Below are 56925 nucleotides of genomic sequence, written 5' to 3'. Positions count from 1 at the left end.
GTCTGTTAGCGTCGAGCAATCCCAGAACGGTTGAGCACCGGAATTGCTCCGCCTCCCGCCAGAGGCGGGCTTCTTCTGGCAAAGCTCCATGACAACGGCAAGACCTAGCCCGTCATTTTTCGAAATGACAGCAAAATCAATCGATTGAAGACGGAATCGGACCTGGCTTATTCCGCCCGCTCGATGCGGATCACTTGCGGTTTGTCGGTCAGATGGCCGTCCTTGGTGATGCCTTCGACCGCCTTGCGCACCGCGGCTTCCGTCGTCTCGTGGGTGACGAGGATGACGGTTTTCTGCGCCTGGGTCTCCGCGCCGGCCGCCTGCTGGACGATCGATTCCAGCGAGATGTCGTTGTCGGCCATGCGCTTTGCGATGGCCGCGAAGACACCGGTGCGGTCATGCACGGTCAGGCGAATGAAGTACCCTCCCGCATGGCTGCGCATGCGCGCCTTCTTGTAAGGCTTCAGTTCCTTCGCCGGCCAGCCGAACACCGGAGCGTGCTGGAACCCGGGCCGGCTCTTGGCGATGTCGGCGATGTCGCCGATCACCGCCGACGCGGTGGCGTTGCCACCGGCGCCTGGACCGGAAAGCAGGAGCTCGCCCAGAATGTCGGTCTCGATCGCCACCGCATTGGTGACGCCATGCACCTGCGCGATGACGGACGCCGTCGGCACCATCGTCGGGTGCACCCGCTGCTCGATGCCGCTGTCGGTGCGCTGCGCGACGCCGAGCAGCTTGATGCGGTAGCCGAGATCGGCCGCGGCGCGGATGTCGGCCTGGCTGATGTTGGAGATACCTTCCATATAGATGTCGTTGGCGGCGATCTTCGTGCCGAAGGCAAGGCTGGTCAGGATCGACAGCTTGTGCGCCGTGTCGTGGCCTTCGATGTCGAATGTCGGATCGGCCTCGGCATAGCCCAGTCGCTGCGCGTCCTTCAGGCAGGCATCGAACGAGATGCCCCCGGCCTCCATGCGGGTCAGGATGTAGTTGCAGGTGCCGTTGAGGATGCCGAAGACACGCGTCACCGCATTGCCGGCCATTGCCTCGCGCATCGTCTTGATGACAGGGATGCCGCCGGCCACCGCCGCCTCGTAATTGAGCAGAACCCCCTTCTTCTCGGCGATCTCGGCAAGCGCCACGCCATGCTTGGCCAGCAGCGCCTTGTTGGCAGTCACGACATGCCGGCCGGCCTCGAGCGCCGCCTTCACCGCCAGCCGCGCCGGTCCTTCGTCGCCGCCGATCAGCTCGACAAAGACGTCGATGTCGGCCTTTTCGGCCATCTGGACCGGATCGTCGAACCATGCCGCGGCGTTGAGGTCGATGCCGCGATCGCGTTTCCGGTCGCGGGCGGAAACCGCCGTCACGACGATATCGCGTCCGCACTGGCGGGTGAGCTCGGCCGCCTTGTCGCGCAGCACGCGCGCCACCGAGGCGCCAACCGTGCCGAGGCCGGCAATTCCAACACGCAACGCTTCAGCCATGTCCGGCGACGCCCCTCAAAAATCCAGAAATATCAGGCAGACTCAGCGCCGAGCGGCGAGCGGCACCACATTGTTGGGCTGCTTGGCGGTCGATGCCAGGAAGCGCTTGATGTTGCGCGCGGCCTGGCGGATCCGGTGCTCGTTCTCGACCAGCGCCACGCGCACATAATCGTCGCCATGCTCGCCGAAGCCGATGCCCGGTGCCACCGCGACATCCGCATGCTCGATGAGCAGCTTGGAGAATTCGAGCGAGCCAAGATGGCGGAACTGTTCCGGGATCGGCGCCCAGGCGAACATCGAAGCCGCGGGCGCGGGAATGGTCCAGCCGGCGCGGCCGAAGGAATCGACCATCACGTCGCGCCGCTTGTGGTAGACCTCGCGCACCTCCTCGATGTCGGCGCCGTCGCCGTTCAGCGCATGCGCGGCCGCCACCTGGATCGGCGTGAACGCGCCATAGTCGAGATAGGACTTCACCCGCGTCAGCGCCGAGATCAGCCGCTCGTTGCCGACGGCGAAGCCCATGCGCCAGCCAGGCATGGAGAAGGTCTTCGACATCGAGGTAAACTCGACGCAGATATCCATCGCGCCCGGCACCTGCAGCACCGAAGGCGGCGGATTGCCGTCGAAATAGATTTCGGAATAGGCAAGATCGGACAGGATGATGATGTCGTTCTTCTTCGCGAAGGCGACCACGTCCTTGTAGAAGTCGAGCGAGGCGACCAGCGCCGTCGGATTCGACGGATAGTTGAGGATCAGCGCCAGCGGCTTCGGGATCGAGTGGCGGATACCGCGCTCGACCGCCGGGATGAAGCCGTCATCGGGCTCGACCTGCAGCGAGCGGATGACGCCGCCCGACATGATGAAGCCGAAGGCGTGGATCGGATAGGTCGGGTTGGGGCACAGGATGACGTCACCCGGCGCGGTGATCGCCTGCGCCATGTTGGCGAAGCCTTCCTTCGAGCCGAGCGTCGCCACCACCTGGGTGTCGGGGTTGAGCTTCACGCCGAAGCGGCGGGCATAATAGTTGGCTTGGGCGCGGCGCAGGCCCGGAATGCCGCGCGAGGACGAATAGCGATGCGTGCGCGGATCGCGCACCACCTCGCACAATTTGTCGACGATGGCTTTCGGCGTCGGCAGGTCCGGATTGCCCATGCCAAGGTCGATGATGTCGGCGCCGCGCGAACGGGCGCTGGCCTTCAGCCGGTTGACCTGCTCGAACACGTAAGGCGGAAGCCGGCGGACCTTGTGAAATTCTTCCATTGGAGTTCCAGACACGATCGAAGGGGGCGCTTTCGGCGCGCGATATAAACCTAATTGCAGTTAGGGTCGAGGGTCGGGTCGCATTTGCCCTCGATCTGTTTCAGCGTGTCGCCGCCATGCGTCTTGGCAAGCGTCTTCAGCGCCGCGGAATTCGCCGGCGCCTTGACGCTGCCGCCTTTGGCAGCCTGCGCCTGCTGCTCGGCCTTGAGCCTGGCCAGGTTCGCCGCGGTCTCCTCCTTGGTGAACTGCTTGGCGGCCACCTGCGGCGGGATGTTGAGGTTCGGGTAGGAGCCGGTGTCCTTCGGGCCTTCGGTAACGGCCGTCGGCGCTGCATTGTTGGTGCCGGTGCTGGTGCAGCCGCCAGCGGGCAGCAGCACGCCGACCAGCGCGGCCAGGACCGCCTTGCGGGAGATCGAACCGAGCCTGTGAAAAAAAATCCCGCCAACATTAATCGTCATATTGTTTTCCTGGCAGCCGGGTTACTGCGAATTGGACCCGGTCAGATGTCCCATGGTAATATGTCAAGAAAACGCTCCGGGAGGAACCCCGCGGACCATGTCCAAACCTGACGATTCGGACAAAGCGGAAAATGGCGGACCTTCGGCCATCGAGCAATATCTGGTGAAGGATCCCGAGCGCTTCGCCTTGAATATGGCCCGCATGATCGAGCAGGCCGGCAAGGCGGCTTCCGCCTGGACCGAACCGCGCGAGAAGGGTGAGGTGCGCGATCATGTCGCCGAACCGGTCGTCGACATGGTCAAGACGTTCTCCAAGCTCTCGGAGTACTGGCTTGGCGACCCGCAGCGCGCGCTCGAAGCCCAGACGCGGCTCTTCGCCGGTTATATGACGGTCTGGGCGAACGCCATCCAGAAGGTCAATCCCAATGCCGAGGCGCCACAGGACGCGGTTCAGCCCGAGCGCGGCGACAAGCGCTTCCAGGACCCCGAATGGGGCCGCAACGCCTTCTTCGATTTCCTCAAGCAGGCCTATCTCGTCACCTCGCGCTGGGCGAACGAGCTGGTCGAGCACGCCGAGGGCCTGGACGACCACACCCGCCACAAGGCGAGCTTCTACGTCAAGCAGGTGTCGAACGCGATCGCGCCGTCGAACTTCATCCTGACCAATCCGGAGCTGTTCCGCGAGACGGTCGCCTCGAATGGCGAGAACCTAGTCCGCGGCATGAAGATGCTGGCCGAGGACATCGCCGCCGGCCGCGGCGACCTGAAGCTGCGCCAGGCCGACTACACGCCTTTCGAAATCGGCAAGAACATCGCCACCACGCCCGGCAAGGTCATCGGACGCAGCGATGTCGCCGAGATCATCCAGTACGATCCGGTGACCGAAACGGTGCTGAAGCGGCCGCTGCTGATCTGCCCGCCATGGATCAACAAATTCTACATCCTCGACCTCAACCCGCAGAAATCCTTCATCCGCTGGGCGATCGAGCAGGGCCACACGGTCTTCGTCATCTCCTGGATCAACCCGGACGAGCGCCATGGCGCCAAGGGCTGGGAGGCCTATATCCGCGAAGGCCTGCAATACGGTCTCGACATGGTTGAGAAGGCGACCGGCGAGAAGGAAGTCAACGCCATCGGCTATTGCGTCGGCGGCACGCTGCTTGCCGCGGCTCTCGCGCTCTTGGCGCAGGAAGGCGACAACCGCGTCAAATCGGCCACCTTCTTCACCACCCAGGTCGATTTCACCTATGCCGGCGACCTCAAGGTCTTCGTCGACGAGGACCAGGTTGCCGCCGTCGAGCGCTCGATGAGCGAGAAGGGCTATCTCGAAGGCACCAAGATGGCCACCGCCTTCAACATGCTGCGCTCGGGCGACCTGATCTGGCCTTATGTCATCAACAATTATATGCGCGGCAAGGAACCCCTGCCCTTCGACCTGCTCTACTGGAATTCCGATTCCACGCGCATGGCGGCGGCCAACCACTCCTTCTATCTGCGCAACTGCTATCTCGAGAACAATCTCTCGCGCGGCACGATGGAGCTAGCCGGGCGCACGGTGTCGCTGGCCGACATCACCATCCCCGTCTACAACCTTGCCACGAAGGAAGACCACATCGCGCCGGCGCTTTCGGTGTTCCTGGGCTCGCGGTTCTTCGGCGGCGACGTGGAGTATGTGATGGCGGGTTCCGGCCACATCGCCGGCGTCGTCAACCCGCCCGCCGCCAGGAAATATCAGTACTGGACCGGCGGCAAGCCGGTGGGCGATTTCAACGCCTGGCTCGCCGCGGCGCATGAGCATCCGGGGTCCTGGTGGACGCACTGGCAGCACTGGATCGAGAACCAGGACAACATCCGCGTGCCCGCCCGCGAACCCGGCAAGCGTATGAAAACCTTGGGAGATGCGCCGGGCACCTATGTCAAGGTGCGTGTGTAACGGACTGTAATGTCTGGTGAGTTGACGGGCCGCCAAAACAGGGCGAAATGGTGGCGTCAATCGTTTCACAGCCTCAAATCGCCTTCCGACGCAGATTAATTCCGAGGCTTGCAGATTGGACACATGTCCCGTTTCCGGTTGGGAACAGGAGGGTTATCGCGGCGCGATGCTGGAGTGGCGCGGCGATGACGGACCGACCGGATGCCGAGGGGGAATTTATTTTGAAATCAGTAGGTTGGCGTCTTGCACGAAGGGAAGGTCGCAGCATAGCGGCAGCGCTTTTCTCCGTGCTTCTGGCCTCCTGCACATCGACCGGCGACCCGACCATGTCGGTCGTTTCGCCGGCCTACAATTCAACCGCCACCGAAATGAGCGCGACGTCCGGCACCAAGACGGCAACAAGCGCCGATTCGTCGGCCCAAGTGGCATCCGCGACCACCGATGTTGCAGCAACCGTGATGAGCGAAGGCGACACGCCTTTGCCCGAGAAGGTCGCCTATGTGCCGGAGACGCGGCCGCAAGCCACCTTCCCTGACGTCGCCGTGCCTACGGGCGCCGCCGCGATTGCCGGCAACACACCGCAACCGCTGGTTCAGCCGGCGCAGACCGCGGAACAGACGCAAGCCGTCGCCCAGCAGGTCGCCGCCGGCGATGCCGCCGCCATTGCGTCCAAGGCGCAGGCGACCACGCAGGCCATGAGCAACGGCGTCTATGTCACCGCGGGCGAGCCGGCGCAGCCGCAGGTCGCCGCGCCGAAGAAGAGCCTGTTCGCCTCGCTGTTCAGCACCACACCGGCCTCGGCCGCGCCGGCGCCGCTGATCAATTCGCGCTCCAGCGACCAACTGGCGGCGCAGGCCAAGACCGCAACCGCCGCGCCCGCCCCCGCCAAGCCGATCGTTGAGCTGGCCTCCGCGACGCCCGCCGCGAAGCCGGTGCAGCTCGCCTCGCTGGACGACCCGAGCTATCACATCACCGGCGCCGATGCCCTTCCCGGCGTGCGCCAGACCGCGCTGTTCGAGATCAAGCGCAAGTCCGGCATTGACGACGAGAGCGACGTCGACCTCAACGAGGATGAGGGCGGCGGCGGTTCCTATCAGGTGGCCTCGGCTGCCGGCATGGCAAGGCTCGCCCCCAACGGCCTGCTGAAGCAGAACGAAAGCGTCGACGTCGCCTGCCTCAAACCGTCGCTGGTGCGGGTGCTGAAGACGATCGAGGGCCATTTCGGCCGCAAGATGGTCGTCACCTCCGGCTACCGCGATCCCTCGCGCAACCGCCGCGCCAACGGCGCCAAGAACTCGCTGCACATGTACTGCGCCGCTGCCGACATCCAGTTGCCCGGCGTCTCGAAGTGGGAGCTGGCGAGCTATGTCCGCTCGATGCCCGGCCGCGGCGGCGTCGGCACTTACTGCCACACCGAATCCGTCCATATCGACGTCGGCCCCGAGCGCGACTGGAACTGGCGCTGCCGTCGCCGCAGCGGCGGCGGCGAGGATGGCTGATACTCGGCTTGGCCCAGTGCGCATAGCCGGGTTGACCGATTGAGAGCCGATAACCGCCGACGCCGCCGTTTGTTTCGACAAACCGTCAGCGACGTTTGCGATTGGCTGAAGCTTACTGAACTTCGTCATCCACGGGCGGAGCGGGAGTCAAGCGGACGCGCAGACCCGAGGATCCATGCCGTTACCTCAACCGTAGGGTAGAGCGGCGCAGATTCTGCACCGATGCGATACGTCAGCGTCACGGAATGGATTCTATGGTCTGCGCCGCGTCGCTTCGCTCCTTGCTCCGCCATAGAATGACGACCGCGACTGGCGTCCCAGCCAATCTCCAAGGGTGCGTGACCGAATGCGGCCGGAACCCTGCCCTGCCCCGAAAAGCCGGCTTTTGCAGCCCTTTGAAAAAAGTTGTCGCATGTGGCGGCAGATGGGTTGCCGGTTGGCGACAACGCAATTATAAGCCGCTTCGTCTGAGCGCGCCCATCGTCTAGCGGTTAGGACACCGCCCTTTCACGGCGGTAACAGGGGTTCGATTCCCCTTGGGCGTACCAGTCTTATCCTCCCTGAACGGCCGAATCCCGCACCTCGCGCTCTCGGGGCCGAAACGCGTCATTAACGGCGTTGCTGGGTGACGCATGTTGGCAGCGATCAGACGGTGTAGAGTTCTGCCTCGCCATGGAGGCGCGGATGAACCTGCTTCTGACAATTCTCTTATGCGCGGCAATGACCGGCCTGGCCGGGCTGCAGCCCGTCCGCGGCGAGGATCAGCCCGCTCAGTCGAACGGCGACGTGGCGCAACAACTGCCGCCCGTTCACTGTGAGGGACAGAACTGCCTGCCGCCGAGGAACGACCCCGCTTTGGAGTGCAAAGGGCAGGATTGCACGCCGGCCCCAGCGACCGACCAGCCGACCGGCCCGGAGATCAAGAAGGTCAAATGAGTGGCAGCGGGCGCTTGCGGCGGAAAACAGAAGGCCGTCGCCGTCGTCAGGTCGCTTGAAGCTCAGAAAAAGCAGGCGCCCAGCAGAGAGAAGCGGCAGCCTCAGATCAATCCGGAACCATCGGCGCCGGCTCTTCGCAGCGATAGACCATGCACTGCCCGTCACGGGTCGGGACATAATCGACCATCGGCACGTAGGGAGCATCGCACTCATTGCCGAACTGGCGGACATAGCGCTCATACGTGTTCGCCCCCGTGGTCAGCACCACCGCATGCCGGCTCTGGATCAGCGCCTGGGTCTGCGCGCAGGTCATTGTGCGCGTGTCGGGTCGTGCATCGGCGAAATTTGTGGCGGCAACGATCATCGCTGCCGCGCAAAACGCAATCTTGCCTATGGGCATGGTGGCATCCTCGCAAAACATCGTATCGCCAAATTCGCATCGTGCGATGCCGCTCCGCAACGGCGGCGCGGTCACGATGCAGCGAGCGAAGCCTTGAAAGCAGTTGAAACCCCGCGCCCAAACCCTGGAATTGCCGCCCGAGGACAAATGACGTTCGAGGTCAGGCTGTTGCAAAAACCACTGTCTGCAGCAAGCCTCCCCCCGGCCGGTTCTCCAGCGTGATCGAGCCGCCATAGCGCTCGATGATCTCCTTGGCGATGGCGAGACCCAGCCCCGCGCCGGGGATGAACTGCGTGCGCGCCGGATCGACCCGGAAGAACGGCTCGAAGGCCTTGTTCAACAGGTCCGGCGGAATGCCGGCGCCGCGGTCGGCGATGGTGAGAACCGCCTGGCCGCCTCGCCGCGCAAGGGCGATGGTGCAGCTCTTGCCGTGCGTAGCGGCGTTGACGATCAGGTTGCGCAGCGCCCGGCGCAAGCCGAGCGCGCCGGCCTTGACGAATACATGGTCGAGATGGTCGATCGTCACCGCATGGCCGAGCGAGACCATTTCGACCTCGATATCGCGGACTATCCGGTCCAGTTCCACCGGCTCGACCGCATCCTGGTTCACCTCTTCGCGCACGAGGCGGATGGCGCTGTCGGCGATACGGTCGAGCTCGTCGAGGTCGCTCAACCATTTCTCGCGGTCCTCCTCGAGGAATTCGGCGCGGAGCCGCATCCTGGTCATCGGCGTCCTGAGATCGTGGCCGGCCGCCGCGACCAGGCGCATGCGGCTTTCCATCGCCGTCTTCAGTCTTGCCGACAGCTCGTTGAGCGCATGGGCGGTGGCCCTCACCTCGGCCGAGCCTTTCTCCGGCAAAGTCGCCAGCATGCCATCCGAGCCGATCTTGCTGACGGCGGTTTCCAGCATTTCCAGCGGCCGAACCAGCACGCCGGTGAAATAGATCGACACTGGCGTGGCGCCGAGCACGATCAGGGCCATCCAGCCGGCGAACCCGTACCAGACATCGCGCGGCGGGCCCACGTCGGGAACATCGACGATCATCCAGCGATGGTCAGGCAAAGCGACCGAGGCGATCATCCCGGGTTGCCCGGCCGTGCGGCTGACGACCGCCGAAACATCGAGACCGTTCTGGCGCAGCATGTCGTTCAGCACCCGCGTGTGCTTGCGGTCCTCGAAACCGGGCGCCGGACGATCGCTGATCGTCACCGGCGCATCGCCGCTGCTCGGCATGTGGCCTGGAACCAATTGCATCATATATTGGATCTGGTGCGCCAGCGGCCCCATCGTCAGCTCCGGCGATGGTCCGCCGAGCACCTTTACCGCGACGAAGGTGGCGAGGCCGACCACGCCGAGGATCGACGCGACGAGCAGGATGATCAGCCGCCGGCGTAGCGAAGTCACGCTTCGGTCTCCGCCGTTTCGACCCGCGCGGTTAGCTGATAGCCGCCATTGCGCACGGTCTTGAACAATGCCTCCTCGCCCGCTTCGGCGAATTTCCGGCGCAGCCGGCTCATCAGCACGTCGACGGACCGGTCGAGTGGCTCGCGCTCGCGCCCCTGCGTCAGATCGAGCAGCTGGTCGCGCGACAACAGCCGTCCCGGCCGATCGAGAAAGACCTGCAACAGATCGAACTCCGCGCCGGTCAGGTCTACCAGGGCGCCATCGGCATCCATCACTTTTCGCGTGTGCGGCTCCAGCCTGTAGCCAGCAAAATGATAGACGCGAACCTTGGGCGGGGCGGCTTCTTCGGGCGCCGAGCGCCTGAGCACCGCGCGGATGCGGGCCGAAAGCTCGCGCGGGTTGAACGGCTTGCCGAGGTAGTCGTCGGCGCCGAGCTCCAGGCCGATGATACGGTCGACATCTTCCTTCAGCGCCGTCAGCAGGATGACCGGAATGTGCGGCTTGCGATCGCGCAGGCTCCGGCAGATGTCGAGACCGGAGCCGTCCGGCAGCATGACGTCGAGCACGATCAGGTCGAACTGGCCGGAGCCGAGCTTCTGCTCGCATTCGCGCCGGTCCGCCGCTACCGACACGCGAAAGCCCTGCCCGTCAAGATAGCGCCCGAGCAGCGTCCTAATCTCGCGATCGTCGTCCACGACGAGGATGTGGGGTTGTGCCTGCATGTCTGCCCGCTTGCCTTTTCATTCCTGATTATAGGGAGCGACGCCGCCAAGCGGCATGGAAAATTGCAACGGAACGTTTCCAAGACCCCGTCGGAAACATTCGGAAACAAATCTCCTTTTTCTGGAAACCTTCGGCAACGCGCCGAAGCAAAGCGGCAAAAGACGCTTCCTATCCTCCTGGCATCCGAAGCATGCAGGAAAGGATCACGTCATGCGAAGCAGACTTCTGGCGCTCGGCCTGTTCTCGGTCGCGACCGTCCACCCGGTGTTCGCCGGCCAGCCGGAGCCCGGCGCTGCGCCCGCCGACGAGCCGCCGGCAATCGGCCGCCAAGACGATGCCGGTCCCGGCCCGATGAAGCCGTGGCCCGGTCAGCGCTGGGCGATGCGTCAAGGCCCGGAAGATTTCGGCCCGCGTCGCATGGGTCCGCCGCCCGAATTTCTCGCTGCCCGGCTCGCTGCGCTCGAGACCCGGATCGGCATCCGCTCCGAGCAGCTCGATGCCTGGCGCGACTATACCAGCGCGCTGCAGGCGGTGCTGGCGCCACCGCCGCGGCCCGATTTCGCCCCGCCCGGCCGCTCGCCTGACGCCGCCGCCGGTGGCGAGCCGGATCAGGCAAAGCGCGATCCCTTCGCCTTCCAGGAAAAGCTGGCCGACGAGGTGACCAAACGCGCCGCTTCCGCCGCCAAGCTCAAGGACGCCATCGGGGTGCTGCGTGCCAAGCTGACGCCCGAACAGCTCGAAATCCTCGCTTCGGCGGACCGGCCTCATGGCCACCCCCCGGTCCATGGGGCGATCCGCCGGATGCAGCCGGCCCCGGAGGTCTGCCTGATCATGGACAGCTCCCTCCACCCCTACCCCGGAGTGGCGAGCAACTCTGACCGGCTGCGCCGGCCGGCCCTCTGACCCACCCGTTCAAGGGCCGGCCGGTTTCCAATCAAGGCAGCGTCTCACATGGCAGCGGCTTCGCGAAGCGCACGGAGAACACTATGTGGGAAGCTTTGATGATGCTGCGCCTGATCGCGTCTGCAGCTCCGCGCTTCACACCCAGGCGTCGTGTTCCGCAGCCAGCCCTTGCGCGGCGCACGCTCAAGGGCGCGATACGGCTGAGCTTCGCCGGATACCGCCTCGCGCTGCCGACCCCGCCGCCAAACCTCGAAAACCGCACAGCAAATCGCACAAATCGGACTTCCATGGAGATATCCATCTCGGCCGACCGCGCTGAAGGCGCGCCCCTCCGATCGGCAAGGGCACTTGGTTTATTGGCACGGATTGGCATACTGATGCCGGCGGGCGTTGCGGCCGCTCATTCGGCCCCTTCGTCGAACGATCCTGGCCGCGCAAAAGGAGCGCGACATGACCCGCTTCGGCTCATTGCTGGACGCCCAGGCGCGGTACTCCGGCGCCCAACCGCGAAGACCCATCGTGGTTGCCGCGACCGATAACGGCTTTCCCCGCCCTTCCATGCTTGTCCCACGCCTCCCTCATAGGTGCCCGTCGCCCAATGGCTCTGCAATGCGCCTGCGTCAGCCATCGGGCGGCCTTAGCAACTCCAGCGAAAGATGATCCGGGCCATGCGCATTTCATTCAGCCAGCATTCCTTGCCGACGCGCCGCATGGCGGTCCTCGCGCTGTTTGGCACCGTGCTGTTGCTGGCGGCCTGCTCGCAGGAGAAGAGCCAGGTGCCGGCCGGCATGGGGGGTGCCGGCAGGCCCGAGGTCGGCGTCGTGACGCTGCATCCGCAATCGGTCGCGATCACGGCCGAACTGCCGGGACGCACCGCCGCCTCGCTCATCGCCGAGGTGCGCCCGCAGGTCGACGGCATCGTCCGGCAGCGGCTGTTCCAGGAAGGCGCCGAGGTGGTGGCCGGACAGCCGCTCTACCTCATCGACCCGGCGAGCTATCAGGCCGCCTATGACAGCGCCGTCGCGACGCAGCAGAAGGCTGAAGCCGCGGTGCCCACCGCCCAGGCCAAGTTCGACCGCTATGCCGGGCTGCTGAAGCAGAACGTCGTCTCGAAGCAGGATTACGATGATGCCGCCGCGACGCTGGCGCAGGCGCAGGCCGACGTCGCAGCGGCCAAGGCCAGCGTCGAAACCGCGAAGATCAGCCTCAATCGCACCTCGATCACCGCGCCGATCGCCGGCCGCATCGACAAATCGACATTGACGCCGGGAGCATTGGTCACCGCCAACCAGGAAACGGTGCTGACCACCATTCGCTCGCTCGATCCAATCAATGTCGACGTCACGCAGTCGAGCACCAATCTGCTCAATCTGCGACAGGCGATCAACGAAGGCCGGCTGAAATTCAGCGGGTCCAATGTCAGCGTCAAGCTGAAGCTCGACAACGGCACCATCTATGCACAGAACGGCAAGATGGAATTCACCGGCGCCAATGTCGACCAGTCGACCGGCACCTTCGCGCTCAGAGCCCAGTTCCCCAATCCCGACCGCCTGCTCTTGCCTGGCATGTATGTGCGCGCCATCGTCGAGGAAGGCGTCGCCCAAAACAGCTTCCTGGTGCCGCAGCGCGGCGTCACCCGCGACCCCAAGGGCCAGGCGACGGCCATGGTCGTCAATGCCCAGGGCAAGGTCGAGCAGCGCGTGCTCAGCGTGCGCAACAGCGTCGGCAACAATTGGCTGGTGGATTCCGGCGTCGGCGACGGCGACCGCGTCATCGTCGAGGGCCTGCAGCTGGTGCGCGCCGGAGGCGACGCGACAGCGGTCGAGGTGACGATCGACGAAACGACCGGCGAGATCAAGGACCGCGAGCAGAATTCCGCCTCGGCGACCTCCGCCGGCGGCAATGCCGCCGGTGCCGCCAAGCAGCCGGCCTCCGGCGCAACCGGGAACTGAAGCGATGTCGGGATTCTTCATCAACCGGCCGATCTTCGCCTGGGTGATCGCCATCGTGATCATGCTGGGCGGCCTCTTGGCGCTGCAGTCGCTGCCGATCTCGCAATACCCGCAGATCGCTCCAACCACGGTCAACATCAGCGCCAGCTATCCCGGCGCCGACGCTCAGACCGTCGAGAACTCGGTGACCAAGGTCATCGAGCAGGGCATGACCGGCATCGACAACCTCGATTACATGACGGCGACGTCGACCTCGACCGGACAGGCCTCGATCACGCTGACCTTCACCAGCGGCGCCAACGCGGACACCGCCCAGGTGCAGACGCAGAACAAGCTGCAGCTCGTGCAGTCGCAGCTGCCGCAGGTCGTCCAGAACAACGGCATCACCGTCTCCAAATCCTCGACCGGCTTCCTGATGGTCATCGGCTTCGTCTCCAGTGACGGCAAGATGAACTCGACCGACCTCGCGGACTATGTCGACTCAACCATCAACGACACGCTGAAGCGCGTCGAAGGTGTCGGCTCGACGCAGCTCTTCGGCTCCGGCTATGCCATGCGTATCTGGCTCGACCCGGACAAACTAGCGCAATACGCGCTGATGCCGAGCGATGTCGCCACGGCCGTCGAGGCGCAGAACACGCAGGTCTCGGCCGGCCAGCTCGGCGGGTTGCCGGCGCGCAAGGGCCAGCAGCTCAACGCCACGGTCACGGCGAAGAGCCGGCTGCAGACCGCCGAGCAGTTCCGCAACATCATCCTGAAGAGCAATACCGACGGCTCGCTGGTGCGGCTGAACGATGTCGCCAAGGTCGAGATCGGCGCCGAAAGCTACACCACCCAAGCCCATTACAACGGCAAGCCGGCCGCCGGCGTCGCCGTCAGCCTGGCGACCGGCGCCAACGCGATCAACACGGCGGAAGCGGTGCGCACGACGATCAATCGTCTGAGCTCGACCTTCCCGCAAGGCGTCGAGGTCGTCTACCCATACGACACCTCGCCCTTCGTGCGGCTATCGATCGAGGAAGTGGTGAAGACGCTCGCCGAAGCGATCGTGCTGGTTTTTTTGGTGATGCTGCTTTTCCTGCAGAATCTGCGCGCCACCATCATCCCGACGATCGCCGTGCCGGTGGTGCTGCTCGGCACATTCGGCGTGCTCTCCTTCTTCGGCTACTCGATCAACACGCTCACCATGTTCGCCATGGTGCTCGCCATCGGCCTGTTGGTCGACGACGCCATCGTCGTGGTCGAGAATGTCGAGCGCGTCATGCAGGAGGAAGGCCTGCCGCCGAAGGAGGCGACGCGCAAATCGATGAACGAGATCACCGGCGCGCTGATCGGCATCGCCACCGTGCTGTCGGCCGCGTTCGTGCCGATGGCCTTCTTCGGCGGCTCCACGGGCATCATCTACCGGCAATTCTCCGTCACCATCGTCTCGGCGATGGTGCTCTCGGTGCTGGTGGCACTGGTGCTGACGCCGGCGCTCTGCGCCACCATCCTGCGCCCGGCCAAGGACCATGCGACGCAAAGGGGTCCGTTCGGCTGGTTCAACCGCATGTTCGATCGCGGCACCATCGCCTACCGCGACGGCTCGCACGGCATCATCAAGCGTTCCTGGCGCTTCCTCGCCGTGTTCCTCGCCATCGTCATCGCCATGGGCTGGATGTTCGCCCGGCTGCCGAGCTCGTTCCTGCCGGATGAGGACCAGGGCATCCTGATCACCAGCGCTTCACTGCCGGTCGGCGCGACGCAGGACCGCACCGAGCGCGTGCTGGCCGAGGTGACCAACCACTATCTCAATGAAGAGAAGGACGCGGTCGAAGGCGTGTTCACGGCTTCCGGCTTCGGCTTCGGCGGCGCCGGGCAGAATGTCGGCATCGCCTTCGTGCGGATGAAGGATTTCGACCAGCGCAAGACCAAGGCTCTGTCCGTGTCTGCGGTCGCCGGCCGTGCCATGGGCGCCTTCTCCAAGATCAGGGATGCCCAGGTCTTCGCGCTAGCCCCACCCGCCATCCAGGGTTTCGGCAACACCAACGGCTTCGATTTCTACCTTCAGGACGTCAACGGCGCCGGCCACGACGCGCTGATCCAGACGCGCAACCAGCTTCTGGGCCTGGCTGCAAAGAGCAAGCTACTTGCCAACACGCGCCCCAACGGCCAGGAGGACCAGCCGCAATTCTCGATCGATATCGACCAGGAAAAGGCCAGCGCGCTCGGCATCAGCCTCGCCGACATCAACAACACGCTGTCGACCGCCTGGGGCAGCGATTACGTCAACGACTTCATCGATCGCGGACGAGTGAAGCCGGTCTATCTGCAGTCGGGCGCAGATTTCCGCATGCAGCCGGAAGATCTCGACAAATGGCAGGTCCGCAACTCCGGCGGCGCCATGGTGCCGTTCTCGGCCTTCGCCTCCAGCCACTGGACCTACGGTTCGCCCCGCCTCGAACGCTACAACGGCTCGGCGGCGGTCGAGATCCAGGGCGCCGCGGCCGCAGGCCAAAGCTCCGGCGCGGCGATGGACGAGATCGACAAATTGGTCGCGCAACTACCCGCCGGATATTCGCATGAATGGACCGGCCTGTCGCACCAGGAGAGGCTTTCCGGCAACCAGGCGATGTCCCTCTACGCGATTTCGGCGCTGGTCGTGTTCCTGTGCCTTGCCGCGCTTTACGAAAGCTGGTCGATCCCGTTCGCGGTGATGCTGTCGGTGCCGATCGGCATCTTCGGCGCGCTGGCGGCGGCCACCCTCTTCGGCCAGACCAATGACGTCTATTTCAAGGTCGGCCTGCTCACCACGATCGGTCTGGCGGCCAAGAACGCCATCCTCATCGTCGAGTTCGCCATCGAGCGGCAGTCTGCCGGCATGGGGCTGGTCGAGGCAACGCTCGAAGCGGCGCGGCAACGCCTGCGGCCGATCCTGATGACATCGCTGGCCTTCATCCTCGGCGTCACGCCTCTGGCGATCGCCAGCGGCGCGGGCTCGGGCGCGCAGAACTCGGTCGGCATCGGTGTTATGGGCGGCATGATCGCGGCGACCGTGATCGGCGTCTTCCTGGTGCCGCTACTCTTCGTCACGGTGCGCCGCATCTTCAAGGGCAAGGCAGCCAACGAGAATTCAGGCGGGACCCCAGCCACAGCCACTCAAGAATAGAGGTTTTTTCCATGCCAGGTTTTGAACGCGGTCTCGCGACCGCGAAGGGGTTCTTTTTGCCCGCGTTTGCCGCGGCCCTGCTCTCGGGATGCGTGGTCGGTCCGGATTACCAGAAGCCACTGCTGGCGATGCCGGCGAGGTGGAGCGGGCAGAAGGCGGCAAGGCCGGCCAAGCCGGCGCAACTGTCGCAATGGTGGCAGCGCCTGCGCGATCCCGAGTTGAACGCGCTCGTCGAGGAGGCGGTGGCCGGCAATCTCGATGTCGCCACCGCCGAGGCCAAGATCCGCGAGGCGCGGGCAAGCTACCGGCAGTCGGTGGGCACGTTCCTCCCATCCGCCAACGGTTCGGCCTCGGCCACCCGCAATAGGTCCACGGCAACCAGCTCGGGCACGGCAACCGGCACAACCTATGACCAGTATCAGGCAGGCTTCGATGCCAGCTGGGAACTCGACCTCTTCGGCGCCAACCGCCGCAGCGTCGAGGCCGCCAGCTACGACTTGGACGCTTCCGAGGAAAGCCTGCGCTCGACCTTACTGACCTTGGTCGGCGATGTCGCCTCCAACTATGTCCAGGCACGCGGCTACCAGGCCCGCATAGCGCTTGCCCGGCGCTCTGCCGCATCGCAGCGGCAAACCGCCCAGCTCACCCGCACGATGGCCTTGGCCGGCTCGGCGACCGCGGCGGACGTAGCCAAGGCGGAAGGACAGGCCAGCGGCACGGAAGCCGGCGTTCCGAGCCTGGAGGCCAGCTATGCCGAGGCCGTGCATCGCCTTTCCGTGCTGACCGGGCGGCCGCCAGCGGCCCTCAACGAGCGCTTGAGGCACGCAACGCCGATCCCAGCGCCTCGCCTGCCGATCCCGACCGGCATCCCGGCCGACATCCTGCTCACCCGTCCGGACGTGCGCATGGCCGAGCGGCAGTATGCGCAGTCCACCGCCAAGATCGGCCAGGCCGAGGCGGCGCGCTATCCGAGCGTCAGCCTGACCGGCGACATCAGCACCACATCCCTCAAGCTCGGCGATCTCGGCAAGAACTCCACCATCGGCTGGTCCTTCGGTCCGACGCTCAGCGTGCCGTTGTTCAATGGCGGCCAGTTGCAGGCGGCCGTCGACGTCGCCAAGGCCCAGCGCGACCAGTATTTCGTCGCCTACAAGACCGCCGTGCTGACGGCGCTGGAAGATGTGGAAAACGCCACCGTTTCGCTGTCGCAGGAGCGCATCAGGAACGGCAAACTCGCCTCCTCCGCAAAGTCCTACGGCGATGCCGCGCGGCTTGAAGGAACGCTCTACAAGGCTGGCGAGACCAGCCTTCTCGACGTGCTCGACGCCGAACGCTCAGCCTATTCCGCCGACGATTCCGTCCTGCAAAGCCGCGTCTCGATCGCCACCGATTACATAGCCTTGAACAAGGCGCTTGGCGGCGGCTGGAACGGCGCGATCGATACAGGCAGGCCCGAAATCATCGATGTCCACACCGGTCCGCGGCTGGCATCGAAGACCCAGTGAGACCAGGTGCACGATGTCTATCCGCCTGTTGACGACCCGAACAAATCTCCGTGAGCCATGGTTGCAAACAATATCCCACTGTATAACAGCCTCGTTGAGGTAATGAGATGACAGCCGCCTACGATCTCGGAACCAATCTGGTTCGCCGTATCTATGAAAAGCGCATAGATGCGCCGGCCATTCTTGATGCCGGCACGCATTTTCCCAATGCGGCTAAGTTCGCCGCCGCCTGGCAGGACATCCGCGATGAAGCGCTCGCAGCAAAGCTGAACAAGGCGCCGCGTTTTCATGACATCATGCCGGAGCAGGCCGATATCTCGGCCAATGACGGGCTCGACTGGCGCATGTTCGTGCTCAAGGCCTACGACATGACAGTGCCGGAGAATCTCGCGCGCATGCCGGTTCTGAGCCGGCTGCTCACCGAATGCCCCGAGGTCAAGTCGGCTGCCGTGTCCTTCCTCGCCCCGCGCAAGCACATCCCGCCGCACCGCGGACCATTCCGCGGCATCATGCGCTTTCACCTCGGCCTCGCCATCCCCAAACAGCCGGACGGCCGCCCGGCAACGATCATGATGATCAACCATGAGGAAAGGCGCATCGCCGACGGCGAATGCATGCTGTGGGACGACACGTTCGAGCACGAAGTCATGAACAACTCGGATCAGCCGCGCGTCGCTCTTCTGCTCGACGTGTGGCGTCCGCAAATGCCGCTGGATATGGAAATCCTGTCGCGCGTGATCGTGCGCGGCGTGCAGGTGGGAATGCGCTATCGGGGCGTGTCGTTCGGCGGCTGAACCAGCTGCGATCGACGCCTGGAGCAATTCCAGGAAAAGTGTGAGCGGTTTTCCGTCCGGAATTGCGTAGCAACAAAGGGGTAGGGCGTTTCGCCGTTTCCGTGAAACGGTGAAACGCCCTAATGCATGTCGCCGACGACGCGATCTTCAGGGAAAGACCTGGACGAAATAGAGACTCAGGCGCGTGCCTCGCGATGCGTCGCTGCCCTGCGCTTGCCGGGAAACATCGCGTCCCTCGCCAGCAATCCGCTGACGCGGCAGAAGGTTGCGAACGCCCGGCAGGCTTCCTCGGTGCTGGCCACATCGACCGTCGCCCCGAAGCAGGCATTGAAGGCGGCTTCGTAGATCTTGCCCTGCCTGCGCTTCGGCCAGTCCTGCAGGAAATCGAGCGCCTGCTCGACACTGTAGATCTCCTCGACCGGCAGGCCGGGCGCGGGCGTGATGCGCACCGGCACCTCGAATTGCAGTCTGTCCATTCCCTGTCTCCCGAACGGGCGCAGCCCCAGCAACGCCGCTCGATGTGAAAAGTTGCTTTTGCGGCCTTCTGACTCAGGAATGTGACCTCAGTGCGGTCAACAATCGGTTCACGGATGCGTCAGGCGGCGCGCCCGGCCAATCCGCGCAGGCTATGTGACAGGGCGACACTACCCACACCGCCCTGCCCTTGCTCTTGTTACACATCGTCGGCGCTACTGATTGGCCGGATCGGTCTCCGCGTCATAGGCCATGCGGGTAACCACCGTCAGCAGATAGGCGGACGGCACTGCGAAGAGTGCGCCGAGCACGATGGCCGCCGTTCCTTCCATGCGAAGCGTGGCGGCAACGGCCCAGTAGACCGTGCCGATGCAAATCACCGCCTGAACCGCCAGGAAGCAGGCCGCGGCGGCCGCGCGGGTAAGTGTCTTGAATGTCTTGATGCGTTGCATTGAAGAAAATCCGTATTGAAGCGCACGCAACCGGCGGACGGCCGGCGGCCGTCGTCGGGTCGCGACGCGAAGACGTGTTTTGATTTGGATGCCGCGCTCGGCGGCCAGCGGCTTTATGCGGCGGGTGGCGCGCGTGGCTGGTTGGTGCGTGACGGCGTTGCAGTTCCCGCCGCGGGCGTGACGCCCATTTCGGCTGGCAACGCCTGGCCGATAACCAGAAGATCGGCTGCAGGCGCCAGCGCGCCGGGATTGCCGCCGACAAGCTTTACAGGCAGCGGCCGGCTGGCCCGAACCTCGAGCGCCTGCGTCTTGCTGGGGGTCCTGAGCGCGATCGTGTCACCCTGCCGGGCGGCGCTGATGCTGGAGCCACCCTGGAGCGAGACCGCCGACGCGGAGATTCCGGACTGGGCGAAGCCCAGCAGCGCGAGCATCAGCAGCGCCACCAGGCCGGCAAAAGCGGTCCTGGCCGGCAGCAGCTTCGATCTTTCGCGTTCAGGCGCCGTCAAGGCTATCTCCGGATTTCTGGTCGGCCCTAACCTATGGAATGGCGGAAGGAAAGCCGCAATGGACGGCGCGCTCGCACTTCGTCCTTGAACCTTGCGGCTTCCGGTGCCAAATCTGGGGCAGATCTTGGCACTCGGCTCCCTTTGGAGCCAACGCCGGCAAACGGACAAAAATGGTTACCTATCTCGACGCCTCCACGGCCCCCCTTCGAAACACCGGCCAGATCCGCCTCTATGGCGAGGAAGGTTTTGCCGGCATGCGCAAGGCCTGCGATCTTACCGCGCGCTGCCTCGACGAGCTGGTGCCGATGGTCAAGCCAGGCGTGACGACGGAAGCGATCGACCGCTTCGTCTTCGAATTCGGCATGGACCACGGCGCATTGCCGGCGACGCTCAATTATCGCGGCTACACCAAATCATCCTGCACCTCGATCAACCATGTCGTCTGCCACGGCATTCCCGACAACAAGCCGCTGAAGGATGGCGACATCGTCAACATCGACGTCACCTATATCCTGGACGGCTGGCACGGCGATTCCTCGCGCATGTATCCGGTGGGCACCATCAAGCGCGCCGCCGAGCGCCTGCTCGAGGTGACCTATGAATGCCTGATGCGCGGCATCGCCGCGATCAAGCCCGGCGCCCGCACCGGCGCCATCGGCGCCGCGATCCAGACTTACGCCGAGGCCGAGCGCTGCTCGGTGGTGCGCGATTTCTGCGGCCACGGCGTCGGTCAGCTTTTTCACGACGCGCCGAACATCCTGCATTACGGCACCGTCAATGAAGGCGTCGAGATGCGGCCGGGCATGATCTTCACCGTCGAGCCGATGATCAATCTCGGCCGCCCGCATGTGAAGGTGCTGTCGGACGGCTGGACGGCGGTCACGCGCGACCGCTCGCTGTCGGCGCAGTACGAGCACACGATCGGCGTCACCGACATCGGCTGCGAGATCTTCACGCTGTCGCCGAAAAAGCTCGACCGTCCCGGCCTGCCAGCCTAGGTTTCTTGCCGCCGGCGCTTTAGGCGCTCGCTTGACGTTCGTCCCCGAGAACCGAACCCGTGGCCCCTTGGAGTTGCGAAAGGCCTCTGGCGCGCGACAAAGAGCGGCCGGGGCGACCTGCCGCATCATAGCCCCGTTAGGGGCCCTTCCTTCGAGTCGTTCCGGACAGCGGACCCGCCATGATCGTCATGTAGCATTTTTGTTACAGGCGACGTCGGATTGAACGCTGCTCCAATTACTTCATCCGACCGTTGACCTGGATCAACCGAGCATCTCTCCACGGCTGTCATTGCTGCAGCGCACCACATTCGAATTCATGGAGAGATATTATGGTGAGAAACTGGGTTGGGCAGTGGCGGGGGATCGCGGTTGCCGCAGCGCTTGTCGTGGCAGGGATGCAGCAGGCCACCGCGGCGGACATACAATCCGTGACACAGAACGAGCCGCCTGTAGCAGCATCGGGTCCCTGGCAGATTCGCCTGCGCGCCTTGGGAGTGGTCACGGACGACAAGGGCAACGTCAACGGAATCCCCGGCTCCGATCTTTCCTATTCGGATACCGTGACGCCGGAATTGGACATTTCCTACTACTTCACCGACAACGTCGCCGCCGAACTCATTCTCGGCACCACCTACGCCAATATATACGGCGAGGGGACGATCAGCGGGTTGGGCAAGGTCGGCAAGGTCTGGGTGCTCCCGCCGACACTCACGCTGCAATACCACTTTACCGATTTCGGCGCCTTCAAGCCCTATGTCGGCGCCGGCGTGAACTACACGATCTTCTACAATCAGGATGCCGGCAGCGCTGACGCCCTCCATGTCAAGAACACGTTCGGCGGCGCTCTGCAGGTCGGGTTCGATTACATGCTGGATCAGCATTGGGGCGTCAATTTCGACGTCAAGAAGCTCTTTCTGGAGCCGAAATTCGACGTCACGGTCGGCGGCACGAACTTGACTGGCAAGGCCAAGCTCAACCCCTGGCTGATTGGCACGGGCGTCACCTACCGCTTTTGACAAGGCAGGACAGAAGCCGGTTGCCGACTTTGACTGGCCATGAGGAGGGTGCCGTGTTGCACCCTTCTCGCACCTCGAATGCGGGCCCCTCCAAATGATCGCCGGTGGAGCATGCGCCCACCATGACGGGGCCGATGCAGGGATTTTCGTGCTCGCGCCGAAAAAACTCGACTGCGTCCGACCCGTCGGCTTACAGTTTCCTTCTGCCGGGCCTTTCCGGCCAAGGGCGGGCGACCATGGGGGAAACCAGCGACGACGAGCGGGGATTTTTCGCGGAGCTGCCCGTCCGGCGGCCCACCAAGGCCGCACCGATCGAAAAGCCGCACTATCACGGCCATCGCGATCGTCTGCGCGAACGGTTCGTCGCCGGCGGGCCAGACGCCCTGCCCGATTATGAACTGCTCGAGCTGCTGCTGTTCCGGCTGATCCCGCGCGTCGACACGAAGCCGATCGCCAAGGCGCTGATCGCCCGCTTCGGCTCGCTGGCCGAAGTGCTCGGCGCGCCGCCCTCGCTGCTCGAGGAAGTCAAAGGCATCGGGCCGACGGTTGCTGTCGACCTCAAAGTCATCGCCGCGACGGCGCAGCGCATGGCGCGTGGCGAGGTGCGCGGTCGCGAGGTGCTGTCCAACTGGGCGCAACTGCTCGACTATTGCCGCTCTGCCATGGCCTTCGAGACTCGCGAGCAGTTCCGCATCCTGTTCCTCGACAAGAAGAACGGGCTGATCGCCGACGAGGTGCAGCAGACCGGCACCGTCGACCACACACCCGTCTATCCGCGCGAGGTGGTGAAGCGCGCGCTCGAGCTCTCCGCCAGCGCCGTCATCCTGGTGCACAACCACCCTTCGGGCGATCCCACACCGTCCCGCGCCGACATCGAGATGACCAAGCAGATCATCGACACGGCCAAACCGCTCGGCATCGCCGTGCACGACCACATCATCATCGGCCGCAAGGGCAACGCCTCGATGAAAGGACTGCTGCTGATCTGATCGGCTGCTGGAGATTGCCACGGGCTGGCCGGCTACCGCAGATCGACCATGCGCCTGCCAATGACTGGCGCGGCCTGCGGGACAACGCGCAAATAGGCTGGATTTGAAAATCGTTCAATTGCGCAAAGAATAATCCCCGCGACGGCTCCGGCGTGGATCAATCTTCTATCCAGGGAAGAGCGCGACAGCTTCTTTAGAAGATAATTCCGTTGAGGCTCCGCATATCCGCTGCTAGCTTTGAAACGCTTCAATCGGACCGCGCCCTTGCAACGCAAACGCCCGACCATTGCGGATGTCGCACGAACCGCCGGTGTCTCCATCGGCACGGTCTCGAACTTCATCAATGGGACGGCCGGCCTCAAGGAAGGCACGCGGGACCGCATAGAGAAGGCGATCGCCGCCCTGATGTACCGGCCGAGCTCGTTTGCGCGCTCCTTGCCCGGCCGCGCTCCGCAGCGGCCGAAAAATCTCGATCATCTGCCCAGGCTTTTGGTCGCTGGGCGGGTGAGCGTCGACTTCCTCTGCCGCGTCGAGGTGCTGCCGCATCGCGATGACCGGATCACGGCCAGCCATATCGACAAGGCGCTCGGCGGCCCCGCCGCCAATCTCGCGGTTGCCGCGGCCGGCGTCGGAGCGCCTTATGCGCTTGACGTGGAGCTGGCGACGGCGGTCGGCGAGGACGCTGAGAGCGACTGGGCGCTGGGAGAGCTTTCCAAGCTGGGCGTGCACGCCTTGCCCATCCGCAGCACCCCCAACAACCGGCTCTCGCAAGCGATCGTCATCATCGAGCGCAACGGCAGCCGCACCATCATCAGCGAGCCTTTCGAGCTGGGCGAAGTCGACCTCACCGCCAACCTCGACATCCAACCCGAAAAGCGACCTGCCTGCCTTCACATCGAAGGCTTCCATTACGAGACGATGACGGCATCCATAGCTCGCTTCCACCAGGCTGGCTGGAAGGTAAGCCTGCATTCTGCCGGCCTGCCCAGGAGCGCGCGCACGCCTGAAATCTTCGCGCAGATGGTCGGGCAGATCGACCTGACCTTCATCAATGATGTGATGATCAGGGAGATTTACGGGTTGCGCACGCGCATGGCGACTATGATCGAAGAGGTTCGCCTCATGCTGTCGCGCATCAAGCCGCGCGGCACGGTCGTGCTCACCCTCGGCGAGTTCGGCGCGGTGGTCTTTCCGGCGACCGGCGGCCCGCAGATCGAGGTGCCGGCACTGCCCGTCAACCGGGTGGACGCGACCGGCGCCGGCGACAGCTTCGCCGGCATCTTCCTCAGCCTCTGGCTGCATGGCACGTCGCTGGAAACCGCTGCCCGCTACGCCGCGGTCGGCGCCAGCCTGACGACGACGGTCGAAGGCGCGCAAGGCTACATCGCCGACTTCGCGACACTGAAGGCCACCGCTGCCGCGAGCGACGTGATGGCCAGCTAGATCAATGGATTACCGGCCCAGGCGGCTGGCAGGCGACCAACAGGCAATATCGGGAGAACATGGGTCATGGCGAAAACAAAATTCCTTCTGGTCGGCGAGAGCTGGATGAGTTCCGCCACCCACTACAAGGGCTTCGACCAGTTCGGCAGCGTCACCTTCCATCTTGGCGCCACGCCCCTGGTCAACGCCTTGAAGGACAGCGAGTTCGATCTTGAATACATGCCGGCCCACGAGGCGGTCGAAAAGCTGCCTTTCACCATGGAAGGCCTGTCGCAATACAAGGCGATCGTGCTCTCCGATATAGGCGCGAACTCGCTTTTGCTGCATCCCGATGTCTGGCTGCACGGCAAGACCGTCCCCAACCGGCTCAAGCTGCTGCGCGACTGGACGCGAGGCGGTGGCGGCCTGGTCATGATCGGCGGCTATTTCAGCTTCCAGGGCATCGACGGCAAGGCCCGCTGGCACCGCACGGCCGTCGAGGACGCGCTGCCGGTGACCTGTCTTCCCTATGACGACCGGCTCGAAATCCCCGAGGGCTTTCGGCCTCAAATCACCGGCGCCAGGGATCACCAGATACTTGCCGGCATCGAGGGCGAATGGCCGATCCTGCTAGGCGCCAACGAGGTCATTGCCCGAGACCGCGACGATGTCGAGATCCTGGCGCGGCTGCCGCAGGATCAGGGCGGCCATCCGCTGTTGGTCACCGGGCGCCATGGCGAGGGGCGCACCCTGGTCTGGACGTCGGACATCGGCCCGCACTGGCTGCCAAACAGCTTCGTCGAATGGCCAGGCTATGCGCGGCTTTGGACCAATGTGCTGCGCTGGGTCAGCAAGGCCGCCTAGCCTATCCACGATGCCGGAGCAACCGTCATGACGGCACCCTTTCTCGTTGCCAGGAACATCGCCAAGCGCTTCGGCGCGCTGACCGCCCTTGCCGATGTCGACCTGGAAATCCGGCCCGGCGAAGTGCTGGCGCTGCTCGGCGACAACGGCGCTGGCAAGTCGACTTTCATCAAGATCTTGGCCGGCGCTCATCCGCCGAGCGACGGCGAGCTTCTCATTGAAGGCAAAGCGGTCGCGTTCGCTTCGCCCAAGGATGCCGCAGCGTCCGGAATCGCGACAATCTTCCAGGAACTGGCGCTTTCGGAGAACCTTTCGATCGCCGAGAACGTCTTCCTCGGCCGCGAATTGAAACGCTCCATTTTTGGCATCCCTTTTCTGAAACGAGCCGAGATGCGCCAGCGCGTCGACGGCCTTCTGCAGGAGCTCGACGCCAATATCTCCGATCCCGAGGCTCCGGTCGGCAGCCTGTCGGGCGGCCAGCGCCAAGCCGTCGCCATCTGCCGGGCCCTCAATCTCAACGCCCGGCTGGTCATCATGGATGAGCCGACTGCCGCCCTTGCCGTCGCCGAGACACGCAAGGTGCTGGCGCTGACGCGGCGCCTTGCCGGCCGCGGCTGCGCCGTCGTGCTGATCAGCCACAACATTTCCGAAGTCTTCGAGGTTGCCGACCGGATCGTGGTGTTCCGGCGTGGCCGCAAGGTGGCCGAACGCCTGGCCGCGGAGACCAATCACGAGGAAGTCGTTTCACTCATAACAGGCGCCCATCCCGACGTGCGGGCGCTCGAAAAAACAAACTGAAACGCACGTCATTCCAGAGAGGATCACACACAATGCTTTCACAACTCAGGAAAGTGCTCGCGGTCTCCGCGCTGTCGTTTGTCGCCGCGACGGCGGCGCATGCGGCAGACAAGCATAAGGTCGCCTTCGTCCCGCAGCTTATCGGCATCCCCTATTTCAACGCCATGGAGGCCGGTGGCAACCGTGCCGCCAAGGATCTGGGCGTCGATTTCGTCTATTCCGGCCCGGTCGACACCAACCCGGTCGACCAGCTGCAGATCGTGCAGAACCTGATCGACCAGGGCGTCGAAGCGGTCTCGGTATCCGTTCTCGATGCTTCGAGCATCGCCCCGGTGGTGGAGAGCGCCAAGGCCAAGGGCATCAAATTGTTCACCAGCGACAGCGATGCGCCCGACAGCGGCCGCGCGGTCTATGTGGCGCAGGCGACGGACGAGGGTCTCGGCACCACGATCATCGACGAACTGGTCAAGCGCGTCGGCGAGGACGCCACGATCGGCATCGTCTCCGGTGAGGCGACCGCGTCCAACCTCAACGCCTGGATCGGCTTCATGCAGAAGGAAGCCGCCGCCAAATATCCCAAGCTGAAGCTGCTCGCCCCACAATTCGCCGGCGGCACGGCCGAGCGCGCCGCGCAGATCTCTGGCGACCTTATGGCCGCCAATCCCGACATCAAGGCCATTATCGCCGTTGCGTCCTCGACCTGCCCGGGCGTAGCCCAGGCCATCGAGACGGCAGGCAAGATCGGCTCGGTTATCGGGACCGGTTACTGCAGCCCGAACACCGCCCGCTCCTATCTGAAGAGCGGCGCCTTCGGCTTCACCGTGCTGTGGGACCCTGAACAGCTCGGCTACCTGACGGTCTGGGCCGGCAAGCAGCTTATCGACGGCAAGAGCTTCGAGGCCGAGAACAAGATTGCCGGCCTCGACAAGCCCGCCACCTATGATGCCGCCAAGGGCATCCTGCTGCTCGGGCCGCCGGCCGTCTTCACCAAGGACAATGTCGACAAGTTCAACTTCTGAGCCTGACGTGAGCGCGGTGCGGCAATCTGGAACCGGTGTCTTCTCCATGAACGGGCGGGAGTGGTCTTTGCTTGTCGCCTGTTTGCTGGCGGTCGTCATCTTCTCTGTCGCATCGCCGCATTACGCGACCCCGGGCAACGCGGTCACCGTGCTGCGCAACAGCGTCGAACTGCTGCTGATCGGCCTCGGCATGACCTTGCTGCTCGCCATGGGCGGCATCGATGTCTCGATCGGCATCGTCATGGGCCTCGCGGCCATCGCCATCGGCCGTATACTTGGCGCCGATGGCAGTCCGCTCGTGGCGCTTGTCGCGGGCCCGCTCGTCGGTGCGCTGCTGGGCTGCGTGACGGCCGCCGTCGTCGTCCTGGGCCGCGTTCCGGCCATCGTCGGAACGCTTGGCCTGCTCGGCGTCTACCGCACCGCCGTGTTTGTCCTGCTTGGCGGGCAATGGCTTTCCGGCCTGCCCTCGAGCCTCACCGATCTGTTGGCAGCCACCGTGCTCGGCATCCCCGTGCCGGCCCTGGTGATTGCCGTTGCCTATCTGATTGTCTGGCTGGCACTGCGGCGAACGCCCTATGGCTTGCATCTGCTGGCGATCGGCAATTCGGAAGAAAAGGCGCGGCTTTCGGGAATACCGGTGATCAAGGTCCGCTTCGTGACCTTTGTCATCAGCGGCGTCCTGACCGGCATTGCCGCCACCTTCTATGTCGCCACCTACCGCAACGTTGAAATGTCGATCGGCAGCACCTCGGCGCTGGATGCCATCGCAGCGGTCATTCTCGGCGGCACGAGCATATTGGGCGGCCGCTGCAGCCTGCTCGGCACGGTGCTTGGCGTGCTCCTGCTCAGAATCCTCCAGAACGGCCTGCTTTTGATCGGTGTCCCCTCGCTTTGGCAGCCAGTCGTCACCGGCGTGCTGATCATCGGCGTGCTCGGCTTCGAAGCGGTCTCCAATCGCCTTCCTCTTACCCGGTTCCAGCGGGCCCGCGCATGAGAACGCTTCGGGACCTGCAGGGCCCGGCCCTGACCCTGGCTTTGCTGTGCGCGCTGTGGCTGATCGTGATTGTCGGCCTGCTGGCGCTCAAGCCTTCCGTCTTCAATCTCGGCACCGTAACCACCATTCTTCAGTTCTCGACCATCCTGGCGCTGGTCGGCCTCGGACAGGGGATGGTCATCCTGGCCGGCGGCACAGGCATAGACCTGTCGGTCGGCGGCGCGGTTTCGCTCTCCGCCGTCATCGCGATGCTGTCGCTCAAACTGGGCTTGCCGCCGGTCCTGGTGCCGGCCGTCTGCATCCTGGCCGGCGCAGCGCTCGGCGCCCTCAACGGATTGCTGGTGAACGGCCTGGCGCTGCTGCCCTTCATCGCGACGCTCGGCACCTTCTTCGTCTATTCCGGCGTGGCGCTTGCCGTCACCGGCGGCGCGGCGCAGTCGGGCGTGCCCGGATGGCTGCTTGTGTGGGGACGCGGTGTCGTCGCCGGCATTCCCGTGCCCTTCCTCACCCTGGCCATCCCCTGCTTCGCGCTGGCCGGCGTTGCGCTGATGGCGACGGCCTGGGGGCGCTGGATCTATGCGATGGGCTTCAACGAACGCTCGGCCAGGCTGGTCGGCATTCCCGTCGATCGCATGCGCTTCATCCTCTACGCCCTGAGCGGCGCGCTCGCCGGCGCCGCCGGCCTGGTTTCGCTCGCCTGGCTCGGCAGCGGCAGGCCCAATATCGGCCAGAACCTCGAGCTGGAATCGCTGACCGCGGCGATGCTTGGCGGCATCGCCATCACCGGCGGGCGCGGCGGCGTCGGCGGCGTGTTCGCGGCCGTGCTGCTCCTGGTCACCCTCAAGACCGGCCTGCTGCAATTGAACATCAACACGGTCTGGCAAGTGGGGATCGTCGGCGCCCTTCTGGTGTTTGTCCTTCTTGCCGACCGGCTTTCCCAACGTTGGAGATCCTAATGCCTTCCATGGAAGAGACCATCGCCGCGCGCGTCGAGGCAGCGGCCGATCGCATCGTAGAGACGCTGAGCGATCTCGTCGCCTTCCCCTCGATCGTGAAATCCAATCCGAAGGAGGCCGGCCCGGGCGAACGCGACTGCCAGCTCTATCTGCAGAAGCGCCTGGAGGCGCTCGGCTTCACCACCGATCTGTGGGATCCGGACGGCCCGGCGCTCTATGAAAAATACAAGGGACGCGCCGGCGCCAACAAGGGCAGGACTTTCGAGGGCCGGCCCAATCTGGGCGGCGTGCTGAAGGGCACGGGCGGCGGCCGCTCGATCATGCTGACCGGTCATATCGACGTCGTGCCGCCAGGCGCAGCCGGACACTGGGCAACCGATCCGTTCCAGCCCGTGCTGAAGGACGGTTTTCTGCATGGGCGCGGCACCGTCGACATGAAGGGCGGCGTTGCCTGCATGCTGATGGCGGTCGAGATCCTGAAGGGGCTCGGCGTCAGTCTTTCCGGAGACATCGTCTTCACCACCGTCGTCGACGAGGAGATCGGCGGCATGGGGTCGCTGGCCATGGTCGATCGCGGCTTTCACGCCGACGCCGGCATCATGACCGAGCCGACGGCGAACAAGATCGCACCGCTCTGCCACGGTATACTCTGGGGCAGGATCATCATCGACGGCATCGGCGGCCATGCCGAGCTGACGCCGAACGCCTGGTACTCGAGCGGCCCGGTTGATGCCGTGCAGCTCTGCCGGCAGATCCTCGACGGCATTGATATCCTCAACCGGCGCTGGATGTTCGATCCCAGGAAGAACCACCCGTTGATGGACCTGCCCAACCAGATCATCGTCACCCAGATCAATGCCGGCGAGCACCCCTCCTCCATGGCTGGCCGCGGCGAGATCATCATCGACGCGCAGTACCTGCCGAGCGAGCATGACGAATTCAGGCTGGGCGGCAATGTCAAGCGCGAGATCGAAGAGCATATCGCCAATGTCTGCCAGGCGGACCCTTATCTGCGCCTGCACCCTGCCCGCGTCGAATGGATACTCGATGCCGACTGCGCCGAAATCCCCTCCGACAATCCGTTCGTCAGTGTCTTTCAGGAAGCCGTGAAGGACGCCAATCTGTCGCCGGTGCTGAGCGGCTTCGGCGCGCATAGCGACATCGGCCTGCCGACAGGCCTCGGCAACACGCCGACCGTCAATTTCGGTCCCGGCGACCCGGCGCAGGCGCATCAGCCCAATGAGCGCGTTTCGGTGCGCGACCTCGTCGATTGCACGAAGGCAATTGCGATTGCCGTGGAGAAATGGTGCCGCTAGAGCAAGCTGAAGCACGATCCAGAGACGTAGCGATCGCGCTGGCATGGCGTTCCGGCCATCTGGCAGCCGCCGCCTTGCGCCCCGAAAGCCGGGCGTAGAGAGCAACATTTTGCCAATCAGATAGTCGGCTCTGGAATTTCAACCGGAAAACGAGCATGATGCGCTTGGCATTTCGGGACGCTTCGCGCGTTTGGAATGCCGGGAGGAACGGGACATGGCCGTTGTGCTTGTACTCGTTTTGATCGTCGTGGGCTCGGTGTTGTTCCACCTCCTGAGCCCATGGTGGTGGACGCCCATTGCCTCCAACTGGGACTATATCGACAACACCATCATCATCAGCTTCTGGATCACCGGCATCGTCTTTGCCGCTGTCGTCCTGTTCATGGCTTATTGCGTCTTCCGCTTCCGGCATCGGGAAGGCAATCGCGCGGCATACGAACCCGAGAACAAGCGCCTTGAATCGTGGCTGATGATCGTCACCGCGTTCGGCGTCACCGCTTTGCTGGTTCCCGGCCTGTTCGTCTGGAGCCGCTTCGTCACGGTGCCAGGCGATGCGACCGCAATCGAGGTGGTCGCCCAGCAATGGCAGTGGAGCTTCCGTTTGCCGGGCAAGGACGGCAAGCTCGGCACTTCCGACACCCGGGATGTCACCGCTGACAATCCGTTGGGCGTCGCCCCCAAGGATCCGAACGGCCAGGATGATGTCCTGGTCCAAGCCGCCGATCTTCATCTGCCGGTCGGTAAGCCGGTCAAGGTGCTGCTGCGTTCGATCGACGTGCTGCACGATTTCTATATCCCGGAATTCCGCGCCAAGATGGACATGATCCCAGGCTCGGTGACCTATTTCTGGTTCACCCCGACCCGGACCGGTACCTTCCAGGTCCTGTGCGCCGAGCTATGCGGCCAAGGGCACCCGCTGATGCATGGCGTGGTCGTGGTCGACACCGAGCAGGATTATCTGGCTTGGCTCGGCCAGCAGCAGACCTTCGCGCAATTGTCGGCGCCCCAACAATCGGGTTCGGCGAAGCAGCCGCCAGGAAAGATAATGGCGTCCAATCTGGGCGTCGCGGCAGACTCGAAACTTTCGAGGTCCGCACAATAGGGCACGGAGGTGCTCCAATGGTCGACGTCACACCCGCAGATGCCGTTCCGCCCGCCGAAATTGGGGAGGTCGAACTCTACCATCCGCACAGCTGGTGGACGAAATATGTCTTCTCGCAGGATGCGAAGGTTATAGCGGTCCAGTACTCGGCGACGGCAACCGCGATCGGCCTGGTGGCGCTGGTTCTGTCCTGGCTGATGCGCCTGCAGCTTGGCTTTCCCGGCACGTTCGACTTCATCACGCCGGAGGCCTACTACCAGTTCATCACCATGCACGGCATGATCATGGTGATCTACCTGCTCACCGCGCTTTTCCTCGGCGGCTTCGGCAACTACCTCATCCCGCTGATGGTCGGCGCTCGTGACATGGTCTTTCCCTATGTCAACATGCTGAGCTACTGGGTCTATCTGCTCGCCGTGCTCGTTCTGGTATCGAGTTTCTTTGCGCCGGGTGGACCGACCGGGGCCGGCTGGACGCTCTATCCGCCGCAGGCGATCATGTCCGGCACGCCGGGCGGGCAGGACTGGGGCATCATCCTGATGCTCTCTTCGCTCATCCTGTTCATCGTCGGCTTCACCATGGGCGGCCTCAACTATGTGGTGACGGTGCTGCAGGGCCGCACGCGCGGCATGACCTTGATGCGCCTGCCGCTTACCGTCTGGGGCATCTTCACCGCCACCGTCATGGCGCTGCTCGCCTTCCCGGCCCTGTTTGTCGCTTGTGTGATGATGCTGCTTGACCGCGTTCTCGGCACCTCATTCTTCATGCCGGCGATTGTCGAGATGGGCGAGCAGCTGCAGCACAATGGCGGCAGCCCGATCCTGTTCCAGCACCTGTTCTGGTTCTTCGGCCATCCGGAAGTCTACATCGTCGCCCTGCCGGCCTTCGGCATCGTGTCCGACCTGATCAGCACGCATGCGCGCAAGAACATCTTCGGCTACCGCATGATGGTTTGGGCGATCATCGCCATCGGCGCCCTGAGCTTCGTTGTCTGGGCGCACCACATGTATGTCAGCGGCATGAACCCCTATTTCGGCTTCTTCTTCGCGACCACCACCCTGATCATTGCGGTGCCGACGGCGATCAAGGTCTATAACTGGGTGCTGACGCTGTGGCGCGGCGACATACATCTGACCATACCGATGCTTTTCGCGCTCGCCTTCATCGTCACCTTCGTCAATGGCGGCTTGACCGGACTATTCCTCGGCAATGTCGTCGTCGACGTGCCGCTGTCGGACACCATGTTCGTCGTCGCCCATTTCCACATGGTCATGGGCGTCGCGCCGATCCTGGTGATCTTCGGCGCGATCTATCACTGGTACCCGAAGGTCACCGGACGGATGCTGGACGAGTCGCTCGGCCGCTTCCATTTCTGGGTGACCTTCGTCGGCGCCTACCTGATCTTCTTTCCCATGCATTATCTCGGCCTGATGGGTGTTCCACGGCGCTACGCCGAGCTCACCGACATGACCATAATGACGGAATCAGCTCGTCATCTGAACTCGTTCATCTCGATCATGGCCTTCATCGTCGGCTTCGCCCAGATGGTGTTCCTGTTCAACCTGATCTGGAGCATCCGCCATGGCCGCGAGGCCGGCGGCAACCCCTGGCGAGCGACGACGCTCGAATGGCAAACGCCTGAGACGCCGCCGGCGCACGGCAATTTCGGCAAGGAACTGCCGATCGTCTATCGCTGGGCCTATGACTACAGCGTGCCGGGAGCCAAGGAGGACTTCATCCCGCAGAACGTGCCGGGCGACTTCGCACCATCGAGGGAGCCGGCATGAGCGTCATCCTGGTCTTTCTGCTGGTGATCGCCGGCTTTGCCGGATGGTGGCTTTCGCACCAGCGGCTGACGGCCAAGCCCTGGCTGGAGCAAGGCCTGGCCGGGGATTTCGTCGGTTTCGACCGGTCGGCCCTGCCCACCGCCAAGATCGGCCTCGGCGTCTTCCTCGCCGTCGTCGGCTGCCTGTTTTCGCTGTTCACCAGCGCCTATTTCATGCGCATGGGCCTGGCCGACTGGCAGCCGCTGCCGCTGCCGCGCCTGCTCTGGCTCAACACCGGCGTGCTGGCGCTGAGCAGCGTCGCGCTGCAATGTGCCGTGGTCGCCGCGCGCAAGGGCCAGATCGACAACGTCCGGCTGGGCCTTGCCACGGCTGGGTTCACGACGTTTGCCTTCCTCGTCGGTCAATTGATGGCGTGGCGGCAGCTGACCGGGGACGGCTATCTGCTCGCGTCCAACCCAGCCAACAGCTTCTTCTATCTGATCACCGGCATGCATGGCCTGCACATACTCGGTGGCCTGGTCGGACTTGGGAGGACGAGTATAGGCGCCTGGAATGGAGCGCAGCCAGAGCGGCTTCGGCTCAGCGTCGAGCTCTGCGCCATGTACTGGCATTTCCTGCTTTTCGTATGGCTCTGCATCTTCGCCCTGCTGGCGGGTTGGGCCGCGACCTTCATCGACATCTGCCAACGGCTGCTGACCTAGGAGACCGCAATGGCTGACACGACCATGACGCATAGCGGCCAGATTGAGGCCAGGCCCGCCGGTTGGCGCGGCATCGCCGCCGATTGGGCCTCGGACCAGCGGGCGTTCAAGAACGTGTCCTGGGGCAAGGCCATGATGTGGATCTTCCTGCTCAGCGACACATTCATCTTCGGCTGCTTCCTGCTCTCCTATATGACCGCGCGCATGTCCACGCGCGTGCCGTGGCCCAATCCAAGCGAGGTCTTTGCCCTGCGCATCGGCGGCTCGGAGATCCCGCTGATCCTGATCGCCATCATGACCTTCGTGCTGATCTCGAGCAGCGGCACCATGGCGATGGCTGTCAATTTCGGCTACCGCCGCGATCGCCGCAAAACCGCGATCCTGATGCTTTTGACCGCGGCGCTTGGCGCGACATTCGTCGGCATGCAGGCCTTCGAATGGACCAAGCTGATCACCGAGGGGGTGCGGCCATGGGGCAACCCCTGGGGGGCCGCGCAATTCGGCTCATGCTTCTTCATGATCACCGGCTTTCACGGCACCCATGTCACGATCGGCGTGATCTTCCTGATCATCGTGGCGCGAAAAGTCTGGCGTGGCGATTTCGACATCGGGCGGCCCGGATTCTTCACCAGCCGCCGGGGTCGTTACGAGAATGTCGAGATCATGGGTCTCTACTGGCACTTCGTCGACCTGGTCTGGGTGTTCATCTTCGCCTTCTTCTATCTTTGGTGAGGCAGATATGGCTGAAGCAACCGCAAACGGTCTCGGACAACACGCACTGCACGCCGACCATGCGCATGATGCGGCGGCCGTCACCACCACCGACACCCACCAGGAGCACCCGATCAAGCTCTACCTGGTGGTCTGGGCCTGGCTGTTCATCCTCAGCACATGCTCCTACCTGGTCGACTATTTCGGCATCCACGGCTATCTCAGATGGTCGCTGATCCTGATCTTCATGATGCTCAAGGCGGGATTGATCGTCGCCGTCTTCATGCACATGGCCTGGGAGCGGCTGGCGATGATGTATGCGATCATCCTGCCGCCGATATTGGTGCTGGTCTTCGTGACTATGATGGTTTTCGAAGCCGACTATACGCTGCTGACCCGTATCGCGTTTTTCGGACCTGGCCCCTGATTGCGTAAAAGCCAGGAGATGTTCTCTTGCCGCATCGCGCGCTCTTTTTGGGCGCGCACAGCGCGCTGTACCGCTTTGCTGGGCCTATGATCCGTTTCGAAATCGATCCCGATTTTCGGGTCATCCGCCCGGTCGAAGGTGAACGTGATGGACACGCGAACGCTGGTCATACTCGGCCTTGGCATAGTCGTTCTGCTGCTGTTGGGGTTCTTCGCGCTGCCGGCATAGCGGCATGCGGGCGCGACATTTCAACAGCGCAATTGCAGGACGACTAGCGATTGTGCCCGGAAGGGCAGCCTATTTGGAGAACTGCTTCAGGTAGGCGATGACGTTGGCTATGTCCTTGTCATCCTTGAGGCCGGGAAATGTCATCTTCGTGCCCTTGACCATCGCCTGGGGGGCGTGAAGGTAGGTCGTCAGGGTCGGCTCGTCCCATTTGACGCCGGATTTTCCAGCCGCGATCATGGCCGCGGAATAAGTGAAGTTGGGATGCGTTCCGGCAACACGCCCCATGACGCCGTGCAGAGACGGACCGATCCTGTTCTGGTCCTGGTCGGCAACGTGGCAGACCTTGCATTTGGTGAAGACCTTCTCGCCCGCGGCAGCATCTTGCGCCTGCGATGGGCTTGCGAGGATGGTGGTAGCGGACAAGACGATGAAAAGCGCGATTATACGCATCGCATTTCCTCCCTGATGGTCTCGTTTTGCGTCGCAACGATCGGCGCCACACCGGCCCGCTTGCGTGCGCACGCATTAGAGCGGAGGATCCGGGGTTTCTGCAGTGGAATTGCGGCACCTACATACCACAGAATCGTCGAAATGGATAGAAAAAGGCCAGCTTTCACCGAGGCTTAAAGCATGTCTCCCGAAAGTGAGAATCGGTCTTCGGGATAAGACATGCGTAAAATCAAAACCTAAAGCGCATGGAGCGAATCTGAAAGAACGCGACGCGCTTTAGGCCCGCACAATGCGATGCTCGACATCATCGGCAGCTGTTCGGTGCGTGATAACGGCTAGCGAACTGGAAGGCAGTTCCAATTTAAGCGGCGGGGGTCAAGGTGGATCGGTTTTGCAGCTTGCGGCGATCTGGCCGATCGCTTTGGAGAGACCTGCAAGTTCGAAATCGGCCTCGCCGCGCCCCGACAGAAGGCCGAAGCGCCATGACAGCGTCAGCCGGCTCGCTGAAACCAGGCGCTTGATGCCGTCGTCTCCGTCCCTGACCAGCGTTCTGCCGCGCGGGCCGACCGACCAGCTTTCATCGGTCTTGCCGCCGTCGACAATGACGGAGATGGTGATCTTGCGGCTGGCGGAGACCGGATCCTTGAGCTGTAGCCATTCGCTCCAGCGTGGTTCGCCATCGCGCCGGCAAGCCAAGGTCAGCACCGGGCTGTAGCCCAGCGCTCCGCCCCCTGTGATGAGCTTGTTGATGGCATGCAGCGAGGCCGTTATCTGGGCGTCGCTGCCGGTGTCGACGCGCCAATTGCCGAGATCCGGCTCGGTCCGGGCACCTCCTTCAGCCGCCGCCAAGAGGAGAGCCGGGACATCCGGCTCGGCGCGAACGCTCCCGCCCATCGTCGCCAACAAGAGCGTCGCGGCAACGACTAAGCCTCTTACCATGAACCCAGCCTCACAAATGCCTCTGACCCCGCGAACGCCATCGAAAACAGATAATCTTCAACGGTTGGTATCGCCAGCGGCAGGCCATCAAGACAAGTTGCGTGTGTTGCCGCGCCGCCACAATGACACAGGCCGTAATGAAAAGGCCGCCCGGAGGCGGCCTTTCTAGATCACGGTATTGAAACCCGTTACTCGGCTTCCTTGGCAGCCTTCTTCTTCGGCGCGGCCTTCTTCTTCGGCTCTTCCGCCTCATCGGCGGCTTCGCCCGCCTCTGCCTTGGCTTCAGCCTTCTTCGAAGCCTTCTTGGCCGGCTTCGCCTTGGTCGCGGTTTCGGCTTCCTCGTCGTCGGCCATCAGCTCGTCCTTGCCGACCTTGACGTCGTTCACCGAGATCTGGCCGAGAAGATAATCGACGACCTTCTCCTCGAACATCGGCGCGCGCAGCGCGTTGATGGCTTCCGGATTGCTGCGATAGAACTCGAAGGCTTCCTGCTGCTGGTTGGCCGGGAAGCGGCGCACCTGCTCGAACAGGCCGCGCTGAAGTTCCTCGTCCGACACGGTGACACCAGCCTTTTCGCCGATCTCGGCGAGCACCAGTCCGAGGCGCACGCGGCGCTCGGCAAGACGCATATATTCGGCGCGCGCTTCTTCTTCCGTGGTCTCTTCGTCGGCGAAGGTGCGGCCGGCAGCTTCGAGATCGCGATTGACCTGAGCCCAGATGTTGTTGAACTCGGCCTCGACGAGCTTGGAGGGCGCCTCGAACGAGTAGGATGCGTCGAGCTGATCGAGCAGCTGGCGCTTCACCTTCTGGCGGGTCATCGAGCCGAACTGGTTCTCGAGCTGGCCGCGCACGATCTCGCGCAGGCGCTCAAGCGATTCCAGGCCGAGATTCTTGGCCGTCTCATCATTGATTTCGAGCTCGCCGGGCGCCGAGACTTCCTTGACGGTGACGTCGAAGGTGGCTTCCTTGCCGGCCAGATGCGCCGCCTGGTAGTTCTCGGGGAAGGTAACGGTGATCTGCTTCTCGTCACCGGCCTTGGTGCCGATCAGCTGGTCCTCGAAGCCCGGGATGAACTCCTTGGAGCCGAGCACCAGCGGCTGGTCGGTGCCGGCGCCGCCGGCGAAGGCCTCCCCGCCGATCTTGCCGACATAGTCGATGCTCACGCGGTCGCCCTCGGCGGCCTTGCCGCTCTTCGGCTCGTAGCTGCGCGCCGATTCGGCAACGCGCTTCACCTGATCGTCGACTTCCGATTCCGGCACGTCATAGACCTGACGCGTCACCTTGATATCGGAGAAATCCTTGATCTCGATCGCCGGGATGACCTCGTAGTTAAGGCTGAATTCGAAATCGGTGCCGCCGGCCAGGATCTTCTCGGCCTCCTTCTCGTCCTCCGTCATGATCACTTCGGGCTGCATGGCGGCCTTTTCGCCGCGGCCGGTGATGATCGAACGGGTCGAGTCGTTGAGGATTTCGTTGACGACCTCGGCCATGAACGACTTGCCGTACATCTTGCGCAGGTGCTGCACCGGCACCTTGCCCGGGCGGAAGCCGTTGATGCGCACCTTGTCGCGGGCATCGGTCAGCCGCGCCATCAGCTTGGCTTCCATGTCACCGGCCGGCACGGTGATCTTGATCTCGCGCTTGAGACCGGAGTTGAGCGTTTCGGTGACCTGCATCCTAGAACCTTTGTTTTCAACAATGAGACTGCCAAACGGTCCTAGCCGTTTACAGCCTGCCGGTATGATGTTGCCGGAAATGGCTTTTGGTGCGGAACCTGGCGATTTGACCGCTAACGCGGTTCAAACTCTCCTGAACTACGCCTTGCCAGATGCGAATAAGTCTCTGTTTTTACTATAACTTTTCACATCTTGCAGAGGCGGAAGTTCACGTTCCGTCACATTCGACACGCCTTTTGTCACAGGCCAGCCCAATTTTCAACTATCTTCGCGCCTAGCCGGATAAGCATGATCTGAGCCCCGACATTGACAGAATGATGGCTACATGGGATTGCCGGGGACAAGCGGATGTGGCGGAATTGGTAGACGCCCTGGATTTAGGTTCCAGTGCCGAAAGGCGTGGGGGTTCGAGTCCCTTCATCCGCACCATCCTTTGCTGTTCGAACTTCGGATGGCAGGCCACCTGGGGCTCGAAGGCGTTCTCCGAAGCCTTGGTGGAGGAGGACCGGCGCCAGGCCTTCTGCTCTATGCAGTCATCAAACCGACACTAAGGCTCTGCTAGCAGGCGGGTTTGCAGTCGACCGGCCACCCGCATGCGCATCGCGATTCTGGACAGGACCATCGTTCGAACCCTGATCGTGCTTGCGATCGCCCAGCTCATGGGCTGGGGATCGGTCGGGCTGTTGGCGATCGTCGGCAGCCAGATAGCCGCCGACCTTCAAATCAGCATAGCGGCGGTGTTCGCCGGCAATTCGGTATTCTATGTGGTCATGGGCCTGTGGGCGCCGCCGCTGGCAAAGGCTTTCAATGCCTTCGGCGCCCGCAAGGTGATGATCTTGGGCACGATCCTTGCCGCTCCGGGCTTCGTGGCGCTGGCGGCCGCGCACGGGCCGGTTCTCTATTTTACCGCATGGGTCATCCTTGGCACGGCTGGGAGCGCGATGCTGACCACGGCGGCCTACATCATGCTGAACGAGATCGCCGGCAGCAGCGCCAAGAGCGCCATTGGCGTGCTTATGCTGATGACCGGCTTGTCGAGCAGCATCTTCTGGCCAGCCGCCGCCTTCCTGTCCGGGCTGATCGGCTGGCGCATGACTTGCCTCGTCTACGCGGCGGCCATGATCGTGGTCTGCCTGCCGCTCTATGCCTTCGGCTTGCCGCGCCGGTCGCCATCGCCGAAAGCCTCGTCAACGGTTCCGGCGGGCAGGAAAACACCTGCCCTGCCGGCAGGCATCTTCCGTCTGATCGTTTCGGCGATCACGCTCAATGCCTTCGTCACATTCGGATTCAGCGCCATACTGATCGAACTGCTCAAGGCCGAGGGACTTCCCACCGGAGAAGCCGTCGCCTTCGGCTCGATGCTGGGCATCCTTCAGGTCGGCGCCAGGGGCGTCGACTTTCTGGGCGGCGGACGCTGGGACGGGATCACGACCGCGCTTTTCGCCGGATTGGCGCTGCCGCTCGCCATGCTGCTTCTCATTCTGGGTCACGGCACGCATTGGTCGATTGCCGGCTTCATTCTCCTCTATGGCTTGGGCAGCGGCATTCTTGCCGTGTCGCGCGCGACGATACCTCTGGTGTTCTACGACCAGGCGGCTTACGCGCGGGCCGCATCCAACATCGCTCTCCCGCTCAACCTGATTTCCGCCATATCGCCGCCATTGCTGGCCGGACTGTTGGCGCATTTTGGCAGCGAAGCCGTGCTCGGCCTCGCGATGCTCTGCTCCTGCGGCGCGTTTGTGGCCCTGCTGCGCTTGAACCGGGGCCGACCAGCCAGGGCCACTGCTGGAACCGCGACTTAAGGTGGGTCGAATGTTGACACATCTCAGTAGAGCGGCTCCTCGAACAGCGTCTTGTCGCCGTCCATCAGCGCCTTGATCTGTGCCGTGCCGTCGGATGCGAGCGCAAGCTTGATGCCGAACGGCCGCACGCGTATGTCGTCCTGGATTGCCACGCCCTCGCCTTCCGGCAAATAGAAGCGGTCGATCCCATAGTCGGGCGCGATCGTCGCGTCCGTATCACGAAGGCCCCAGCCCTCCACGACATGGCCGGCAATGTCTGCTTCGCCCTCGCCTGCCGGCGCGGGCGCCTGGCCGAACCAAGCGGTCGTCGGCTGCCAATAACCGTCGGCGCCCTTCTTCAGCCGGACCACGATCGATGTGTCGTCGCTAGAGAACTTGCCTTGCGGTATGTTGGCGATCAGCTTCACCGGAATGCGCGAAATGTTGTTGTTGAGAGAGATGTAGTCGCCGCGCAGCAGATCGCGCGGATCGACGGGCTGGACCTTCAGGAGCACTTCCTTGCCGTTGCGCAGGATCGCGGCGCGGCCGGCGATGATCCAGCTGAGAAAGCCGATCTGGACAAGCGCCAGCACCAGCGCGGAGATGATCAGTTTCTTGCCGGTCATGCCGCTGCTCCTGTTCCGGCAGGCGCTTTCATGCGCTTTTCGATGCGGATGATGACCAGCGCCAGCATGCCGAGCAGCACCGCCGCCGCCAGGAAGAAGCCGGCCGTATCCAGCATCGACCTCAAGGTGACGCTGTAGATGATGGCGAGCTCGAAGGCGAAGCCGGTATAGGCCAGCCAGCGCAAGCCCCTGCTCTCGCGCCCCGCCAGCATGATTGCCGCCACGATACTGGCCAGCGCCACGATTGAAGCGACGGCAAATCCGCTGTTGTATGTGCTTTCATCCGCCAGCTCGAACTGGATGATCGCCATGCCGGTGAGGAAGCCGAGCAAGGCGTGCAAGGGCAGCCGACCGCCGAGCTGGAGGATCCTGTCGATCGCATCGCCCGCAAAGACCGAAGCGGCAAAGAGCAGTACTGAGACGATGGCCAGTGACATGGCCACCGGCAGCGTCTCGCGGTCCGTGGCCAGCAGAACCAGATAGAGAATGACCGACAGAATGACGAGATGGCGCGCGGCGCGGCTGCGCGTCCAGAACGAGATGGCGAACAAGACGATCGCCACGACGATGAAAAGATGCGGCGTTTCCGCGTGCCAGTAGAAGCCGAACCCCTTGAGAACCAGCCAGGCGTCGGCGATGCCCACGGCCGCCACCGTCAGCGGGCTTGAGCGCAGCGCGACCGCCGCCAGCGCCGTGCCGGCGCACCACGTCACCAGCGCCGAGGCCTCGTCGCCAGAAAGGTGGTACATCTGGCCGATCAGCGCGATCGCTCCGCCGAACGCCGCTGCGGCAACGATCCACAGCGCTTCGCCGATCGCGGCATGGTCACGCGCCTTCAGCACCGCGCCGCCGACATAGCCGGTAAGAATGACCGCAAACAGAGCCGCCACGCGCAACAGGCGCGGGAAGGCCTCCCAATTGGCGGCGACGAAGATCAGGATCGCCGCGCCGAACAAAAGCGCCGCCATCATCGCCAGGATGGAGCCGAAGCTCAGCGACGCGCGCTCGTTGGCGGCGACATCGCGCATCAGCGCCTCCGCCGTGGCGGGATCGATCAGCCCGATCTCCCGCCAGCGCGCGATATCTGCCCTCACCCTTGTGGCATAGCCCGCCATGCATTTCCCCCAGCCTGACCACTTCCTTAGTCGAGACAGCCAAACCGTTGACGCAGCGGCATTTTTCGATTCGGCCTTCTTTGTGACGCAGGCGTGAATGGCCATTAATGTTGCATTGCACAATTTGCATTGCTGCCATGCGCCAACGGCACTTTTAAACCGATATGATCCCACTTATTTTCTGTTCGTACACAAACGGAATGATCCGAACTAAAGACGAAACGAGAACTACCATGAACCTGATCCGCAACTACCGCAACTGGCGCCGCTACCGGGAAACCGTTTCCGAGCTGAACCGCCTGTCGAACCGTGAACTGACCGACCTCGGCATCAGCCGCAGCGACATCCACTTCGTCGCCCGCAAGGCGGTCTAATCCGCTTCGGACCGCAAATGGTCCGAACCAGTTTTGAAGAGAGTTAAGACAATGAACCTGATCCGTAGCTACCGTAACTGGCGCGTTTATCGCGAGACGGTTTCCGAGCTGGGTCGGCTTTCCAACCGTCAGCTCCATGATCTCGGCATCGTCCGCGACGAGATCAAGATGGTCGCCCGCAAGGCGATCTAAGCAAGGAATTTCGCCAGGGTCGACCTCCTCCCCGACCCTGACGAATGAGGTCAACCTTCACCTCCTCCCGAGGGTTGACCACCGAAACGGCGCCCGCCGGACCTCCTCCCCCGGCGGGCGTTGTTCAGAAGCGAACGTAGTTCGTCTTCAAGCGAACGAAGTTCGTCTTCGAAGGTTTCGCCCCTTCTGAAAGAGGCGAAAGGAATTTCGTCAAAGCCGACCTCCTCCCCGGCGATGGCGAATTAGGTCGATCTTCACCTTCTCCCGAGGATCGACCCCCAAAACGACACCCGCCGGACCTCCTCCCCCGGCGGGTGTTGTCGTTTTTGGCGCCAGTTTCTCGCCGTCGCCGCCCGGCAATTGCAATCGGGCCGCCAAGCGATTATTCCGGCGCTCATGAGCAAAAATCCCGTACACGTCATCGGCGGCGGCCTCGCCGGATCCGAAGCGGCATGGCAAATCGCCGAGGCCGGCGTTCCGGTCGTGCTGCACGAGATGCGCCCGGTGCGGGGCACCGACGCGCACAAGACCGATGGTCTGGCCGAGCTCGTCTGCTCGAACTCCTTCCGCTCCGACGACGCCGAAAACAACGCGGTCGGCCTGCTGCATGCCGAAATGCGGCTGGCCGGCTCGCTGATCATGAGCGCCGGCGATGCCAACCAGGTGCCGGCCGGCGGCGCGCTGGCCGTCGACCGCGACCGGTTTTCCGACGCGGTCACCGCGAAGATCGAAGCGCATCCGCTGATCACAATCCAGCGCGAGGAAGTGCCTGGGCTCCCGCCGGCGGACTGGGACCAGGCGATCATCGCCACCGGTCCTCTGACGGCGCCTTCGCTGGCGCAGTCGATCGCCGAGGCGACCGGTGCCGACGCGCTCGCCTTCTTCGACGCCATCGCGCCGATCGTACATTTCGACACGATCGACATGGACACGGCCTGGTTCCAGTCGCGCTACGACAAGGTCGGCCCCGGCGGCAACGGCAAGGACTACATCAACTGCCCGATGGACAAGGACCAGTATTTCGCCTTCGTCCAGGCGCTGCTGGAAGGCCAGAAAACCGAGTTCAAAGAGTGGGAAGGCACGCCCTATTTCGACGGCTGCCTGCCAATCGAGGTGATGGCCGAGCGCGGCGTCGAGACCCTGCGTTACGGCCCTATGAAGCCGATGGGCCTGACCAACGCCCACAATCCCTCGGTAAAAGCCTATGCGGTGGTGCAGCTCCGTCAGGACAATGCGCTGGGAACGCTCTACAACATGGTCGGTTTCCAGACGAAGCTGAAGCATGCCGAGCAGGTGCGCATCTTCCGCACCATTCCCGGGCTCGAAAACGCCGAGTTCGCGCGCCTCGGCGGCCTGCACCGCAACACCTACATCAACTCACCGACGCTGCTCGACCCCTCGCTGCAGCTGAAATCGCGGCCGGGCCTGCGCTTTGCCGGCCAGATCACCGGCTGCGAAGGTTATGTGGAAAGCGCCGCTATCGGCCTGCTCGCCGGCCGCTTTGCCGCCGCCGAGCGGCTCGGCCAGGCGCCCGCTCTGCCGCCGGCGACCACCGCCTTCGGCGCGCTGCTCAACCACATCACCGGCGGACATATCGTGTCGGACGATGAGCCCGGCAAACGCTCCTTCCAGCCGATGAACGTCAATTTCGGCCTTTTCCCGCCGGTCGAAGCGCCGAAGACCGACGGCAAGCGCCTGCGCGGCAAGGACAAGACCGTCGCCAAACGTCATGCGATCACAGCGAGAGCGCTGGCCGATTGCAGGGAGTGGTTGGGACAGGCTCCCCGAACGGAAGCGGCAGCTTGATCTGTGGCTGACTTCTCGCGTCCGCCCCAGCTTTTGCGAGACCAGCGGCAAACCTTTCACCAGCGACTGAGGACCGCTCCGAACGAAGTTGCCTGTGATACTTTGACCAAGGAACGCTTCCCCCATACGGTCTCATGGTGTATCACCCGGGATTTATGGGGCGAAGGGTGGTATAATGTCGGGCGTCGTCTTGGACGAAACAAATTTGTCGAGTGAGATCTTCGACGGTGAAGTCGTCGCGGTGAACTTTGCGACCGGCAAGTATTACGGCATGAAAGGAAGCGCGCAGCTCATCTGGGAGATGTTGCGTAAGCCTGTCGATCCCACCATGATCGAGACGGCATTGAGGACGGGTTATCCCGACTTGGACGACGACGACGTTGCCTCGGTGCAACGTTTCCTCGACCTCCTCGCGGAGGAAGGCATACTTCAGCCGGCCTCGCCGATCGCATCGCCAAAGCTGCCCGACATTTCCAGCCGCGCATCGTTCGTGAGGCCGGAGCTGGAGATCCACACGGATTTGCAGGAGCTGATTGTCCTCGACCCCATCCACGACGTGGATCCGAGCGGTGGATGGCCACTGCGGCGGGAATTGGGAGACAGCTGATCCGAATGGTCCGAGCCGCCGTCGATCCCCGTACGGCGCCTGCAGCATTCGTCCGCCGCGTCATTGCCGACGCGGGTTTCCGGTGGTCCGAATCCGGCGCTGAGCATCGCTTTCGCCTTGGCGGGTTGACGCTGCGGCTGCGCACATGCGGAACCGCGCTCGATCCGGTCATCCTGCCGGTTCTGCGTCATGCGCAAACAACGGGAGCCACTGCGGAAGACCGCTCGATCACTGTCTATGCAGTCTCGCATGAGGACGACGGCTTTCCGGCTCCGCCCGCCGAATGGCCCTTTGAAGCCGACGAGGCCGATGCCGTCACCCGGACCGTATGGGACATCGAGGCCGGCGTCGCAATCGTATCCGACGAGAGCCGCGGAATCTGGCATCTGCACGACCGGTCCACCGGCACCGGCCTCTATTGGGTCGGAGCGGCTGCCCGGCTGCCGGTCTGGGAATACGGGTCTCCGCTGCGCCACCACATCCATTGGGGCGCGTTGGCCACGGGCCATGCGATGCTTCATTCCGCCGTTGTCGGCGAAAATGGCGTGGGCGTGATGCTCGCCGGTCCGGGAGGTTCCGGCAAATCGACGCTGACGGCTGCCGCGATTTCCGCGGGGATGCAGACCACGGGCGATGATATTGTGCTGGTGTCGCAGTCTGGGGCAGACTGGCGGAGCCACTCGCTCTTCGACACCATGAAACTCACCGGGATGGCGGAGATCCTCTTCAGTGGGCTTGCCGCGCAAGCAGTGAACCGGGACCGTCGCCCGGGGGAAAAGGCGCTCGTCCCGATCAGCACGACGATACCGGATGCGCTGGTCCCGCAAATCGCGGTGAAAGCTCTTGTCTCCTGCAAGCTCACCGGTGGGGATGTTTCGACAATCTGTCCCGCTTCACGGTTCGACATGATCCGTGCGCTCTCGCCAAGCACGTCGAAGATCTTGCGGATCGGTCATAACGAGATATTCCAGCAGGCCGCCAGCCTGTCGCGCTCGCTTCCATGCCACGAGTTCCTGATCGGCAACGATCCGATGGAAGCGGCAACCGTGCTGCGAGGGTTCGTGCGGGAACTGAGAGCATGAGCGACGCCCCAACGATCAGCGTCATCATGCCGGTGCGAAACGGCGAGAAATACATCGCCGACGCGTTGAAAACCGTGCTCGCCCAGGCGTGGCCGGTGCATGAAATCCTGGTGATCGACGACGGCTCGACCGACCGCTCGCGTGAGATCGTCCAGTCCCTGGCCTCGCGTTTCCCCGCGATCCGTGTCCTCGACGGGCCGACGCGCGGCCCGGGGCCAGCTCGAAATGTCGGTCTGCGGATCGCCGGCGGCGAGTTCATCGGCTTCCTGGATTGCGATGACCTCTGGCCGGCCGACAAGTTGTCGCTGCATCTCGCACGCTTTGCCCGAACACCTCATATGGATGTCGTTTCCGGCTTCGTCAGCTATTTCGACCGACAAATGACGGATGCTCCAGCACCCGATCCCGCGGCGATAACAGATGAACTTTTCCATGTTCATTTGGGTGCGACCTCTATCGCCGGACAGTTTTCGACCGGGTCGGGATGTTCGACGAGAACTTCCTTTATTCCGAAGATGTCGACCTCATGCTCCGGATCCGCGAAGCCGAAATTCCGATGACGATCCTCAATGCGGTGACCCTGTGCTATCGTCGGCATGCAGAGTCGATGACAAGCACCTATACGGCAGAGGAGAAGCGCGACTTCAACCGCGCCCTGATGCAGTCGCTCATTCGTCGGCGCAGAAGCGGCAACACAAAGCCGTTGCCTCCGTTCAAGCATCTGATGGAGGAGTGAGTGGAAACGCCGTTTTTCAGCGTCATCATTCCTGCGTGGAACGCGTCCGCCACGCTTCATGAGACGCTCGACAGCATTGCGGAACAGAATGACCATTCGCCGCGGGAGGTCATCGTCGTCGATGACGGCTCGACCGACCGCACGGTCGAGGTCGCTCAGGCCCATTTATCGCACCCGCGCATAATCAGGAAGGGCAATGGCGGAGCGCCGTCCGCGTTCAATGTCGGCATAAAGGCCGCCACGGGCGCGGTTCTCGCGTTCCTCGATGCCGACGACCTCTGGATGCCCGACAAGCTGGCCCTGCAGCGGGCCGCGCTGGATTCGGATCCCTCGCTGGACGCCGTGCTGGGCCACAGCGAAACCTTCGAAAGCCCGGAATACCCAGCCGAAGCCTTTGACTCTCTCCACTATAAGAAAGGCCGCTATCCGGGCTATCTCGCGAGTTCGCTTGCGGTGCGGCGAGGCGCTGTCGAACGGCTCGGCATCCTGTTCGATGAAAGCCTGCGCACTGGTTCCTTCATAGATTGGTACCGCAGGGCTATTGCCGCGGGTATGAAAATGACCATGCTGGACGAGACGGTTCATCGACGTCGTATTCGACCAGGCACATTGTCCAGAAGGGTAGCCGTAGCCGGCGGCGCACCGTCCGGCATGGCGTCCGACTTTCTTGAAATCGCACGCCGGGCGATCATGGCCAAGAGGGGTGATGATGAAGGAGAGAGAGGGAGGCAATGAATTGGCCTCTCTTGTACCCGTCTCTTGATCGCGCCTGGCCCGCGAGCGATCACGAGCGCCTCCTGCTGGCCGCCGTGCACGTCGATCCGGTGGCAGCCGAAAGGGAACTGCGCGCCTGGATCGGCACGCACGACCTGGACGATTGCACGTTCAGCGAGCAGCGGCTGATTCTCGCCGCCTGGAACAGGCTTGGACCCGGTTTGAGGGATCTGCCGGATTCGCCGAGGCTTGCCGGGCTTCAACGGATGCTATGGACGCGAACCATGCTTCTGATGAGAGAGTGCCAACCGGCATTCGCGGCGCTGGCTGACGCGGGCGTGCCGATGATGCTCACCAAGGGAGCCGCGCGTGCCGCTGATCCCGTTGGACGGGGGGACGCTCGTTCCACGACCTCGATATCGTGGTCCCGAGGAACCGGCTGGGCGATGCCCTGGGCGTGTTCATTGAACTGGGCTGGGAGCCGTCGAGCGGTTCCAGCGCCATGCGCATGCTGACGTTGGCAGGACGGCTGCGCAGCGTCAATCTTCACAACGGCCGCTACGGCGACATCGATCTTCACGGCTGCATCTTTCGTCCGGGCCAGGGCAGTTTCGGAGACGATGACCGGATCTGGGCGCGGGCCAGATCGGTCGAGTTCAATTCGGTGGCCTGCGGACTGCCGGTCCGGGAAGACCTGGCGGTGATCGCCATCGCCAATGGCGGTCTCGACGCCCATGCCAACAGTGACTGGCTGGTCGATCTGTCCCGCCTCATCGTTGAACCCGGCTTCGATTGGAGGCTGTTTTCCGACGAAGTTCTTGCCCGCGACATTGCGGTACCGGCCTTGATCGCGCTTGGCTGGCTCAAAGCGCGGGCAGGCTATGCGGTTGATGAAGAGGCGATGGAACGCTTTGAGGCGGCCCTACCCCGGCCGATGGCCGCGTGGATGGCTTTCGTTCAAGCGAGGCCCAGGCAAAGCGAGACTCCGGCCGGTGCTGCCCTTCGTTGGCTTGCAAAGACGCGCCGCAAGTCGCTTGAGCTGGCCCAGTCCGAACCACGCGGCGAGCAGAAACTAAGACCGCGCCTGAAGACGAAATTCAGCAGGGGTTTGCCTGCTGGCCAAGGCATGCTGCGCGCCGATCTGCCTCTCCCCGCTTCCGATCGCGCCGGCATCTTGCGCTTGCACATCCGATTGCCGGCGTCGGTGAAATGGCGGCGTCTCGCCTTCGAGATCAACAGCGACGCCGGGCATGTTGCCGCCTTTCATGTGCGCCCGAAGCTTCCCCGCGCGGGCACGGCATTGGAGGTCTTTTGCGAGATCCAGCTTGACACTCCCCCTGGCGCAACAAGAGTCTGGCTTGAAAGCCGGCCGCTGCGATCCGCACGAATGCTGACTGAGGAGAACGCCGCGCGCTACGCCGCACCTCGCTTTTGGCTGGTCAGCTCGGAATTTCGTCCCGACGCACCTCCAGAGGCGCTCATAGACGGCATTTCCCGCGAAGACGCCGCAAAGGGAACGCGATGAAGGGCTTGCTGATCTTGTCGGAGGCGCGGAGCGGCTCGACTTGGCTGAGCGAAGACGGCATCGCGCGCATCGCGGCAGCACCTCCCCTTGGCGATGGCTATTCCGCCGGCTCAGCACGCGCTGGCGGCAATCCCGGCTTGCCTGCTTGGGAAGGATTTCGCCTGACATAGGCCGCCTTCAGCGTTTCCGACGTGTCGCGCGAGCCGTCATGGCTCCAGCCCGGCGGTTGGATGAGATAATTGAAGCGCTCGCCAGGCGTCAGCCCCGGCGCCAGGGCATCCTTGAACATGCCGATCCATTCGTGGAACGCGACCTTCAGCGGATTGAAGGTCCCGATATTCTTGACGATGCCGTAGCGCGGCCGGTCTTCCTCCAGTTCCTCGACGAAGGTGCCGAACATGCGGTCCCAGATGATCAGCGTGCCGGCATAATTGGCGTCGAGATAGCGCGGGTTGGTGGCGTGGTGGACGCGGTGGTGCGAGGGCGTGTTGAAGATGAACTCGAACCAGCCCCACATCTTGCCGATCGTCTCGGTGTGGATCCAGAACTGCCAGACCAGGTTGAAGCCGAAGACGAAGGCGATCACCGCCGGATGGAAGCCGGCGAGCACCAGCGGCGCCTGCAGGATGAAGGTGAAGGTGAACAGGCCGGTCCAGCTCTGCCTCAGGGCCGTCGAGAGATTGTAATGCTGGCTGGAATGATGATTGACATGCTCGGCCCACACCCAGCGCACCCGGTGCGCGATGCGGTGATAGACATAGTAGCGCAAGTCATCGAGCAGGAAGGCAGCGATGAACACCCAGATGGGCAGGCCTAGATTGAAGAAGCGGAACTGCCAGAGCCACAGCAGCGCCGAGTAGGACACGACGCCGAGCAGCAGGCCGGCGACGACGTTGCCGGTGCCCATCATCAGGCTGGTCAGCGTGTCGCGCGTCTCGAACGATCCCTTGGCGCGGCCGGTGCGCACCAACCAGAGCTCGATCAGGATCGCAGCGACGAAGAAGGGGATCGCAAGCTGGGTCACCTGCGGGAAATTATGCTCGTCCATCACGCCGCCTCCCGGATCCGATCGCTGTTCTGCAGGGTCGCCGCCACGGCTCGCGCATCGGCTTCGTTGGCAAAAGCAAACCGCCCACCTTTCCAGGTGAAGTCCTTCAGCCGCAGCGACACCACATCCCCGTCCCTCGTCAGCCCCAGAATGTCGTTCGGTGTGACGATGCGCGTCAGAAAACAGTCGCCGATGCTCTGGACGATGCCGCAGCGTTGCGGACCGAGGTCGAGAAACGCGGCATGATTGTCGGCGGTCAGCCGCACGGCGCCCGGCCTTTCGTCGGGAAAATCCTCGGCAAAGCGTGCGAGCGCTTGATCCGCGCCGGCAAGGATCGCGGTGGTCGTGCCGCCGGTGAAATGCACGGCCGCGACGGACAATGCGATGCCGAACGCGACGAGGACGACCAGGACTGGCAGGCTCATGGGAACGCGGCTCCTCCGGCGGCCCGCATTTCTTTGACGCGGGTCCACGCGACAAACTCCTAGCACGATTGACGTTTACGTCAAAGGGGCATCCAGCCCCGCATCGCATGACGCAGGAGCAGCCAGTGCCGGCGCAAGGTGGAGAGCGCTGCCGTCCTGCGGAGCGCCGAGCTGCCAGCCTTTTCCATCTTGTCGAGATAGGCGTGGGTCAGCGCCAACGGCAGAAAGGCCGGCCGCAGCGAAACGGGAAGCGCCGGCGCTCCTTTCTCGAAGGCGTTGAGATGCTCCCGCGCCAGCGCGATCACCGCCACAACCGCGCGCTCGGCGGCAGCCCCCCCTCTCCCTTGACGAACTCTTCCGGCGTCGTGCCGGCTGCAGAGAGGATGTCTGCGGGCACAAAGCACTGGCCGCGCCGGCGGTGCAGCGGCAGCAGAAGCAGCAGCCCGGTGATGGCCTGGGCGCAACCGGCCCGGCCGGCGAGTTCGGCAAAGACCGGCGCCGCCACCGGATCGAGCACCATGGCCGCAAGCTGGATAAGTGCTGCGGCCGTTTCGCCGCAATAGCCCTCGAGGTCGGTCCGCGACGGCATCGGGTCGTCATAGAGATCGAAGATGCGCGCCTCGAGCATGTTCTCGAAAGCACTCTTCGGCAGCTTATTTGCGGCAATCGTCGCGCGCAGCGCATCGGCGGTCGGGTGGCCCGTCCCGGCATCCCCGTCGGCCGAAATGACGTCGCGCCACCATTGCAGCCTGACCTCACCTGGCAGCGGCTCGTGGATGCGATCGCGCACGCCGGCGATTTCGGCGTTGAAGGCGTAGAGCGCGAGCAGCGCGTCGCGCTTGTCGGCCGGCGCGTAGAGCGCCGACAGATAGCGGTCATGGTCGGCGGCGCGCACCGCGTCCATGACGATGTCGCCATTGTTGACGATGTCGCCATTCTTGACGATGTCGGAAGCGGCGGCCATTCAGTCGACGGCGATCAGCGCGGCGGCCACGGCGCGGTCTTCGGCCAGCAGGACATTGTAGGTCCGCACCGCAGCGCCCGTCGACATCGGGTCGGCGGAGATGCCGGCCTCCTTGAGCGCGGCGCGCAGCGCTGGCGGCAACGGCCGCAAATCCTTGCCCATGCCGACCAGCAGTATCTCCACGCGGTCGGCTTCGGCGAGCAACTTGTCGAAGTCCGAGCCCTTCAGCGCCAGCGGATCGGCGGGCTCCCAGCCATGGATGCCCGATGGCAGCACAAGCAGCGATCCGCGATGCGACATGTCGGCAAAGCGAAAGCCACCATTGCCATAGGCTTCGATCGCCGCCTTGCCGGGGAAATGCGCCTCGCGGATGATGATGCCTTTGGCCATGGGACTACAGCGCGACAATCCGGCTCCAGAGCATGATCCCGAAAAAAGGGAACCGGTTTTCGGAAAAGATCACGCTCCAACAAAAGGTTGGATCAGCAGGACGGTTCAACGAAACGTCCTCCTGATCCGGCAACGTCAGGTCGTCAGGGCCTTGCCGTTCACCGGCTTCTTCTCCTCTTCCGTCGCGGCCTGCGGCCGCAACCGGAACAGGATCAGCAGCGGCGCGGCGATGAAGATCGACGAGTAGGTGCCGAACACCACGCCGAACAGCATCGCCAGCGTGAAGGAGCGGATCACTTCGCCGCCGAACAGCACCAGCGCCAAGAGCGCCAGCGATGTCGTGACCGACGTCAACGTCGTTCTGGACAGCGTCTCGTTGATGGCGTTGTTCAACAGCTGCGGCAGTGGCATCTTCTTGTATTTTCGAAGATCCTCGCGGACGCGGTCATAGACGACGATCGTGTCGTTCAGTGAATAGCCGACGATGGTCAGGATCGCCGCCAGCGACGACTGGTTGAACTCCAACCCGGTCAGGACGAAGAAGCCGATCGTCATGACCACGTCATGGACCGTCGCCACGATGGCGCCGACCGCGAACTGCCATTCGAAACGGAACCAGACATAGAGCAGGATACCGGCCAATGCGATCAGCATGGCGATCGTGCCTTGCTTGGCGAGCTCGCCGGAAACCGTCGGCCCCACGACTTCGACGCGACGGAAGTCGTACTGGTCCTGCAATTCGCCCCGCACCTTGTCGATGACGGTCTGTTCGGCATTTTCGCCGGCGTCCTGCGTTCCGACGCGGATCAGCACATCGTTTGGCGCACCGAATTGCTGCACCTGGATTTCACCGATGTTGAGGTCCGACAATCGCGCGCGGATGTCGCCAAGATTCGCGTCGCCCTGCTTGGATTGCACCTCGATCAGCGAACCGCCCCTGAAGTCGATGCCGTAGTTGATGCCGAGGGTCAGGAATCCGACAACCGAGAGGATGGACAACGTGCTTGAAAGCGCAAAGGTCCAGCGGCGGATGCCCATGAACGGGATCTTGGTGCCCGGCGGAATGAAGGTGACCGGGGCGCGCGGCAATTCCTTCGGACGGGCGCGGCGCAGCCAGATCGACACCAGCATGCGCGTGAAGGTGAAAGCGGTGAAGACTGTGGTCAGGATACCGATGGCATAAGTGATGGCGAAGCCCTTGACCGGACCGGTGCCCAGCCAGAACAGCACTACGGTGGCGATCAGCGAGGTGACGTTGGAGTCGACGATCGTCGCCAAAGCCTTGGAGAAGCCGGTATCGATCGCCTGTATCACCGAGCGGCCGTTTCGCCGCTCCTCACGGATACGCTCATAAATCAGAACGTTGGAATCCACCGCCATGCCGATGGTGAGCACGATACCGGCGATACCCGGTAAGGTCAGCGTGGCGCCGAGCAGCGACAGCGCCCCAACAATCATCGCGACATGGACGGCCAAAGCGACGTTGGCGAGGAAGCCGAGGAAGCCATAGGCGACGAACATGAAGGCGACGACGAGGATCGAACCGATCACGCCTGCCACCTTGCCGGCATGGATGGAGTCCTGGCCGAGGCCCGGTCCAACCGTGCGTTCTTCGATAATGGTCAACTTCGCCGGCAGTGCGCCGGCGCGCAGCAGTACGGCGAGGTCGTTGGCGCTCTCGGCCGTGAAGTTGCCCGAAATCTGCCCCGTGCCGCCAAGGATAGGTTCACGGATGACCGGCGCGGAGATGACTTGATTGTCTAGCACGATCGCAAAAGGCTTGCCGACATTCTGCTGGGTCGCCTGGCCAAACCGCGTCGCCCCGCGGGAATTGAAGGTGAACGAAACGACCGGCTCGTTGGTCTGCGAGTTATAGGTCGGCGTCGCGTTCGACAGGTCTTCGCCCGACACGATGACGCGGTTCTCGACCAGATACGGAACGGGAGGATCGTCCTGCGAGTAAAGGACGGAGTCGCCGGGCGGCGGTCGATTTTTCATCGCGTCCTGGACCGGCACCGACGTATCGACCATCTGGAAGGTCAGCTTGGCGGTCTGGCCGATGATGTCCTTGAGCCTTTGCGGATTTTGCAGTCCGGGCACCTGAACCAGAATGCGATCGTCACCCTGCCGCTGCACGATCGGTTCCGTCGTGCCGAGCGCGTTGACACGCCGCTCCACCACTTCGATCGCCTGCGACAATGCCGTTGATGTGCGGTACTTGATGCCGGCATCCGTGACGGTGAACTTCAGCACCCCGGGCTCGGAATCATCGAGCGTCATCGACTGGACGGAACCACCGCTAAAGAGGCCGGCCGCGACCGGATTGGTTATCGGCTTCAGCGCCGTCTTGGCGGCGTCGACCTGGCTTGGATCGTTGATGCGCACCTGAACGGTCCGGCCGGTTCCGCCAAGGCCGGTGTATTGGATCTTGGCGTCGCGCAGCAGCGTCCTGATCTCGTCGCGCGTCGTCTCCAGTTGATCCTTGATCAGGTCGTTCTGATCCATCTGGAGCAGGATGTGCGAACCGCCCTGAAGATCGAGGCCGAGCGTCATCTGCCGCTTCGGCACCCAGCTCGGCAATTGCGCCAGCATGCTTGCCGGGAAGAGATTGGGCGCGGCGAGGATCACTGTGACGGCCACGGCGAGCCAGATCAGGATCATCTTCAGACGCGAGAAATAGAGCATTCGTTCTTATCCGTTCAGGCGTACATGCGGCAGCGTTCCGCCATCGGCTAGGTTGTCAGCTATGGTTATCGTTCCGACCACGGCCGGCCCTATCGCGCTTCCTCGACGATTGTCAATCTCGCCGGCAGCGCACCGGTTCGCAATAACACGGCGAACTCCTTGGCGCTCTGGGCCGTGAAATTCCCCGATATCTGTGCGGTGCCATTCTCAATGGGTTCCCGGATGATGGGCGCTGAAATCACCTGATCGTCCAGAATCACCGCAAACGGCTTGCCGATATTGCGCGTGGTTGCCCATTTGAAACGTTGCGTACCCTTGGAATCGAGCCGGAATGCGACGACAAACTGTTCTGTCGAACTGTCGTGGGTCGCTTTCGCGTCCAGCACACTGTCGCCCGAGACAAGCACCCGGTCTTCGATCAGATAGGGAACTGGCGGACCGTCCGGCGTGTAAAGCACGGTTGAACCGGCAGGCGGCTGGCCATTGACCGCGTCGTCCACCGGCATCGAAGTATCGACCAACTGGAAACGCAGTCGACCCTGCCGCGCCAGGGTTTGCGCCAGCCCGTGCAAATCCGCGACGCCCGGCGCCTGAACCAGTATGCCGTCATCCGTCAACTGGACCGTGGCATCGGCCACGCCAAGTTCGTTCAGGCGGTTTTTGATGACTTCGATCGACTGTGTGAGCGCGGCAGAGGTCCGATACTTCGCTCCGGCATCGGTCATGGTGAACTTCAACAGGCCGGGTTCGCTATCGTCGAGCGCAAACTCCTGGACCGGACCTTCCTTGCCGGCGATGGGATCGACCACCGCCTTGAGCGCCACCTTGGCGGCCTCGACCTGCGCGGCATCGTTAGTGCGCAGCTGAACCGTCAGGCCGGATACAACAAGGCCGTTATAGTTGATCTTCGGTTCAGCATCGCGAAGCAGCGTCCTGATCTGATCCCGCATTGCTTCCAGCCGGCGGCTTCTTACCTGATCCGTGTCCAGGTGAAGCAGAACATGTGCGCCCGGCACCGATGCAAAAACAGCCGGCGCGCCGAAGACCATCGAGACCAGGGCAAGCCCGATCAAAACGATCTTCAGGCGCGAAAGATGGACCATATGTTATGTTGCCGTTCGTCGGAGCCCTGCCCGCGGCCATCGCCGCCGGGATTGCGCTTACTTCTTGGCGTTCTGGTTCGCCACCGGCTCGCCCTTGACGCGCACGTCCGAAATCGTCGAACGCAGCGCCGTCACCTTGGTTCCGCCGCCAAGATCGATCTCCAGCTCATTGTCGTCGATCACCTTGGTCACCTTGCCGACGAAGCCACCGCCGGTCACCACCGTGTCGCCGCGGCGCACCGCCGTCAGCATTTCCTGGCGCTTCTTCAGCTGCGCGCGCTGCGGCCGGATGATCAGAAAATACATGATCACGAAAATCAGGACAAACGGCAAAATCGAGATGAACATGTCTGGCGAGGCGCCGACGCCCTGGGCGTATGCCGGTGTAACGAACATCAAGAAACTCCTGGATGGTGAAATTCCGCCGCGGCCGCCCCGCGAAAATTTGGCCGGAATATAGTCGGTAAACTTGCCAATGCAACTGCGCTGCGGGCCCAATCCGTTGCTTTTCCAGCCGTCTGCAGCGTGCTAGAGCGTCGCAGCGGAAGCGGCTTCGAGGCCACCGAAAGATCATGCTCCAACAAAAGCTTGGACCTGGTTCTTGCAGCGATGTCATGGAAGCTGCTCCCACACGCTGAAATACCTCAACAAAAAGACCCAAAATGACCGACAGCCTGGATGCTTTGAACAAGAAACTGGACCGCCTGATCGAGGCGGTTTCCCGTCTCGCCCCGCCGCCGGTGCCACAGACCGATCTGGGTATCGCGGACTGCTTCGTCTGGCAGGCCGATCCTGGCTATCTGGAGCCGGTGCGCAAGGTCAATCGCGTCGACATCGGCCTGATCCGCGGCGTCGACCGCGTGCGCGACATCCTGCTCGACAACACCGAACGCTTCGCGTTCGGCTACGCGGCCAACAATGTGCTGCTCTGGGGCGCGCGCGGCATGGGCAAGTCGTCCCTGGTCAAGGCCGTGCATGCCACCGTCAACGCCTCCGACAAGCTCGACCGGCCGCTGAAGCTGATCGAGATCCACCGCGAGGATATCGACACGCTGCCCAAGCTGATGGGTCTCCTGAAGGCGGCCCCTTACCGCTTCATCCTGTTTTGCGACGACCTCTCCTTCGACCATGACGACACCTCTTACAAATCGCTGAAGGCGGCGCTGGAAGGCGGCGTCGAGGGTCGGCCGGGCAATGTCATTTTCTACGCCACGTCCAACCGCCGGCATCTCTTGCCGCGCGATATGATCGACAATGAGCGCTCGACCGCGATCAACCCCTCGGAAGCGGTTGAGGAAAAAGTCTCGCTATCCGATCGTTTCGGCCTGTGGCTCGGCTTCCACAAATGCTCGCAGGACGAATATCTCGACATGATCGACGGCTATGTCCGCTATCACGACCTGGCCATCGATCCCGAGCAATTGCGCGCCGAAGCGCTGGAATGGGCAACGACGCGCGGCAGCCGTTCCGGCCGCGTCGCCTGGCAGTTCACGCAGGACCTCGCCGGCCGGCTCGGCAAGCCATTGAAGG

General features: G+C 63.4%; 53 protein-coding genes, 2 tRNA genes and 3 pseudogenes (1 of these 58 only partly in view). 37 read left to right on the top strand and 21 right to left on the bottom strand.

Annotated features, from left to right (window positions below):
* Positions 1-167: 167 nt before the first annotated feature.
* The 3 genes from EJ069_RS05630 to EJ069_RS05620 are packed head-to-tail and all read right to left on the bottom strand — an operon-like array spanning position 168 to position 3199.
* Positions 168-1481, bottom strand: coding sequence for a homoserine dehydrogenase (locus tag EJ069_RS05630; RefSeq protein ID WP_126060458.1), 1314 nt, complete (start codon positions 1479-1481; stop codon positions 168-170).
* Positions 1482-1523: 42 nt separating this feature from the next.
* Positions 1524-2741, bottom strand: a complete 1218-nt coding sequence (locus tag EJ069_RS05625) for an LL-diaminopimelate aminotransferase (RefSeq protein WP_126060457.1) — start codon at positions 2739-2741, stop codon at positions 1524-1526.
* 50 nt (positions 2742-2791) lie between these two features.
* The gene (locus EJ069_RS05620) at positions 2792-3199 is read right to left on the bottom strand and encodes a hypothetical protein (protein WP_189476185.1); all 408 of its coding nucleotides are present in this window, start codon (positions 3197-3199) and stop codon (positions 2792-2794) included.
* Between the two features lie 97 nt (positions 3200-3296).
* Here EJ069_RS05620 and phaC point away from each other — a divergent pair, with 97 nt between their 5' ends.
* The 4 genes from phaC (at position 3297) to EJ069_RS05600 (ending at position 7567) form a co-directional block, all read left to right on the top strand.
* Positions 3297-5132, top strand: coding sequence for a class I poly(R)-hydroxyalkanoic acid synthase (phaC, locus tag EJ069_RS05615; protein WP_126060456.1), 1836 nt, complete (start codon positions 3297-3299; stop codon positions 5130-5132).
* A gap of 326 nt (positions 5133-5458) precedes the next feature.
* The gene (locus EJ069_RS05610) at positions 5459-6631 is read left to right on the top strand and encodes a YcbK family protein (protein WP_245456443.1); all 1173 of its coding nucleotides are present in this window, start codon (positions 5459-5461) and stop codon (positions 6629-6631) included.
* 473 nt (positions 6632-7104) lie between these two features.
* Positions 7105-7179, top strand: a tRNA-Glu gene (locus tag EJ069_RS05605).
* Between the two features lie 136 nt (positions 7180-7315).
* The gene (locus EJ069_RS05600; RefSeq protein WP_126060454.1) at positions 7316-7567 is read left to right on the top strand and encodes a hypothetical protein; all 252 of its coding nucleotides are present in this window, start codon (positions 7316-7318) and stop codon (positions 7565-7567) included.
* Positions 7568-7673: 106 nt separating this feature from the next.
* On the opposite strand, the gene EJ069_RS33890 is transcribed toward EJ069_RS05600, so the two are convergent.
* From EJ069_RS33890 to EJ069_RS05585, 3 genes are read right to left on the bottom strand one after another with little or no spacing between them, the layout of a single operon-like run.
* Positions 7674-8141 carry a hypothetical protein gene (locus EJ069_RS33890; protein WP_348639358.1) on the bottom strand — a complete coding sequence of 156 codons (468 nt, stop codon included), beginning with the start codon at positions 8139-8141 and terminating at the stop codon, positions 7674-7676.
* Positions 8128-9372 (bottom strand): ATP-binding protein, encoded by a 1245-nt coding sequence (locus EJ069_RS05590; protein ID WP_126060453.1) that lies wholly within the window; start codon positions 9370-9372, stop codon positions 8128-8130. Before EJ069_RS05590 ends, EJ069_RS33890 begins: the two co-directional genes overlap by 14 nt.
* The gene (locus EJ069_RS05585; RefSeq protein ID WP_126060452.1) at positions 9369-10094 is read right to left on the bottom strand and encodes a response regulator; all 726 of its coding nucleotides are present in this window, start codon (positions 10092-10094) and stop codon (positions 9369-9371) included. Before EJ069_RS05585 ends, EJ069_RS05590 begins: the two co-directional genes overlap by 4 nt.
* A gap of 211 nt (positions 10095-10305) precedes the next feature.
* On the opposite strand from EJ069_RS05585, the pseudogene EJ069_RS05580 reads away from it, so the two are divergent.
* The 5 genes and pseudogenes from EJ069_RS05580 to EJ069_RS05555 all read left to right on the top strand — a co-directional run bounded on the left by EJ069_RS05580 (position 10306) and on the right by EJ069_RS05555 (position 18397).
* Positions 10306-10973, top strand: a pseudogene (locus EJ069_RS05580) (hypothetical protein).
* 693 nt (positions 10974-11666) lie between these two features.
* On the top strand, positions 11667-12950 hold the full coding sequence (locus EJ069_RS05570; protein ID WP_126060450.1) for an efflux RND transporter periplasmic adaptor subunit: 1284 nt from the start codon (positions 11667-11669) through the stop codon (positions 12948-12950).
* 4 nt (positions 12951-12954) lie between these two features.
* Positions 12955-16098, top strand: a complete 3144-nt coding sequence (locus EJ069_RS05565) for an efflux RND transporter permease subunit (RefSeq protein ID WP_126060449.1) — start codon at positions 12955-12957, stop codon at positions 16096-16098.
* Between the two features lie 11 nt (positions 16099-16109).
* On the top strand, positions 16110-17603 hold the full coding sequence (locus EJ069_RS05560; protein WP_126060448.1) for an efflux transporter outer membrane subunit: 1494 nt from the start codon (positions 16110-16112) through the stop codon (positions 17601-17603).
* A 107-nt stretch (positions 17604-17710) separates the two neighbouring features.
* Positions 17711-18397: an aspartyl/asparaginyl beta-hydroxylase domain-containing protein gene (locus tag EJ069_RS05555; protein WP_126060447.1), complete on the top strand. Its 687-nt coding sequence runs from the start codon at positions 17711-17713 to the stop codon at positions 18395-18397.
* 176 nt (positions 18398-18573) lie between these two features.
* Here EJ069_RS05555 and EJ069_RS05550 read toward each other — a convergent pair whose 3' ends face one another.
* From EJ069_RS05550 to EJ069_RS05540, 3 genes are all read right to left on the bottom strand, one after another.
* Positions 18574-18873, bottom strand: coding sequence for a DUF982 domain-containing protein (locus EJ069_RS05550; RefSeq protein WP_126060446.1), 300 nt, complete (start codon positions 18871-18873; stop codon positions 18574-18576).
* A gap of 213 nt (positions 18874-19086) precedes the next feature.
* Positions 19087-19323 carry a hypothetical protein gene (locus EJ069_RS05545; protein ID WP_126060445.1) on the bottom strand — a complete coding sequence of 79 codons (237 nt, stop codon included), beginning with the start codon at positions 19321-19323 and terminating at the stop codon, positions 19087-19089.
* 113 nt (positions 19324-19436) lie between these two features.
* Entirely contained in the window at positions 19437-19829 is a 393-nt protein-coding gene (locus EJ069_RS05540; RefSeq protein WP_126060444.1) for a hypothetical protein, read from the bottom strand.
* 170 nt (positions 19830-19999) lie between these two features.
* Between EJ069_RS05540 and map the strand changes: the two genes are divergently transcribed.
* The 16 genes from map (at position 20000) to EJ069_RS05460 (ending at position 35204) form a co-directional block, all read left to right on the top strand.
* A complete protein-coding gene (map, locus tag EJ069_RS05535) occupies positions 20000-20827 on the top strand; it encodes a type I methionyl aminopeptidase (protein WP_126060443.1) in 828 nt (275 codons plus the stop codon).
* A gap of 329 nt (positions 20828-21156) precedes the next feature.
* Complete coding sequence (locus EJ069_RS05530; protein ID WP_126060442.1) at positions 21157-21843, top strand: OmpW family protein; 687 nt, start codon at positions 21157-21159, stop codon at positions 21841-21843.
* Between the two features lie 236 nt (positions 21844-22079).
* Positions 22080-22832, top strand: coding sequence for a DNA repair protein RadC (radC, locus tag EJ069_RS05525; protein WP_126060441.1), 753 nt, complete (start codon positions 22080-22082; stop codon positions 22830-22832).
* 264 nt (positions 22833-23096) lie between these two features.
* Positions 23097-24275 carry a PfkB family carbohydrate kinase gene (locus EJ069_RS05520; RefSeq protein WP_126060440.1) on the top strand — a complete coding sequence of 393 codons (1179 nt, stop codon included), beginning with the start codon at positions 23097-23099 and terminating at the stop codon, positions 24273-24275.
* 66 nt (positions 24276-24341) lie between these two features.
* Positions 24342-25118 (top strand): glutamine amidotransferase, encoded by a 777-nt coding sequence (locus EJ069_RS05515; RefSeq protein WP_126060439.1) that lies wholly within the window; start codon positions 24342-24344, stop codon positions 25116-25118.
* A gap of 27 nt (positions 25119-25145) precedes the next feature.
* Positions 25146-25916, top strand: a complete 771-nt coding sequence (locus tag EJ069_RS05510) for an ATP-binding cassette domain-containing protein (RefSeq protein WP_126060438.1) — start codon at positions 25146-25148, stop codon at positions 25914-25916.
* 32 nt (positions 25917-25948) lie between these two features.
* Positions 25949-26935 (top strand): autoinducer 2 ABC transporter substrate-binding protein, encoded by a 987-nt coding sequence (locus EJ069_RS05505; protein WP_126060437.1) that lies wholly within the window; start codon positions 25949-25951, stop codon positions 26933-26935.
* A gap of 67 nt (positions 26936-27002) precedes the next feature.
* Positions 27003-27929 (top strand): ABC transporter permease, encoded by a 927-nt coding sequence (locus EJ069_RS05500; protein WP_245456442.1) that lies wholly within the window; start codon positions 27003-27005, stop codon positions 27927-27929.
* Positions 27926-28885, top strand: coding sequence for an ABC transporter permease (locus tag EJ069_RS05495; protein WP_126060435.1), 960 nt, complete (start codon positions 27926-27928; stop codon positions 28883-28885). The genes EJ069_RS05500 and EJ069_RS05495 overlap by 4 nt, the downstream gene beginning before the upstream one ends.
* Positions 28885-30201 (top strand): ArgE/DapE family deacylase, encoded by a 1317-nt coding sequence (locus EJ069_RS05490; RefSeq protein ID WP_126060434.1) that lies wholly within the window; start codon positions 28885-28887, stop codon positions 30199-30201. The genes EJ069_RS05495 and EJ069_RS05490 overlap by 1 nt, the downstream gene beginning before the upstream one ends.
* Before the next feature lie 214 nt (positions 30202-30415).
* Positions 30416-31303, top strand: a complete 888-nt coding sequence (locus EJ069_RS05485; protein WP_126060433.1) for a cytochrome c oxidase subunit II — start codon at positions 30416-30418, stop codon at positions 31301-31303.
* 17 nt (positions 31304-31320) lie between these two features.
* On the top strand, positions 31321-33090 hold the full coding sequence (gene ctaD, locus EJ069_RS05480; protein WP_126060432.1) for a cytochrome c oxidase subunit I: 1770 nt from the start codon (positions 31321-31323) through the stop codon (positions 33088-33090).
* The gene (locus EJ069_RS05475) at positions 33087-33791 is read left to right on the top strand and encodes a cytochrome c oxidase subunit 3 (protein WP_126060431.1); all 705 of its coding nucleotides are present in this window, start codon (positions 33087-33089) and stop codon (positions 33789-33791) included. Before ctaD ends, EJ069_RS05475 begins: the two co-directional genes overlap by 4 nt.
* Positions 33792-33800: 9 nt before the next feature.
* Positions 33801-34523 carry a heme-copper oxidase subunit III family protein gene (locus tag EJ069_RS05470; protein WP_126060430.1) on the top strand — a complete coding sequence of 241 codons (723 nt, stop codon included), beginning with the start codon at positions 33801-33803 and terminating at the stop codon, positions 34521-34523.
* A gap of 7 nt (positions 34524-34530) precedes the next feature.
* Positions 34531-34929 (top strand): cytochrome C oxidase subunit IV family protein, encoded by a 399-nt coding sequence (locus EJ069_RS05465; protein ID WP_126060429.1) that lies wholly within the window; start codon positions 34531-34533, stop codon positions 34927-34929.
* Positions 34930-34955: 26 nt separating this feature from the next.
* Positions 34956-35204 (top strand): hypothetical protein, encoded by a 249-nt coding sequence (locus EJ069_RS05460; protein ID WP_126060428.1) that lies wholly within the window; start codon positions 34956-34958, stop codon positions 35202-35204.
* Between the two features lie 22 nt (positions 35205-35226).
* On the opposite strand, the gene EJ069_RS05455 is transcribed toward EJ069_RS05460, so the two are convergent.
* The 3 genes from EJ069_RS05455 to tig form a co-directional block, all read right to left on the bottom strand.
* A complete protein-coding gene (locus EJ069_RS05455) occupies positions 35227-35607 on the bottom strand; it encodes a cytochrome c family protein (protein ID WP_126060427.1) in 381 nt (126 codons plus the stop codon).
* A 375-nt stretch (positions 35608-35982) separates the two neighbouring features.
* Positions 35983-36546, bottom strand: a complete 564-nt coding sequence (locus EJ069_RS05450; RefSeq protein ID WP_245456441.1) for a hypothetical protein — start codon at positions 36544-36546, stop codon at positions 35983-35985.
* 188 nt (positions 36547-36734) lie between these two features.
* The gene (tig, locus tag EJ069_RS05445) at positions 36735-38222 is read right to left on the bottom strand and encodes a trigger factor (RefSeq protein WP_126060426.1); all 1488 of its coding nucleotides are present in this window, start codon (positions 38220-38222) and stop codon (positions 36735-36737) included.
* 344 nt (positions 38223-38566) lie between these two features.
* Here tig and EJ069_RS05440 point away from each other — a divergent pair.
* Positions 38567-38651: transfer RNA gene (locus EJ069_RS05440), tRNA-Leu, on the top strand.
* A 164-nt stretch (positions 38652-38815) separates the two neighbouring features.
* Positions 38816-40024 (top strand): MFS transporter, encoded by a 1209-nt coding sequence (locus tag EJ069_RS05435; RefSeq protein ID WP_126060425.1) that lies wholly within the window; start codon positions 38816-38818, stop codon positions 40022-40024.
* Between the two features lie 23 nt (positions 40025-40047).
* On the opposite strand, the gene EJ069_RS05430 is transcribed toward EJ069_RS05435, so the two are convergent.
* A complete protein-coding gene (locus EJ069_RS05430; protein ID WP_126060424.1) occupies positions 40048-40629 on the bottom strand; it encodes a GDYXXLXY domain-containing protein in 582 nt (193 codons plus the stop codon).
* Positions 40626-41744, bottom strand: coding sequence for a DUF2157 domain-containing protein (locus EJ069_RS05425; protein ID WP_126060423.1), 1119 nt, complete (start codon positions 41742-41744; stop codon positions 40626-40628). The genes EJ069_RS05430 and EJ069_RS05425 overlap by 4 nt, the downstream gene beginning before the upstream one ends.
* A 233-nt stretch (positions 41745-41977) precedes the next feature.
* On the opposite strand from EJ069_RS05425, the gene EJ069_RS05420 reads away from it, so the two are divergent.
* From EJ069_RS05420 to EJ069_RS05380, 9 genes and pseudogenes are all read left to right on the top strand, one after another.
* On the top strand, positions 41978-42118 hold the full coding sequence (locus tag EJ069_RS05420) for a DUF1127 domain-containing protein (RefSeq protein ID WP_126060422.1): 141 nt from the start codon (positions 41978-41980) through the stop codon (positions 42116-42118).
* A gap of 51 nt (positions 42119-42169) precedes the next feature.
* Complete coding sequence (locus EJ069_RS05415) at positions 42170-42310, top strand: DUF1127 domain-containing protein (protein WP_082056374.1); 141 nt, start codon at positions 42170-42172, stop codon at positions 42308-42310.
* Between the two features lie 396 nt (positions 42311-42706).
* Positions 42707-44116, top strand: coding sequence for a methylenetetrahydrofolate--tRNA-(uracil(54)-C(5))-methyltransferase (FADH(2)-oxidizing) TrmFO (gene trmFO / locus EJ069_RS05410; protein WP_126060421.1), 1410 nt, complete (start codon positions 42707-42709; stop codon positions 44114-44116).
* Between the two features lie 175 nt (positions 44117-44291).
* On the top strand, positions 44292-44723 hold the full coding sequence (locus EJ069_RS05405) for a PqqD family protein (RefSeq protein ID WP_126060420.1): 432 nt from the start codon (positions 44292-44294) through the stop codon (positions 44721-44723).
* Between the two features lie 5 nt (positions 44724-44728).
* Positions 44729-45805: a hypothetical protein gene (locus EJ069_RS05400; protein ID WP_126060419.1), complete on the top strand. Its 1077-nt coding sequence runs from the start codon at positions 44729-44731 to the stop codon at positions 45803-45805.
* Entirely contained in the window at positions 45724-46365 is a 642-nt protein-coding gene (locus tag EJ069_RS05395; protein WP_126060418.1) for a glycosyltransferase family A protein, read from the top strand. The genes EJ069_RS05400 and EJ069_RS05395 overlap by 82 nt, the downstream gene beginning before the upstream one ends.
* The gene (locus EJ069_RS05390) at positions 46362-46541 is read left to right on the top strand and encodes a hypothetical protein (protein ID WP_189476178.1); all 180 of its coding nucleotides are present in this window, start codon (positions 46362-46364) and stop codon (positions 46539-46541) included. The genes EJ069_RS05395 and EJ069_RS05390 overlap by 4 nt, the downstream gene beginning before the upstream one ends.
* Complete coding sequence (locus EJ069_RS05385) at positions 46542-47276, top strand: glycosyltransferase family A protein (protein WP_126060416.1); 735 nt, start codon at positions 46542-46544, stop codon at positions 47274-47276.
* 382 nt (positions 47277-47658) lie between these two features.
* Positions 47659-48780: pseudogene (locus EJ069_RS05380) on the top strand (nucleotidyltransferase family protein); the annotation flags it as partial.
* A gap of 97 nt (positions 48781-48877) precedes the next feature.
* On the opposite strand, the gene EJ069_RS05375 reads toward EJ069_RS05380, so the two are convergent.
* From EJ069_RS05375 to yajC, 7 genes and pseudogenes are all read right to left on the bottom strand, one after another.
* A complete protein-coding gene (locus EJ069_RS05375) occupies positions 48878-49828 on the bottom strand; it encodes a sterol desaturase family protein (RefSeq protein WP_189476172.1) in 951 nt (316 codons plus the stop codon).
* The gene (locus EJ069_RS05370; RefSeq protein ID WP_126060413.1) at positions 49828-50253 is read right to left on the bottom strand and encodes a hypothetical protein; all 426 of its coding nucleotides are present in this window, start codon (positions 50251-50253) and stop codon (positions 49828-49830) included. Before EJ069_RS05370 ends, EJ069_RS05375 begins: the two co-directional genes overlap by 1 nt.
* Before the next feature lie 80 nt (positions 50254-50333).
* Positions 50334-51157: pseudogene (locus EJ069_RS05365) on the bottom strand (phytoene/squalene synthase family protein).
* Positions 51158-51217: 60 nt separating this feature from the next.
* Complete coding sequence (locus tag EJ069_RS05360) at positions 51218-51607, bottom strand: Mth938-like domain-containing protein (protein ID WP_126060412.1); 390 nt, start codon at positions 51605-51607, stop codon at positions 51218-51220.
* A 135-nt stretch (positions 51608-51742) separates the two neighbouring features.
* Positions 51743-54292, bottom strand: coding sequence for a protein translocase subunit SecDF (secDF, locus tag EJ069_RS05355; RefSeq protein ID WP_126060411.1), 2550 nt, complete (start codon positions 54290-54292; stop codon positions 51743-51745).
* An 89-nt stretch (positions 54293-54381) separates the two neighbouring features.
* Positions 54382-55395, bottom strand: coding sequence for a hypothetical protein (locus tag EJ069_RS05350; protein ID WP_126060410.1), 1014 nt, complete (start codon positions 55393-55395; stop codon positions 54382-54384).
* A 57-nt stretch (positions 55396-55452) separates the two neighbouring features.
* Positions 55453-55791 (bottom strand): preprotein translocase subunit YajC, encoded by a 339-nt coding sequence (gene yajC, locus EJ069_RS05345; RefSeq protein ID WP_126060409.1) that lies wholly within the window; start codon positions 55789-55791, stop codon positions 55453-55455.
* Between the two features lie 266 nt (positions 55792-56057).
* On the opposite strand from yajC, the gene EJ069_RS05340 reads away from it, so the two are divergent.
* Positions 56058-56925, top strand: the 5' portion of a protein-coding gene (locus EJ069_RS05340) for an ATP-binding protein (RefSeq protein ID WP_126060408.1). Its footprint extends 5 nt past the window's final position; the window shows 868 of its 873 coding nt (coding positions 1-868); it begins with the start codon at positions 56058-56060; its stop codon lies beyond the right edge, outside the window.

Origin of the sequence: Mesorhizobium sp. M2A.F.Ca.ET.043.05.1.1 (assembly GCF_003952445.1) — a bacterium.
GTDB lineage: Bacteria > Pseudomonadota > Alphaproteobacteria > Rhizobiales > Rhizobiaceae > Mesorhizobium.
This window is presented reverse-complemented; position numbering and strand designations above follow the sequence as displayed.

Excerpts from the sequence above, each read along its gene's own strand:
- EJ069_RS05370 (WP_126060413.1), bottom strand. The coding sequence starts at position 50,253 with ATGAGCCTGCCAGTCCTGGTCGTCCTCGTCGCGTTCGGCATCGCATTG.
- EJ069_RS05490 (WP_126060434.1), top strand. The coding sequence starts at position 28,885 with ATGCCTTCCATGGAAGAGACCATCGCCGCGCGCGTCGAGGCAGCGGCC.
- map (WP_126060443.1), top strand. The coding sequence starts at position 20,000 with ATGGTTACCTATCTCGACGCCTCCACGGCCCCCCTTCGAAACACCGGC.
- radC (WP_126060441.1), top strand. The coding sequence starts at position 22,080 with ATGGGGGAAACCAGCGACGACGAGCGGGGATTTTTCGCGGAGCTGCCC.
- EJ069_RS05405 (WP_126060420.1), top strand. The coding sequence starts at position 44,292 with ATGTCGGGCGTCGTCTTGGACGAAACAAATTTGTCGAGTGAGATCTTC.
- EJ069_RS05455 (WP_126060427.1), bottom strand. The coding sequence starts at position 35,607 with ATGCGTATAATCGCGCTTTTCATCGTCTTGTCCGCTACCACCATCCTC.
- EJ069_RS05425 (WP_126060423.1), bottom strand. The coding sequence starts at position 41,744 with ATGGCGGGCTATGCCACAAGGGTGAGGGCAGATATCGCGCGCTGGCGG.
- EJ069_RS05550 (WP_126060446.1), bottom strand. The coding sequence starts at position 18,873 with ATGGACAGACTGCAATTCGAGGTGCCGGTGCGCATCACGCCCGCGCCC.
- EJ069_RS05565 (WP_126060449.1), top strand. The coding sequence starts at position 12,955 with ATGTCGGGATTCTTCATCAACCGGCCGATCTTCGCCTGGGTGATCGCC.
- EJ069_RS05620 (WP_189476185.1), bottom strand. The coding sequence starts at position 3,199 with ATGACGATTAATGTTGGCGGGATTTTTTTTCACAGGCTCGGTTCGATC.
- EJ069_RS05515 (WP_126060439.1), top strand. The coding sequence starts at position 24,342 with ATGGCGAAAACAAAATTCCTTCTGGTCGGCGAGAGCTGGATGAGTTCC.
- EJ069_RS05610 (WP_245456443.1), top strand. The coding sequence starts at position 5,459 with ATGTCGGTCGTTTCGCCGGCCTACAATTCAACCGCCACCGAAATGAGC.
- EJ069_RS05390 (WP_189476178.1), top strand. The coding sequence starts at position 46,362 with ATGACGATCCTCAATGCGGTGACCCTGTGCTATCGTCGGCATGCAGAG.
- EJ069_RS05630 (WP_126060458.1), bottom strand. The coding sequence starts at position 1,481 with ATGGCTGAAGCGTTGCGTGTTGGAATTGCCGGCCTCGGCACGGTTGGC.
- EJ069_RS05510 (WP_126060438.1), top strand. The coding sequence starts at position 25,146 with ATGACGGCACCCTTTCTCGTTGCCAGGAACATCGCCAAGCGCTTCGGC.
- EJ069_RS05400 (WP_126060419.1), top strand. The coding sequence starts at position 44,729 with ATGGTCCGAGCCGCCGTCGATCCCCGTACGGCGCCTGCAGCATTCGTC.
- EJ069_RS05360 (WP_126060412.1), bottom strand. The coding sequence starts at position 51,607 with ATGGCCAAAGGCATCATCATCCGCGAGGCGCATTTCCCCGGCAAGGCG.
- yajC (WP_126060409.1), bottom strand. The coding sequence starts at position 55,791 with ATGTTCGTTACACCGGCATACGCCCAGGGCGTCGGCGCCTCGCCAGAC.
- EJ069_RS05495 (WP_126060435.1), top strand. The coding sequence starts at position 27,926 with ATGAGAACGCTTCGGGACCTGCAGGGCCCGGCCCTGACCCTGGCTTTG.
- ctaD (WP_126060432.1), top strand. The coding sequence starts at position 31,321 with ATGGTCGACGTCACACCCGCAGATGCCGTTCCGCCCGCCGAAATTGGG.
- EJ069_RS05450 (WP_245456441.1), bottom strand. The coding sequence starts at position 36,546 with ATGGTAAGAGGCTTAGTCGTTGCCGCGACGCTCTTGTTGGCGACGATG.
- EJ069_RS05585 (WP_126060452.1), bottom strand. The coding sequence starts at position 10,094 with ATGCAGGCACAACCCCACATCCTCGTCGTGGACGACGATCGCGAGATT.
- EJ069_RS05475 (WP_126060431.1), top strand. The coding sequence starts at position 33,087 with ATGAGCGTCATCCTGGTCTTTCTGCTGGTGATCGCCGGCTTTGCCGGA.
- EJ069_RS05435 (WP_126060425.1), top strand. The coding sequence starts at position 38,816 with ATGCGCATCGCGATTCTGGACAGGACCATCGTTCGAACCCTGATCGTG.
- tig (WP_126060426.1), bottom strand. The coding sequence starts at position 38,222 with ATGCAGGTCACCGAAACGCTCAACTCCGGTCTCAAGCGCGAGATCAAG.
- trmFO (WP_126060421.1), top strand. The coding sequence starts at position 42,707 with ATGAGCAAAAATCCCGTACACGTCATCGGCGGCGGCCTCGCCGGATCC.
- EJ069_RS05560 (WP_126060448.1), top strand. The coding sequence starts at position 16,110 with ATGCCAGGTTTTGAACGCGGTCTCGCGACCGCGAAGGGGTTCTTTTTG.
- phaC (WP_126060456.1), top strand. The coding sequence starts at position 3,297 with ATGTCCAAACCTGACGATTCGGACAAAGCGGAAAATGGCGGACCTTCG.
- secDF (WP_126060411.1), bottom strand. The coding sequence starts at position 54,292 with ATGCTCTATTTCTCGCGTCTGAAGATGATCCTGATCTGGCTCGCCGTG.
- EJ069_RS05465 (WP_126060429.1), top strand. The coding sequence starts at position 34,531 with ATGGCTGAAGCAACCGCAAACGGTCTCGGACAACACGCACTGCACGCC.
- EJ069_RS05625 (WP_126060457.1), bottom strand. The coding sequence starts at position 2,741 with ATGGAAGAATTTCACAAGGTCCGCCGGCTTCCGCCTTACGTGTTCGAG.
- EJ069_RS05395 (WP_126060418.1), top strand. The coding sequence starts at position 45,724 with ATGCCACGAGTTCCTGATCGGCAACGATCCGATGGAAGCGGCAACCGT.
- EJ069_RS05530 (WP_126060442.1), top strand. The coding sequence starts at position 21,157 with ATGGTGAGAAACTGGGTTGGGCAGTGGCGGGGGATCGCGGTTGCCGCA.
- EJ069_RS05600 (WP_126060454.1), top strand. The coding sequence starts at position 7,316 with ATGAACCTGCTTCTGACAATTCTCTTATGCGCGGCAATGACCGGCCTG.
- EJ069_RS05430 (WP_126060424.1), bottom strand. The coding sequence starts at position 40,629 with ATGACCGGCAAGAAACTGATCATCTCCGCGCTGGTGCTGGCGCTTGTC.
- EJ069_RS05470 (WP_126060430.1), top strand. The coding sequence starts at position 33,801 with ATGGCTGACACGACCATGACGCATAGCGGCCAGATTGAGGCCAGGCCC.
- EJ069_RS05545 (WP_126060445.1), bottom strand. The coding sequence starts at position 19,323 with ATGCAACGCATCAAGACATTCAAGACACTTACCCGCGCGGCCGCCGCG.
- EJ069_RS05505 (WP_126060437.1), top strand. The coding sequence starts at position 25,949 with ATGCTTTCACAACTCAGGAAAGTGCTCGCGGTCTCCGCGCTGTCGTTT.
- EJ069_RS05415 (WP_082056374.1), top strand. The coding sequence starts at position 42,170 with ATGAACCTGATCCGTAGCTACCGTAACTGGCGCGTTTATCGCGAGACG.
- EJ069_RS05485 (WP_126060433.1), top strand. The coding sequence starts at position 30,416 with ATGGCCGTTGTGCTTGTACTCGTTTTGATCGTCGTGGGCTCGGTGTTG.
- EJ069_RS05570 (WP_126060450.1), top strand. The coding sequence starts at position 11,667 with ATGCGCATTTCATTCAGCCAGCATTCCTTGCCGACGCGCCGCATGGCG.
- EJ069_RS05420 (WP_126060422.1), top strand. The coding sequence starts at position 41,978 with ATGAACCTGATCCGCAACTACCGCAACTGGCGCCGCTACCGGGAAACC.
- EJ069_RS05555 (WP_126060447.1), top strand. The coding sequence starts at position 17,711 with ATGACAGCCGCCTACGATCTCGGAACCAATCTGGTTCGCCGTATCTAT.
- EJ069_RS05375 (WP_189476172.1), bottom strand. The coding sequence starts at position 49,828 with ATGGACGAGCATAATTTCCCGCAGGTGACCCAGCTTGCGATCCCCTTC.
- EJ069_RS05350 (WP_126060410.1), bottom strand. The coding sequence starts at position 55,395 with ATGGTCCATCTTTCGCGCCTGAAGATCGTTTTGATCGGGCTTGCCCTG.